Source organism: Breoghania sp. (genome assembly GCF_963674635.1).
Lineage (GTDB): Bacteria > Pseudomonadota > Alphaproteobacteria > Rhizobiales > Stappiaceae > Breoghania.
In genome coordinates this window covers 4,341,714-4,397,898 of the sequence record NZ_OY771475.1, presented here as the reverse complement: position 1 = coordinate 4,397,898, position 56,185 = coordinate 4,341,714, and the positions used below count along the sequence as shown (strand labels likewise).

At 62.4% G+C, this 56,185-nt stretch carries 56 protein-coding genes (2 of these 56 only partly in view); 27 read left to right on the top strand and 29 right to left on the bottom strand.

Annotated features, from left to right (window positions below; all coding sequences use genetic code 11):
• Positions 1-528: the 3' portion of a multidrug effflux MFS transporter gene (locus ABGM93_RS19050; RefSeq protein WP_321502170.1), read on the top strand. It extends 714 nt beyond the left edge of the window; 528 of the gene's 1,242 nt are visible here — the last part of the coding sequence; its start codon lies off the left edge, out of view; its stop codon occupies positions 526-528.
• Positions 529-621: 93 nt separating this feature from the next.
• Here ABGM93_RS19050 and ABGM93_RS19045 read toward each other — a convergent pair whose 3' ends face one another.
• The gene (locus ABGM93_RS19045) at positions 622-1,521 is read right to left on the bottom strand and encodes a branched-chain amino acid aminotransferase (protein ID WP_321502167.1); all 900 of its coding nucleotides are present in this window, start codon (positions 1,519-1,521) and stop codon (positions 622-624) included.
• Between the two features lie 258 nt (positions 1,522-1,779).
• On the opposite strand from ABGM93_RS19045, the gene ABGM93_RS19040 reads away from it, so the two are divergent.
• From ABGM93_RS19040 to ABGM93_RS19030, 3 genes are all read left to right on the top strand, one after another.
• The gene (locus tag ABGM93_RS19040; RefSeq protein WP_321502163.1) at positions 1,780-2,316 is read left to right on the top strand and encodes a MarR family transcriptional regulator; all 537 of its coding nucleotides are present in this window, start codon (positions 1,780-1,782) and stop codon (positions 2,314-2,316) included.
• 109 nt (positions 2,317-2,425) lie between these two features.
• Positions 2,426-3,133, top strand: a complete 708-nt coding sequence (locus ABGM93_RS19035) for a response regulator transcription factor (RefSeq protein WP_321502160.1) — start codon at positions 2,426-2,428, stop codon at positions 3,131-3,133.
• A gap of 38 nt (positions 3,134-3,171) precedes the next feature.
• Positions 3,172-4,563, top strand: coding sequence for an ATP-binding protein (locus tag ABGM93_RS19030; RefSeq protein ID WP_321502156.1), 1,392 nt, complete (start codon positions 3,172-3,174; stop codon positions 4,561-4,563).
• Positions 4,564-4,598: 35 nt separating this feature from the next.
• Here the strand turns inward: ABGM93_RS19030 and ABGM93_RS19025 are convergent, their stop codons facing one another.
• From ABGM93_RS19025 to ABGM93_RS19005, 5 genes are all read right to left on the bottom strand, one after another.
• Complete coding sequence (locus ABGM93_RS19025) at positions 4,599-4,964, bottom strand: tRNA-binding protein (protein WP_321502153.1); 366 nt, start codon at positions 4,962-4,964, stop codon at positions 4,599-4,601.
• Positions 4,965-5,078: 114 nt separating this feature from the next.
• Entirely contained in the window at positions 5,079-5,783 is a 705-nt protein-coding gene (locus ABGM93_RS19020; RefSeq protein ID WP_321502151.1) for a TetR/AcrR family transcriptional regulator, read from the bottom strand.
• Between the two features lie 78 nt (positions 5,784-5,861).
• A complete protein-coding gene (gene proC / locus ABGM93_RS19015; protein WP_321502149.1) occupies positions 5,862-6,677 on the bottom strand; it encodes a pyrroline-5-carboxylate reductase in 816 nt (271 codons plus the stop codon).
• Positions 6,674-7,174, bottom strand: a complete 501-nt coding sequence (locus tag ABGM93_RS19010) for a YbjN domain-containing protein (RefSeq protein WP_319775436.1) — start codon at positions 7,172-7,174, stop codon at positions 6,674-6,676. The genes proC and ABGM93_RS19010 overlap by 4 nt, the downstream gene beginning before the upstream one ends.
• A gap of 413 nt (positions 7,175-7,587) precedes the next feature.
• Entirely contained in the window at positions 7,588-7,929 is a 342-nt protein-coding gene (locus ABGM93_RS19005; protein ID WP_321333099.1) for an accessory factor UbiK family protein, read from the bottom strand.
• A gap of 279 nt (positions 7,930-8,208) precedes the next feature.
• Here ABGM93_RS19005 and lgt point away from each other — a divergent pair, with 279 nt between their 5' ends.
• The 10 genes from lgt (at position 8,209) to ABGM93_RS18955 (ending at position 18,396) form a co-directional block, all read left to right on the top strand.
• On the top strand, positions 8,209-9,051 hold the full coding sequence (gene lgt, locus ABGM93_RS19000) for a prolipoprotein diacylglyceryl transferase (RefSeq protein ID WP_321502147.1): 843 nt from the start codon (positions 8,209-8,211) through the stop codon (positions 9,049-9,051).
• Positions 9,048-10,154, top strand: a complete 1,107-nt coding sequence (locus ABGM93_RS18995) for a class I SAM-dependent methyltransferase (RefSeq protein WP_321502145.1) — start codon at positions 9,048-9,050, stop codon at positions 10,152-10,154. Before lgt ends, ABGM93_RS18995 begins: the two co-directional genes overlap by 4 nt.
• Positions 10,155-10,245: 91 nt before the next feature.
• The gene (gene pgeF / locus ABGM93_RS18990; protein ID WP_321502143.1) at positions 10,246-11,013 is read left to right on the top strand and encodes a peptidoglycan editing factor PgeF; all 768 of its coding nucleotides are present in this window, start codon (positions 10,246-10,248) and stop codon (positions 11,011-11,013) included.
• A gap of 7 nt (positions 11,014-11,020) precedes the next feature.
• Positions 11,021-12,172 carry a Xaa-Pro peptidase family protein gene (locus ABGM93_RS18985; RefSeq protein WP_321502141.1) on the top strand — a complete coding sequence of 384 codons (1,152 nt, stop codon included), beginning with the start codon at positions 11,021-11,023 and terminating at the stop codon, positions 12,170-12,172.
• Positions 12,173-12,296: 124 nt separating this feature from the next.
• Entirely contained in the window at positions 12,297-12,857 is a 561-nt protein-coding gene (locus ABGM93_RS18980; RefSeq protein WP_321502139.1) for a hypothetical protein, read from the top strand.
• Between the two features lie 309 nt (positions 12,858-13,166).
• Complete coding sequence (locus ABGM93_RS18975) at positions 13,167-14,099, top strand: ribose-phosphate pyrophosphokinase (protein WP_321502137.1); 933 nt, start codon at positions 13,167-13,169, stop codon at positions 14,097-14,099.
• Positions 14,100-14,313: 214 nt separating this feature from the next.
• Positions 14,314-14,934, top strand: coding sequence for a 50S ribosomal protein L25/general stress protein Ctc (locus tag ABGM93_RS18970; RefSeq protein ID WP_321502135.1), 621 nt, complete (start codon positions 14,314-14,316; stop codon positions 14,932-14,934).
• A 170-nt stretch (positions 14,935-15,104) separates the two neighbouring features.
• A complete protein-coding gene (pth, locus tag ABGM93_RS18965) occupies positions 15,105-15,881 on the top strand; it encodes an aminoacyl-tRNA hydrolase (protein WP_321502134.1) in 777 nt (258 codons plus the stop codon).
• Positions 15,882-15,895: 14 nt separating this feature from the next.
• Positions 15,896-16,993, top strand: coding sequence for a redox-regulated ATPase YchF (gene ychF, locus ABGM93_RS18960; RefSeq protein WP_321502132.1), 1,098 nt, complete (start codon positions 15,896-15,898; stop codon positions 16,991-16,993).
• 203 nt (positions 16,994-17,196) lie between these two features.
• Complete coding sequence (locus ABGM93_RS18955) at positions 17,197-18,396, top strand: hypothetical protein (protein ID WP_321502130.1); 1,200 nt, start codon at positions 17,197-17,199, stop codon at positions 18,394-18,396.
• 63 nt (positions 18,397-18,459) lie between these two features.
• Here ABGM93_RS18955 and ABGM93_RS18950 read toward each other — a convergent pair whose 3' ends face one another.
• Positions 18,460-19,485 carry a methyltransferase gene (locus tag ABGM93_RS18950; RefSeq protein WP_321502128.1) on the bottom strand — a complete coding sequence of 342 codons (1,026 nt, stop codon included), beginning with the start codon at positions 19,483-19,485 and terminating at the stop codon, positions 18,460-18,462.
• Positions 19,486-19,732: 247 nt separating this feature from the next.
• Between ABGM93_RS18950 and ABGM93_RS18945 the strand changes: the two genes are divergently transcribed.
• Both ABGM93_RS18945 and ABGM93_RS18940 read left to right on the top strand, forming a co-directional pair.
• Positions 19,733-20,191, top strand: a complete 459-nt coding sequence (locus tag ABGM93_RS18945) for a MaoC family dehydratase (protein ID WP_319775423.1) — start codon at positions 19,733-19,735, stop codon at positions 20,189-20,191.
• Positions 20,188-20,655 carry a MaoC family dehydratase gene (locus tag ABGM93_RS18940; protein WP_321502125.1) on the top strand — a complete coding sequence of 156 codons (468 nt, stop codon included), beginning with the start codon at positions 20,188-20,190 and terminating at the stop codon, positions 20,653-20,655. Before ABGM93_RS18945 ends, ABGM93_RS18940 begins: the two co-directional genes overlap by 4 nt.
• A gap of 75 nt (positions 20,656-20,730) precedes the next feature.
• On the opposite strand, the gene ABGM93_RS18935 is transcribed toward ABGM93_RS18940, so the two are convergent.
• The 6 genes from ABGM93_RS18935 to ABGM93_RS18910 all read right to left on the bottom strand — a co-directional run bounded on the left by ABGM93_RS18935 (position 20,731) and on the right by ABGM93_RS18910 (position 27,231).
• Positions 20,731-21,279 (bottom strand): adenine phosphoribosyltransferase, encoded by a 549-nt coding sequence (locus ABGM93_RS18935; protein WP_321502123.1) that lies wholly within the window; start codon positions 21,277-21,279, stop codon positions 20,731-20,733.
• A gap of 32 nt (positions 21,280-21,311) precedes the next feature.
• Positions 21,312-22,196: an S-methyl-5'-thioadenosine phosphorylase gene (locus tag ABGM93_RS18930; protein WP_321502121.1), complete on the bottom strand. Its 885-nt coding sequence runs from the start codon at positions 22,194-22,196 to the stop codon at positions 21,312-21,314.
• 135 nt (positions 22,197-22,331) lie between these two features.
• Positions 22,332-23,177 (bottom strand): cytochrome c1, encoded by an 846-nt coding sequence (locus ABGM93_RS18925; RefSeq protein WP_321502119.1) that lies wholly within the window; start codon positions 23,175-23,177, stop codon positions 22,332-22,334.
• A gap of 30 nt (positions 23,178-23,207) precedes the next feature.
• Entirely contained in the window at positions 23,208-24,479 is a 1,272-nt protein-coding gene (locus tag ABGM93_RS18920) for a cytochrome b/b6 (RefSeq protein ID WP_321502117.1), read from the bottom strand.
• 26 nt (positions 24,480-24,505) lie between these two features.
• On the bottom strand, positions 24,506-25,093 hold the full coding sequence (gene petA, locus ABGM93_RS18915) for a ubiquinol-cytochrome c reductase iron-sulfur subunit (protein WP_321502115.1): 588 nt from the start codon (positions 25,091-25,093) through the stop codon (positions 24,506-24,508).
• 299 nt (positions 25,094-25,392) lie between these two features.
• On the bottom strand, positions 25,393-27,231 hold the full coding sequence (locus ABGM93_RS18910; protein ID WP_321502113.1) for an ABC transporter ATP-binding protein: 1,839 nt from the start codon (positions 27,229-27,231) through the stop codon (positions 25,393-25,395).
• 146 nt (positions 27,232-27,377) lie between these two features.
• Between ABGM93_RS18910 and ABGM93_RS18905 the strand changes: the two genes are divergently transcribed.
• Together ABGM93_RS18905 and hemF are read left to right on the top strand one after the other, a co-directional pair.
• Entirely contained in the window at positions 27,378-27,836 is a 459-nt protein-coding gene (locus ABGM93_RS18905; protein ID WP_319775415.1) for a tRNA (cytidine(34)-2'-O)-methyltransferase, read from the top strand.
• Positions 27,837-27,867: 31 nt separating this feature from the next.
• Positions 27,868-28,782 carry an oxygen-dependent coproporphyrinogen oxidase gene (gene hemF / locus ABGM93_RS18900; RefSeq protein WP_321502111.1) on the top strand — a complete coding sequence of 305 codons (915 nt, stop codon included), beginning with the start codon at positions 27,868-27,870 and terminating at the stop codon, positions 28,780-28,782.
• Positions 28,783-29,001: 219 nt separating this feature from the next.
• On the opposite strand, the gene ABGM93_RS18895 is transcribed toward hemF, so the two are convergent.
• Genes ABGM93_RS18895 through ABGM93_RS18880 form a run of 4 tightly spaced genes read right to left on the bottom strand, consistent with a single transcriptional unit; the run spans position 29,002 to position 31,822 of the window.
• Positions 29,002-30,243, bottom strand: coding sequence for a CCA tRNA nucleotidyltransferase (locus tag ABGM93_RS18895; protein WP_321502109.1), 1,242 nt, complete (start codon positions 30,241-30,243; stop codon positions 29,002-29,004).
• Positions 30,244-30,247: 4 nt separating this feature from the next.
• On the bottom strand, positions 30,248-30,508 hold the full coding sequence (locus ABGM93_RS18890; RefSeq protein ID WP_319775412.1) for a DUF6111 family protein: 261 nt from the start codon (positions 30,506-30,508) through the stop codon (positions 30,248-30,250).
• Between the two features lie 4 nt (positions 30,509-30,512).
• A complete protein-coding gene (locus ABGM93_RS18885) occupies positions 30,513-31,205 on the bottom strand; it encodes a CoA pyrophosphatase (RefSeq protein WP_321502108.1) in 693 nt (230 codons plus the stop codon).
• On the bottom strand, positions 31,202-31,822 hold the full coding sequence (locus ABGM93_RS18880; RefSeq protein WP_321502106.1) for a DUF1285 domain-containing protein: 621 nt from the start codon (positions 31,820-31,822) through the stop codon (positions 31,202-31,204). Before ABGM93_RS18880 ends, ABGM93_RS18885 begins: the two co-directional genes overlap by 4 nt.
• Positions 31,823-32,192: 370 nt before the next feature.
• On the opposite strand from ABGM93_RS18880, the gene ABGM93_RS18875 reads away from it, so the two are divergent.
• From ABGM93_RS18875 to ABGM93_RS18860, 4 genes are all read left to right on the top strand, one after another.
• Positions 32,193-33,191 (top strand): MoxR family ATPase, encoded by a 999-nt coding sequence (locus ABGM93_RS18875; RefSeq protein WP_321502104.1) that lies wholly within the window; start codon positions 32,193-32,195, stop codon positions 33,189-33,191.
• 94 nt (positions 33,192-33,285) lie between these two features.
• The gene (locus ABGM93_RS18870; protein ID WP_319775407.1) at positions 33,286-34,227 is read left to right on the top strand and encodes a DUF58 domain-containing protein; all 942 of its coding nucleotides are present in this window, start codon (positions 33,286-33,288) and stop codon (positions 34,225-34,227) included.
• On the top strand, positions 34,227-37,064 hold the full coding sequence (locus ABGM93_RS18865) for a DUF4159 domain-containing protein (protein WP_321502101.1): 2,838 nt from the start codon (positions 34,227-34,229) through the stop codon (positions 37,062-37,064). The genes ABGM93_RS18870 and ABGM93_RS18865 overlap by 1 nt, the downstream gene beginning before the upstream one ends.
• Positions 37,065-37,082: 18 nt before the next feature.
• Positions 37,083-39,164 (top strand): hypothetical protein, encoded by a 2,082-nt coding sequence (locus ABGM93_RS18860; protein WP_321502099.1) that lies wholly within the window; start codon positions 37,083-37,085, stop codon positions 39,162-39,164.
• Between the two features lie 26 nt (positions 39,165-39,190).
• Here ABGM93_RS18860 and ABGM93_RS18855 read toward each other — a convergent pair whose 3' ends face one another.
• A complete protein-coding gene (locus ABGM93_RS18855; protein ID WP_321502098.1) occupies positions 39,191-39,742 on the bottom strand; it encodes an N-acetyltransferase in 552 nt (183 codons plus the stop codon).
• Positions 39,743-40,290: 548 nt separating this feature from the next.
• Between ABGM93_RS18855 and ABGM93_RS18850 the strand changes: the two genes are divergently transcribed.
• The gene (locus ABGM93_RS18850; protein WP_321502096.1) at positions 40,291-41,262 is read left to right on the top strand and encodes a glutathione S-transferase family protein; all 972 of its coding nucleotides are present in this window, start codon (positions 40,291-40,293) and stop codon (positions 41,260-41,262) included.
• 6 nt (positions 41,263-41,268) lie between these two features.
• On the opposite strand, the gene ABGM93_RS18845 is transcribed toward ABGM93_RS18850, so the two are convergent.
• The gene (locus ABGM93_RS18845) at positions 41,269-41,751 is read right to left on the bottom strand and encodes an NUDIX domain-containing protein (RefSeq protein ID WP_321502094.1); all 483 of its coding nucleotides are present in this window, start codon (positions 41,749-41,751) and stop codon (positions 41,269-41,271) included.
• 552 nt (positions 41,752-42,303) lie between these two features.
• Here ABGM93_RS18845 and ABGM93_RS18840 point away from each other — a divergent pair.
• Entirely contained in the window at positions 42,304-43,218 is a 915-nt protein-coding gene (locus ABGM93_RS18840; protein WP_321502093.1) for a metallophosphoesterase, read from the top strand.
• Between the two features lie 45 nt (positions 43,219-43,263).
• Here the strand turns inward: ABGM93_RS18840 and ABGM93_RS18835 are convergent, their stop codons facing one another.
• Positions 43,264-43,881: a hypothetical protein gene (locus tag ABGM93_RS18835; RefSeq protein WP_321502091.1), complete on the bottom strand. Its 618-nt coding sequence runs from the start codon at positions 43,879-43,881 to the stop codon at positions 43,264-43,266.
• A 199-nt stretch (positions 43,882-44,080) separates the two neighbouring features.
• Here ABGM93_RS18835 and ABGM93_RS18830 point away from each other — a divergent pair, with 199 nt between their 5' ends.
• From ABGM93_RS18830 to ABGM93_RS18820, 3 genes are all read left to right on the top strand, one after another.
• On the top strand, positions 44,081-44,560 hold the full coding sequence (locus tag ABGM93_RS18830; protein WP_321502089.1) for a YbaK/EbsC family protein: 480 nt from the start codon (positions 44,081-44,083) through the stop codon (positions 44,558-44,560).
• A gap of 86 nt (positions 44,561-44,646) precedes the next feature.
• Positions 44,647-45,771 carry an S-methyl-5-thioribose-1-phosphate isomerase gene (gene mtnA / locus ABGM93_RS18825; protein ID WP_321502087.1) on the top strand — a complete coding sequence of 375 codons (1,125 nt, stop codon included), beginning with the start codon at positions 44,647-44,649 and terminating at the stop codon, positions 45,769-45,771.
• A 150-nt stretch (positions 45,772-45,921) separates the two neighbouring features.
• On the top strand, positions 45,922-46,221 hold the full coding sequence (locus ABGM93_RS18820) for a hypothetical protein (RefSeq protein WP_321502085.1): 300 nt from the start codon (positions 45,922-45,924) through the stop codon (positions 46,219-46,221).
• 97 nt (positions 46,222-46,318) lie between these two features.
• Here ABGM93_RS18820 and flhA read toward each other — a convergent pair whose 3' ends face one another.
• The 9 genes from flhA to ABGM93_RS18775 all read right to left on the bottom strand — a co-directional run.
• On the bottom strand, positions 46,319-48,472 hold the full coding sequence (gene flhA / locus ABGM93_RS18815) for a flagellar biosynthesis protein FlhA (protein ID WP_321502083.1): 2,154 nt from the start codon (positions 48,470-48,472) through the stop codon (positions 46,319-46,321).
• Positions 48,473-48,524: 52 nt separating this feature from the next.
• Positions 48,525-49,883, bottom strand: coding sequence for a sigma-54 dependent transcriptional regulator (locus ABGM93_RS18810; protein WP_321502082.1), 1,359 nt, complete (start codon positions 49,881-49,883; stop codon positions 48,525-48,527).
• 28 nt (positions 49,884-49,911) lie between these two features.
• Complete coding sequence (fliN, locus tag ABGM93_RS18805; RefSeq protein WP_321506002.1) at positions 49,912-50,232, bottom strand: flagellar motor switch protein FliN; 321 nt, start codon at positions 50,230-50,232, stop codon at positions 49,912-49,914.
• A 42-nt stretch (positions 50,233-50,274) separates the two neighbouring features.
• A complete protein-coding gene (locus tag ABGM93_RS18800; RefSeq protein WP_321502080.1) occupies positions 50,275-50,949 on the bottom strand; it encodes a FliH/SctL family protein in 675 nt (224 codons plus the stop codon).
• 10 nt (positions 50,950-50,959) lie between these two features.
• Complete coding sequence (fliG, locus tag ABGM93_RS18795) at positions 50,960-52,000, bottom strand: flagellar motor switch protein FliG (protein ID WP_319775393.1); 1,041 nt, start codon at positions 51,998-52,000, stop codon at positions 50,960-50,962.
• Positions 52,001-53,626: a flagellar basal-body MS-ring/collar protein FliF gene (gene fliF / locus ABGM93_RS18790; RefSeq protein ID WP_321502078.1), complete on the bottom strand. Its 1,626-nt coding sequence runs from the start codon at positions 53,624-53,626 to the stop codon at positions 52,001-52,003.
• 446 nt (positions 53,627-54,072) lie between these two features.
• Positions 54,073-54,348 (bottom strand): DUF1153 domain-containing protein, encoded by a 276-nt coding sequence (locus ABGM93_RS18785; RefSeq protein ID WP_319775391.1) that lies wholly within the window; start codon positions 54,346-54,348, stop codon positions 54,073-54,075.
• Between the two features lie 460 nt (positions 54,349-54,808).
• Positions 54,809-55,471, bottom strand: a complete 663-nt coding sequence (locus ABGM93_RS18780) for a flagellar hook capping FlgD N-terminal domain-containing protein (protein ID WP_321502076.1) — start codon at positions 55,469-55,471, stop codon at positions 54,809-54,811.
• Positions 55,472-55,520: 49 nt separating this feature from the next.
• Positions 55,521-56,185, bottom strand: partial view of a flagellar hook-length control protein FliK gene (locus ABGM93_RS18775; RefSeq protein WP_321502062.1) — the end only. 1,432 nt of this gene lie beyond the right edge of the window; only the last 665 of its 2,097 coding nucleotides appear in the window; its start codon lies off the right edge, out of view; its stop codon occupies positions 55,521-55,523.

Here is a 56,185-nt window from a genome sequence, read left to right as displayed (position 1 = left end):
TTCGGCTTCCTCAATTCCGCCCAGCAGATCATGGTCGGTGTCTACGACACCGGCGCGGCCTTCCCGCTGATCTTCGCAGCCATCGCCCTGTCGATCGCCGTATCCTCGATACTGAACTCGCGCCTCGTCATGCGCTATGGCATGCGCGTGATCGCCCACTATGCGCTGGCCGTGATGGTGGTGACCCACGTCATTCACGCCACCATCGCCAATCTCGGTCTCGATTCCATCTGGACCTTCGTGCCCCTGATGGCGATCGCCATGTGCTGTTTCGGCCTGCTGGTCGCCAACCTCAATGCGCTGGCCATGGTCCCAGTCGGACATATCGCGGGCTCCGCAGCCGCCCTGATCGGCTTTGTCGGCACGACGGGCGGCGCGATCCCGGGCTATTTCATCGGCCAGGCCTTTGATGGCACGGTCGTGCCCTTCACCACCGGCTTCGCCATTCTGGCAATCGCCGCCTTCATCGTCATCCTGATCACGGAGCGCGGGCGCGTCTTCAAGTCCGGAGAGGGCCCGATCGCCTAGGGTGCGCTCCCCGCCCCCAAAACGAAAAAGGCCGCCCGTGGGATCCCGCGGGCGGCCTTTTCATATGCGTTCAGCGGCGCGCGCTGCGGGCAGTTACTCGGCCGCGATGGCGGCAGCCCCGGCGGCACGAACCAGCGTGTCGTAATCGTCCATGAGCTGCTTGGAGAGCGCGCCCGGCACGAACTTGTAGGGTCCGATCTCGGAGACCGGCGTCACTTCCGCGGCCGTACCCGTCAGGAAGCACTCCTCGAAGCCTTCCATCTCTTCCGGCGCGATCGTGCGCTCGTTGACCGTCAGGCCACGCTTTTGCGCCAGATCGATCACCGTGCGACGCGTGATACCGTCCAGGAAGCAGATCGGGGTCGGGGTGTGGATCTGACCATCCTTCACAAAGAAGATGTTCGCCCCTGTCGCTTCCGCAATATTGCCCTGCCAGTCGAGCATCATCGCATCCGCATAGCCCTTGTCTTCCGCCGCATGCTTGGACAGCGTGCAGATCATGTAGAGCCCGGCGGCCTTGGAGCGGCTCGGCGCGGTGCGCGGATCGGGGCGACGATATTCGGCAATATCGAGACGAATGCCCTTCAGACGCTCTTCCGGCGCGAAATAGCTCGGCCATTGCCACGCGGCGATTGCCACGTGAATGGTGTTCTTCTGGGCGGAGACACCCATCATCTCGCTGCCGCGCCAAGCGATCGGACGCACATAGGCATCGGTCAGTCCGGCGCGCGAAAGCAGCTCATTGGTGGCGTTGTTGATCTGTTCAGCCGTGTAAGGAAGCTTGAAACCCAGAATGTTTGCCGAGGCGTGCAGACGCTCGGTGTGTTCTTCAAGCTTGAATACATGGCCGGCATAGGCACGCTCGCCCTCAAACACGGCGCTTGCATAATGCAGGCCGTGCGTCAGCACGTGCACGTTGGCATCCGCCCACGGGACGAATGCACCGTCATACCAGATTTCCCCATCGTGTTGATCGAATGCGGGACCGGCCATTTCCTCATCTCCAGAATTATATGCTTGTTGAGGCCCATGTGAGCCAAATACGTTGCGAGTTACGGCCCGACCGCGGCGCAAGGACATTCCCCTTCCGGGACCTCCAGAGAGGCAGCTTTGCGTCGCAGCGAAAGTATCGATATCTTCTCACCTGCTGATCCGCCCAAAAGCAACGGATCGCACTCTGGCGGAGGTGAAACGTTCAATCGTTTCGTCGAGACCGCGTTCTGTGTAACAATCGGTCTGAAATAAGTCAATATGGCTGACGTAAATTTCAACGCGACTAAATCACGGGCGTCTGACGATGCCGAAACGGGCAATGCGGACGGTACGCAGGAACCGCCGAAACTTCATTACGAGCTGATCGAGCTGCTGTTTTTCGCCTATCGCGACTTCATCTCCGATCCTGACGCGATCCTGACCGAATATGGGTTCGGGCGAGCTCATCATCGTGTCCTTCATTTTGTCTCGCGCAATCCCGGCATCCGGGTGACGGAATTGCTCGACATCCTGAAGATCACCAAGCAGAGTCTCGGACGGGTCCTGAAGCAGCTGGTGGATGAGGGGTTCATCGATCAGCGCACCGGTTTGCAGGACCGCCGCCAGCGACTACTCTATCCCACCGCCAAGGGGGAAAAACTGAGCCACGAGCTGTCCATTCCCCAGTCGTTGCGGCTGGAGAAGGCCTTGAGCGAATTGCCCGAAGACGGCCGGGCCATTGCGCGCGAGTTCCTTTTTCACATCATCGACGATGCGGAACGGCCCCACGTGGCGCGCCTTGCCAGCAAGCCCTGACCTGCCGCTCGCCAGGCGCTGAAGCGCCCGTCTGAAAGCCTTGGGTAACCTGAAAGCCTCAAGCTGCGTACAAAGCTCCCTTTCATCGGGAAGGACCACTGAAGTAACGATGCCAGCGCAGAACCGCCCCATACCGGCTGACGATGCCGCCCACCTTCTTATCGTCGATGACGACAACCGCATCCGTACGCTGCTGTCGCGCTTTCTGGGCGAAAACGGCTATCGCGTCACCCTTGCCGCCTCGGCGGCCGAGGCACGCGGACGCCTGCGGGGCCTCGATTTCGACCTTCTCATTCTCGACGTCATGATGCCGGGCGAAAGCGGCTTCGAACTCGCCCGCGACATTCGCGAGCATTCGCAGGTGCCGATCCTCATGCTGACGGCGCGCTCTGAAAGCGGCGACCGCATCCAGGGCCTGGAACTGGGCGCGGACGACTATCTGGCCAAACCGTTCGAGCCGCGCGAGTTGCTTCTGCGCATCGGCAACATCCTGAAGCGCGGCCGGGTGAACGAGCCGGAGCCTTTGCCGGAAATCCGCTTCGGCCCCTATGTCTTCCAGACGGATCGTCAGGAGCTAAAACGTGGCGATGAACTGATCCGGCTGACCGACCGCGAAAAACAGATCCTGTCCATCTTTGCCGAAAGCCGCGGCGAGACGGTGCCCCGCCACATGATCGTCGGTGGTGAAATGGGCAAGGGGGAACGTACAGCCGACGTGCAGATCAACCGGCTGCGCCGCAAGATCGAAGCCGACCCCTCCAACCCGATCTACCTCCAGACCGTGCGCGGCATCGGCTACCGCCTGTTTGTCGATTGACCGCAATGGCATCGGCCGGATTACGAGACACACTCGCGATGATTTTCAAGGCGCCGCTGCGCGGATTGGCCAAGATCCCCCCTCTGAGGGAAATGATCCGTATCTACCGCATGTCCGGTCAGTGGCTGCGGCGCCACATGCCCAAACGGCTGCTCCCGCGCACCATCCTGATCATCGTGCTGCCCATGATCATCCTGCAGTCGATGATGGCCTATCTGTTCATGCAGAAGCACTGGGAGACGGTCACAAAGCGGCTGTCGCAGGCGGTGGTGGGAGAAATCGCGGCCACCATCTCCATTCTGGAATCCTATCCGCAGGACGAAAATTTCGAAACGGTCACCTCAATCGCGGCCCAAGACATGAAACTGTCCGTTTCCGTGCTGCCGCTTACCCCGCTTCCCTCGCCCCGCCCCAAGCCCTTCTTCTCGCTGCTTGACCGCGCCCTTAGCGAAGAGATCCGCTCGCAGATCGGGCGCCCCTTCTGGATCGACACGGTCGGGCGCTCGCAGTTCGTCGAAATCCGCATCCTGCTCAAGAAGAACGTGCTGCGGGTGATCACCCGGCGCAGCCAGACCTATGCCTCCAATTCCCATATCTTTCTCGTCTGGATGGTTGGCACGTCACTTGTCCTTCTCGGGGTCGCACTCCTGTTCCTGCGCAACCAGGTCCGACCGATCCAGCAACTTGCCAACGCCATGGAGAGCTTCGGCAAGGGACACCAGGTCGAAGACTTCCGCCCGCGTGGCGCAGAGGAGGTCCGCCGCGCTTCCACCGCCTTCCAGCGCATGAGCCGCCGCATCGAGCGCCAGATCGAGCAACGCACCATCATGCTCGCCGGCGTCAGCCATGATCTGCGCACCATTCTCACGCGATTCCGCCTTCAGCTCGCGCTTTTGGGCGACAACGAGGATACGCAGGAGCTGAGCCGCGATGTCCGGGAAATGAACAACATGCTGGAGGCATATCTGGCCTTTGCACGCGGCGACGGCGACGAAGTCGCGACCGACGTGGACGTCTCCGCAATCGTGGCGGATATGGAAGCTGACGCGCGCGCGGTCTCTGTGGAAGCCGCCTCAAGCTTTGCCGGAAAGCCCATCGCAAGGGTCAAGGAAAGCGCCTTCAGACGCTGTCTGACCAATCTTGTGGCCAATGCCGCGCGGCACGCCACACGCGTTGAAATCTCCGCAACCCATGAGCGCGGCTGGCTCACAGTCGCCATTGACGACAATGGCCCCGGCATCCCGGAAGAAGACCGCCCGGCGGCTTTCCGCCCCTTCCACCGGTTCGACGAGGGGCGCAATCTCGACCAGTCGGGCACCGGCCTTGGCCTCACCATCGCACGGGATATCGCCCGCGGCCATGGCGGGGACCTCATGCTGGAAGACAGCCCCCTGGGGGGCTTGCGCGCCGTGGTCCGCCTGCCGGACTAGCCCCAGTCCTGAGGAGGCGGCGCGTGCGACAGGCGCTAGAACATGCGCATGCCATTTGGCACCGGCCTGTCGGGCCCGGCCAGCACCACCTCGCCAGTCTCATCGGGAAAGCCCACCGTGAGAACTTCCGACATGATCGGCCCTATCTGGCGTGAGGGAAAATTGACAACGGACATGACCTGCCGACCGATGAGGGTCTCAGGCGTATAATGGCGGGTAATCTGCGCAGAGCATTTGCGCACTCCGATTTCCGCTCCGAAATCGATATGCAGGATGTAGGCGGGTTTGCGCGCCTTTGGGAAATCCTTCACCGCGATGACCGTGCCAACACGGATATCGACCTTCAGAAAATCGTCGAACGCGATCTCAGCGGCGCGCTGCGCCGTCGTATCCTTGTGCATGGATGCTGCCCTCCCGAAAAACACCTCGTCCATGACAGAACAGGCATTCGTCTTTCCTGTCGAGCAGGTCAGCACTTTCCTCACGGAAAGTTTGTGGGAGAAAATCGGATGGCCTCAGGCCGGGGCGGAAGCATCCGGCGCCGGGGACCCGCCGTCACGCACCGCTGCCTCGGCACTGGCTGCGCCAGGACGTCCTCGATGGCTTCGCGCCCTGCTGAACGCACGCTTGAAAGGCCGGCACCACCGCTCCGCGCGGTCGATGCGCTCCATGACGCCTGCCCCGCGCTTCAGTTCGCGATCAAGGGCCGCCATCGTGGCCGCCTGCCCGGGATCCTCGTCCTTGAACCAGACCTTCAGAACCCGCAGGAAAGCCACGACAAGCGCCTGCGTCAGCGCTAGACCACCCAGACCGCTGACGGTGATGCCCGCCGCGGTGAGCATCCAGCGTTGCGAGGTCAGGGCCAGGGCGTTGAGCTCGGCGGCCAGAACCGGATCGCGTCGCGCGGCACGTGCCAATGCGCGCAGCGAGGACTTGTGCTCCTCAAGCGCATCAAGGCGACGCATCAAAACATCGAAAAGACGGTCGACCGCCGCTTCATCGGCAAGGTCGGGATCGCTGCCATCGAGCACCTCCGCATCAATCCGGCGGAAATAGTCGGCAAGGATCGCCATGCGCCCGTCATAGGCCTTGCGCAGAGCGGACGGCTTGACCTTTGCGCGTTCGGCCACTTCCGCCATGGTCACATCCGGCCATGGCCTTTCGGCCACCAGATCCATGAAGGCGTCAAGGATGGTCTTGCGGGTCTTTTCGCTCGTCATGGCAGGCTCCTCCGTTTGAAGAAGAGATAGGCCGTCAATCGGGCGAAGGAAAGGCCGCGCACAGGCAGGCCCTTCGCGTCAGCTCAATTCCTGCGACCGCTTCGCCGCTGCGGCGACCGCCGCATCCAGCAATGGCTGAAAACCGTCATCGGCCATCAGGACGTCCAGCGCCGCCGCCGTGGTGCCCCCCGGAGAGGTCACGTTCTTGCGAAGTGTGCCTGCCTCCAGATCCGAGCGATAGAGCAGTTCGCCGGCCCCCGCCACCGTCTGGCGGGCGAGCTTGGCCGCAAGTTCCGGTGAAAGCCCGGCCTTGCGTCCGGCTTCCGCCAGACATTCCGCCATCAGGAACACATAGGCGGGCCCGGAGCCGGACACGGCGGTAACCGCATCCATCTGGCCCTCATTTTCAAGCCAGGCCACCGCGCCGATACCGGACAGAAGCTCTTCCACCAGCGTCTTCTGCTCGCGCGAGACAGCGGGGCTGGCGAAGAGGGCCGTCATGCCGCGCTGAACCTGCGCCGGCGTATTCGGCATGGCGCGCACCACCGGCACCTGGCCGAAAGCCGCCTCAAAGGTCGCGATCATCTTGCCAGCGGCCACCGAAACGACAAGCGTTTCCGGCCCGACAACAGGCTTCAACGGCTCCAGCGCCGCGTCCATCATCTGCGGTTTCACGGCCACAAGCACCACGGCAGGCGTCAGCCCGACGGGAGCCTCCGTGACATGGCGGATGCCCTTTTTGGAAAACAGCGCGGCCATTTCGTCGGAAGGACGGGGGTCGCAAACGATGAGGGCGGCCGGATCGATCCCCTGATCGACCCAGCCACTGAGCATTGCCCCTCCCATCTTGCCGGCACCGACAAGAAGAAGCGGGTTGGATTTCGTAAGATTCATGCTTCGCCGACAGTCTCGAACATGACCGTTTCCAACGCCTCCGCGGCGCTTTTCCCGGCCCAGACAACAAACTGGAACGCCTGATAGTAGCGTTCGCAGGACTCAAGAGCATTGTTCAGCAGACCTTCGATCTGCTCCGGATTGGCTTCCGCGCCACCCGCCAGCAGCAGGGATTGGCGGAAAATCACCACGCCTTCGCGGTTCCACAGATCGAAATGGCCCATCCACAGCTGCTCGTTGACCAGTGCCAGCAAGCGCACCACCTCGGTGCGCCGCGCTTCACCGACCTTCAGGTCAAAAGCACAGGCCAGATGCAACGCCTCCACGTCCTCCATCCATGAGAAGGAGACATGATAGTCACACCAGTGGGCGGTGACGGAGATCGTGATCTCGTCTTCGCCCGAGCGCTCAAACGCCCAGTCATTGATGGCGGCAATCTGTTCGATTGTGTCGACGGGATTTGATGGCCGGTCGGCTTCGATTTCGATCAGGCTCATGAGCGATCTCCGCGCCTGGCATCTGAAAGAGCCAACTCATGCCGCCAAAGCGGGCCAGAGCGCCCAATCAGGCTGAATTTGGAAGACAAGAACCTGAATAGCCCAGATCTTCCGGATAATTCCGCGTCATCTTCATCGTAAGGCCGTGACGACCTCGTGACAACATCTATGAATGTGACAACATTTACGAATCTATCTCTGGATTCAGTATAAATCGATAATGTCGCAGCGCGAAATCACCACTTTCACGCACCTTCGCAATTCCTTGTGGAGAAGCCGCGGCGAACCACGCTCAACGCCACAGGGAAACCAGCCGGGACCGCGCGACAAACGCGGTGAAAGCGCCCCCGCCCGAACAACGCCGCCGCCTGAGATCACGCGGGGCCTTGCGCGGCCCCGCGATCTCGCAACCGTCAGGACGCGTCCGCGCCCTTGGCGCCGGAACGGCGCGAAGATGTGGATTTGGCGGAGGATTTCGCGGCGGGCTTCTCCGCCTCTTCTCCGGTACCGGAAAGGGCCTTTTCAAGCGCCTCGACCCGCGCGGCGAGGGCATCTGCCTCTTCGCGGGCTTTGGCCGCCATATCCTTCACCGCCTCGAACTCTTCGCGCGAGACGACGTCCATATCGGCAAGAAAGCGTTCGGCCTGCGCCCTGAACGCGGTTTCCACCTCGCGGCGGACACCTTGCGCCATTCCGGCGGCATCGGTCATGAGCTTGGCGAAATCGTCGAAGACACGATTGGTGGATTGGGTCATGAGAGCTCCTTGGCCATCGGCGATTCAAATTCGGTGCAATCTGCCCGGCGCGGTCAATTCCGGCAGTCTCCGGGGGCGATCCTTTCCTTCTAGTTATGTCGGTTTGCCCCCCACTGCAACATCTGCGCGCGCAGCCCCCCCTTGTGGGTTGGTGCAAGCAGACTTGACTACGCCTTCGCAAATGCCCAACGTCCGCCGCGAACCGGACCGGCACCGTTCGACCGGCCCGTCAGCGCAGGCCATCACCAGGATCCTTTGCGCCCGACACCATGAGGCCCGATGCCCCTTCTCGCCCTCCCCTTCCCCCCGATCGACCCCGTATTGATCGAACTCGGCCCCTTCGCGCTGCGCTGGTACGCGCTGGCCTATATCGTCGGCATTCTGCTTGCCTGGCGTTACATGATGCGGCTGGTGCGCCAGGAGCGGCTGTGGAAGGGCACGCAACACCCCTCCGTCGCCGATATCGACGATTTCGTGCTGTGGGCAACCTTCGGCATTGTTCTGGGCGGCAGGCTTGGCTACGTGCTGGTCTACAACCTGCCCTACTTCATGGATCATCCGGTCGAAATCCTGCATGTCTGGCAGGGCGGCATGTCCTTTCATGGCGGCTTTCTGGGTACCGTCGTCGCGATGATCCTGTTTGCCCGATTGCGCGGCATCCCTCTTCTGACGCTCTTCGACCTTGCCGGAACCGCCGCCCCCATCGGCCTCTTCTTCGGTCGTCTGGCCAATTTCGCGAATTCCGAGCTTTGGGGCCGGGTCACCGATGTGCCGTGGGGCGTGATCTTTCCCAATGCCGGACCTCTGCCGCGCCACCCCAGCCAGCTTTATGAAGCGGCCCTTGAAGGCGTGTTGCTCTTTGTGGTGATGCGGCTCCTGAGCCACCGTTTCGGCCTGCTGCAGCGCCCCGGCTTCATTGCAGGCGCCTTTTCCGCCGGTTATGGCGTCACACGCACCGTGGGGGAATATTTCCGCATGCCCGATGAGCAGATCGGCTTTCTCACCTTCGGCACAACAATGGGCATGCAGCTTTCGCTTCCGATGATCCTCGCGGGGCTGGTGCTGATGATCTGGGCCGCACGCCGGACGCCGGAAAAAGCAGGGGCCAAGGGGGGCAAATGACCGAGACGCCCCTGAAGGCCCGCATCCATTCGCTGATCGAGCGGACCGGCCCGATCACGGTCGCCGACTTCATGACCATGTGCCTGTCGGATCCGGAACATGGCTACTACATGACCCGTACGCCCTTCGGCAGCGAGGGCGATTTCACGACCGCGCCGGAAGTGAGCCAGATGTTCGGCGAAATGATCGGCGCCTGGTGCCTCGAAACCTGGGAAACCATCGGCAGACCGAACAGCGTTCACCTTGTGGAACTGGGCCCGGGCCGCGGCACACTGATGGCCGACATGCTGCGTCTGGCGCGCCTTGAACCGGCCTTCGCAAAGGCTGTCCATGTCCACATGGTGGAAACCAGCCCGCATCTGCGCGACCTCCAGCAACAGACCCTCCAGGCCGCCCCCGTTGCCTGCACATGGCACGAGACGCTGGCGGAGGTGCCTGAAGGCCCGACACTGCTGGTCGCCAACGAGTTTTTCGACGCGCTGCCCATCCACCAATATGTGCTCACCAGCGAGGGCTGGCGTGAACGGATGGTCGGGCTGAACCCGCAAGGCACGGGCTTCATCTTCGCCGCAGGCCCCGGCCGTCTGGACACGGCTGGCCTGCCAAACGAGATCGCGAACCCGGCCAGCCGCAACATCGGGCCCGGCGCGATCGTTGAAACCCAACCGCTTTCCAACGCGATCATGTCGCAGATCGCAGCCCGCCTGAAAGCGCATGGCGGCGCGGCGCTCGCCATTGATTACGGCTATGAGCGCACCGCCATTGGCGACACGTTGCAGGCGCTGGAAAGGCACGCCTTCGCCGACCCGCTGGCCAATCCGGGCCAAGCCGATCTCACAGCCCATGTGAATTTCGAGGCGCTCGCACGTGCCGCCGTCGAAGCGGGCGCGACAGCGCACGGGCCGATGACACAGGGCGATTTCCTCATCGCGTTGGGCCTTCTGGAGCGCGCGGGCCGCCTGGGCTCGGGCAAGGACCACGCGGTGCAGGACCGCTTGCGCGATGATGTGGAGCGGCTCGCCGGACCTGAGCAGATGGGTACACTTTTCAAGGTGCTGGCCGTGACCGGTCAGGCCGCCGCCCCACGCCCCTTCACGATCTGACACACGACCTTACATTACGACAACGTTTGACAGTCCCCGCATCGGGCCGCAGGATCGCGGGCCGCGGTTTTCTGTTCCGATGAGGCCCAAGATGATTTCCGCCCCCGATCTCGCAGACCTTCCCGGCATTGCCCACGGTTTCTTCACCCGCAATGGCGGCGTCTCCGATGGCATTTATGCAAGCCTCAATATCGGCCTTGGCTCCGACGATGCGCGCGCCAATGTGAACGAGAACCGTGCCCGCGTGGCTTCCAGCTTCGGCCTGGGCGCCGACCGTCTCGTCAGCCCCTATCAGCACCACTCCGCCAACGCCGTCACCGTGCGCGAACCCTGGGCGGCCGGTGAAGGCCCGAAGGCCGACGCCATGGTCACCGACCAGCCGGGCCTCATTCTCGGCATTTCGACGGCCGACTGCGGCCCGGTCCTCTTCGTCGATCCGGAGGCCCGTGTCGTTGGCGCAGCCCATGCGGGCTGGCGCGGCGCACTCGGCGGCATTCTGGAATCGACCATCGAAGCCATGATCGCACTCGATGCGGAGCGCGACCGGATCATTGCCGTTCTGGGCCCCTGCATTTCGGCAAGAGCCTATGAGGTCGGCGGCGAGTTCGTCGAGAGTTTCACGGGACACGAACAGAAGAACGAGCGCTATTTCACGCCTTCGGAAAAGCCCGGCCACGCGATGTTCGATCTGCCCGCCTATATCGTGGACCGCCTGCAGGCGACAGGCATCGCAAGCGCTACCAGTCTTGGGCGTTGCACATATGCGGAAGAAGACAATTTCTATTCCTATCGCCGCATGACTCATCGCGGCGAAGGAGATTATGGACGTCAGGTCTCCGCCATCTGCATCAGGGAGTAATTTGACCATGGCATTGCATTTTGAGCGCAGCGAATTCAGCGCCCGGCTGGAAAAGGTTCTGGCCGAGATGAAGAAGCGCAAACTGGATGCGATGCTGTTATTCGCCCCCGAAAGCCACTATTGGCTGACCGGATACGACACCTTCGGCTTCTGCTTCTTCCAGTGCCTCGTGGTGATGAAGGACGGCCGTTTCGTGCTGCTGACGCGCGCACCCGATCTGCGACAGGCCAATCATACCTCCATCATTGACGATATCCGCATCTGGGTCGATCTGGGTGAGGCCTCCCCCATCGGCCAGCTGAAGGATCTGCTGTTCGAGCTGGACCTGCTTGGCTGCGAGCTGGGCGTCGAATACGACACCCACGGCATGACCGGGCGTATTGGACGCGAACTCGACGAAGCCCTGCGTTCCTTCGCCGACCTGAACGACGCCTCCGATCTCATTCCACGCCTGAGGGCAATCAAGAGCCCGGCGGAAATCGCCTATGTGCGCAAGGCGGCAGAACTCGCCGACGAAGCCTATCGCGCAGGCGAGGCAGAGATCCGGGCAGGTGCCGACGAGGCCCGCATTCTGGCCGCCATGCAGGACACGGTTCTTGCGGGAGGCGGCGACTATCCCGGCAACGAGTTCATTGTCGGCTCCGGTATGGATGCCCTGTTGTGCCGCTACAAGAGCGGACGCCGCAGTCTGGGCGAACGCGATCAGGTGACGCTGGAATTTGCAGGCGTCTACCGCCACTACCACGTGGCGCTGATGCGAACGGTGTTGACCGGCGAGGCCTCCGCGCGCCACATCGAGCTGCATGAAGCGGCTGTCGCCGCTCTGGGCGAGGTGGAAAAGACGCTGCGTCCCGGGAACACGTTCGGCGATGTCTTCGAGGCTCACGCGCGCGAGATGGATCGCCGGGACCTGATGCCCCACCGGCTGAACGCCTGCGGCTACTCGCTCGGCGCACGCTTTGCGCCGTCCTGGATGGACTGGCCGATGTTCTACCGCGGCAACAAGGCCGAGATCGAACCCAACATGGTGCTCTTCGCCCATATGATCTTGATGGATTCGGAAACCAACACGGCCATGACGCTGGGGTGCACCTACCTGACGGGCGAAAACGAACCGCAATCCCTGTCGCAATTGCCGCGCGATCTGATCGTGCGATAACAGGCAGCGTGACCGTCCCGTTCAAGACGCGGCTGGATTCCTGAGCCAAATCCGGCTAGAGCAAACCCGAAGCGGCGCTGGCCACCACGCGCCCATTGCCGACAGATGACAGGCGAAAGCTGGCATGAACGAGCGACGTTCCCCCTCGATCCGACGCCCCATGGCCAAGGTATTCTCGGGCCACCTGCGCCATGCAGCCCTTTTCGCCGGGCTCCTTCTGGTGTCCGGCTGTGCGGGGAACATCCCGCCGGGCCTCGTGGGAGAAAGCGGCGAAAGCTCGGCCTCCCCGCCCCCGTTGGCGGCCGCCGTGCCCGCCAGCCAGGCAACCTTCGCATTTGAACCTTTCAACGGCGTCCCCGGCAACACCGCCGATTCGCTGTCCGACCGGCTCGGCAACGAAGCCAAGCGACAGGGGCTGACGCTTGTCCGCCGAGTCGGCGCGCCAGCGACCTACCGCGTGAAGGGCCACCTGTCAGCGGCAGGCGACAATTCCTCTTCGACCATCATCTACGTCTTTGACGTCTACGACGCCAACGGGCGGCGGGTGCATCGCTTCTCCGGACAGGAGACGTCCAGCGCGACCAGCGGAGACCCCTGGACCGGCATCAGCGGCGAAACGCTCAACCTGCTGGCCGAACGCACGATTCTGGCGCTGAAATCGTGGCTGAGCGGTGCCTCCGGCTAATCCGAACGAGCTGCTGCGCGATGGCGGCCCTTGCGGCCCGCGCGCACGCTTGAGGGGATCGCGAATGGGCGACAACGCAGATTCCGCTGAAAACCGCCACGGCAACAGTTGTCCCGGCGCGTCGCCATTGGTAAAACGCCGCCGCCCGGCCGAATTCCAGCAACAGAATGAGAATCCTGACCGGGGGCATCATTGAAATTCTCGCCTGTCGATGACAGGCGTTCTGGACGTCCGATCTGCGCATGTGTGCCGGAGGCCGCAACTGCGCACCGAGGATGTCGTAGCTGCGCAACAAAAAGGAACGCGGGCATGAAAATCGTCGCGGGCAATTCGAACCGGGCGCTGGCGGATGAGATATCCGGGTATCTCGATGTTCCGCTGGCCCAATGCCAGGTTCGGCGCTTTGCCGATCAGGAGATCTTCGTCGAGATCCAGGAAAACATGCGCGGCGAGGACGTTTTCGTTCTTCAGTCCACGAGTTACCCCGCCAACGATCACCTGATGGAGCTGCTGATCCTGATCGATGCGCTGCGCCGATCCTCCGCACGCCGCATCACCGCAGTGATCCCCTATTTCGGCTATGCCCGTCAGGACCGCAAACCCGGCCCGCGCACGCCGATTTCCGCAAAGCTCGTCTCCAACCTGATCACCCATGCCGGTGCCGACCGCGTCCTCACGCTCGACCTGCATGCCGGCCAGATCCAGGGCTTCTTCGACATTCCCACCGACAACCTGTTTGCGGCCCCCGTCATGACCCGCGACATCAAGGAACGCTACCAGCAGGGCAACCTGATGGTCGTCTCCCCCGATGTCGGTGGCGTGGTGCGTGCGCGTGCACTGGCAAAGCGCATTGATGCGCCGCTGGCCATTGTCGACAAGCGCCGCGAGCGTCCGGGCGAGTCGGAGGTCATGAACATCATCGGTGACGTGGCCGGCCGCGACTGCATCCTGGTCGATGACATCATCGATTCCGGCGGCACCCTGTGCAACGCGGCCGACGCGCTGCTGGCCAAGGGCGCGACCTCCGTGACCGCCTATATCACCCACGGTGTCCTGTCCGGCGGCGCGGTCGCCCGCATCACCGCCTCGCGGCTGAAGGAACTGGTCATCACCAACTCCATCGAGCCGACAGCCGCGGTGGAGTCGGCCCCCAATATCCGCTGCATCTCCATCGCCCCGCTGATGGGCGAAGCCGTGAACCGCACCGCTTTGGAAAAGTCGGTTTCCAGCCTCTTCAACTGATCGGGACCGCATATCGGGTTCCCGCTCTGGCGAAGAGCCCTGCGATCGGCACAAATCCGGCATCCGCGCGAGGTTTCCTCGGCGCGGATGCTTGCCCTTTGGCTACTGCTCCTGTATAGCAGCGGCCACGCGCCTACCCCCCTGGAGGAAGCGCTGAACGGAGGCCGACCTATCGGCCTCTTTTTCTTGAACGAAACATTTAAGGAGACGAGCCATGGCTCAGACCTATGAGCTTAAGGCAACGTCGCGCGAGCGTGTGGGAAAGGGGTCCGCACGAGCACTCCGCCGCGACAAGAAGATTCCGGCCGTGATCTACGGCGGCAACAAGGATCCCCTTCCGATCGCGCTCGACGCGAAGGAAACCACCCTCACGCTTCACGCCGGTGGTTTCATGACCAAGCTCGCGACGATCGACGTCGACGGCAAGAAGGAACTCGTCCTGGCGCGTGACTACCAGCTCGATCCGGTTCGCGACTCGCTGGTCCACGTCGATTTCCTGCGTGTCAGCGCCAAGACCCGTCTGGCGGTGGATGTGCCCGTGCACTTCATCAACGACGAGCAGTCTCCCGGCATCAAGCGCGGCGGCGTTCTCAACGTCGTGCGTCACACGGTTGAGCTGGAATGCCCGGCCACCGAGATCCCGGAATCCATCACGGTTGACCTTGCTGGCGTGGATCTGAACGGCTCCGTTCACATTTCGCATGTGAACCTGCCCGCGAACGTCACCCCGACGATTACCGACCGCGACTTCACCATCGCCACCGTCGCCGCTCCGGCCGGGCTCAAGGAAGAGCTGAAGGCAGAGGGCGAGGAAGAGGCAGGCGACGCCGAGTAATACGGCTTTGCCTTCTTTTCGCGACGACGCGCGATCATGACTTGCGAGGGGCGGCCTGCTGCCCCTCGTTTCCGTTCAAGACTCCCCTGCCGCCCCATTTTGGTGCTCCAGGGCCCCGGATCTTGCGGAGCCGGGGATAAGTGGACATCACTCGATCCAGGAAAACCGCCATGCTTGTCATCGTAGGTCTTGGAAATCCCGGATCGAAATACGAGTTCAACCGCCACAATATCGGCTTCATGGCGGTCGAGACGATCCACCGCCGCAATCCCTCCTTTTCCCCCTGGCGCAAGCGTTTTCAGGCCGAGACCAGCGAAGGCACCATCGCGGGTGAGAAGGTCCTGCTGATCAAGCCGATGACCTACATGAATGAAAGCGGTCAGGCCGTCGGCGCGGCGCTGCGCTTCTTCAAACTGGAAGCCGGCAATGTGGTTGTGCTCTATGACGAGCTGGACCTGCCGCCGGGCAAGGTGAAAATCAAGACGGGCGGCGGCTCGGGCGGCCATAACGGCATTCGCTCCCTCGATGCCCATATCGGCAAGGAATATCGCCGTGTCCGCCTCGGCATAGGCCATCCCGGCTCCAAGGACCGCGTCACCAGCTACGTGCTGGGGGATTTCGCAAAGGTCGACCGTGATTGGCTGATCCCCATGCTGGACACCATCGGCGACAATGTCGACCTGTTGGCCAAGGGCAATGATGGCGAGTTCATGAACCGCCTTCACAAGGCGGTGTTCCCCGGCTCGGGCAAGGCGAAGAACGAACCGGAAGGCAAGCAGGACGGCGGGTCGGACGCGAAATCCGCAGCCAGGCCCGGTTCGAAAACAGGCGGCGCTGGCCGCAGTCACATCCGTCAGGCGCGCCCCAAGGCGAAACCCGACCTGCCGAAGGAAGGCCCGCTGGCGGCCATGCTCAAGGGCCTGCTGGGCTCCAACGATACGAAGTAGAGAAAGACGAAACGATGGGCTTCAAGTGCGGTATCGTCGGACTGCCGAATGTGGGCAAGTCCACCCTGTTCAACGCGCTGACCAAGACGGCCGCCGCGCAGGCCGCGAACTATCCTTTCTGCACCATCGAGCCGAATACCGGCGATGTGCCCGTGCCTGATCCGCGCATGGCCCAGATCGCCGCGATTGCGGGCTCCGCAAACATCCTGCCCACACGCCTTTCCTTCGTGGACATTGCAGGCCTTGTGCGCGGCGCATCGAAGGGGGAAGGCCTCGGCAACCAGTTCCTCGCCAATATCCGTGAAGTGGATGCCATCGCCCACGTGCTGCGCTGCTTCGACGACGGCGACATCACCCACGTGGAAGGCCGCATCGATCCGGTCGCGGACGCGGACACGGTGGAAACGGAGCTGATGCTCTCCGATCTGGAAAGCCTGGAGCGCCGGGTCATCCCGCTGCGCAAGAAGGCCCAGAGCGGCGAGAAGGAAGCCAAGATCGCGGTCGCCCTGATGGACGCGGTTCTGGAGCTTCTGCGCGACGGCAAGCCCGCCCGCATGCTCGACGTCTCCAAGGAAGATCTTCCGGCTTTCGAGGCGCTCAACCTGCTGACCTCCAAGCCTGTGCTCTATGTCTGCAATGTCGATGAGGCATCGGCGGCCACCGGCAACGCCTTCACCGAGGCCGTGAAGACCAAGGCGGAAGCCGAAGGCGCTGGCATGGTCATCATCTCGGCTGCCATCGAGGCGGAAATCGCCCAGCTCGATGATGCGGAAGCAGCCGAATACATGGAGAGCATGGGCCTTGAAGAGCCCGGCCTCGACCGCCTGATCCGCGCCGGTTACGAGCTTCTCGGCCTGATCACCTATTTCACCGCAGGTCCGAAGGAAACCCGCGCCTGGACGATCACCGAGGGCACCAAGGCCCCACAGGCGGCGGGCGTCATCCATACCGACTTCGAGCGCGGCTTCATTCGCGCCCAGACCATCGCCTATGAGGACTATGTCGCCTGCAAGGGCGAGGCAGGCGCCAAGGAAGCCGGCAAGGCGCGCGACGAAGGCAAGGAATATGTCGTGAAGGACGGCGACGTGATGCTGTTCAAATTCAACACGTAAAGTCGCATCGCGGCGGGCGGGGACAACTCAGATCCCGCTCGCCGCTGCCAACGCGGGATTTCGCGCAAACCCGGACCGCACATTCTCAAAAAAAATCAAACAAAGCCAAAACAATTCCGCGCCGTAAAAAGCAGGGATAAAATTCTCTTCTGTTTCATGGTATCTTGAAACCTTCATATTATTTGATATGAGGCGCGATTTTCATGAAACATATTATTGGAATTACGGTTTCAGTCTTTCTGGCATCCGCGGCTGCGCCTTTTGCGGCCGACGCACAGACCAGGATCGCGGTCGGCACGACGGCACGCGGCGGCGCGGTGGATGGCACAGATCAGCATTCCGACGAATTCATCTGGACCCTGTTCACCCGTTTCACGGCGCCGGCCTCTACAGACCAGCCCAAACCCGTCCTTTTCGAAACCTGGGCGTCCGATGCGGAAACGTTTTCCGCAACGCCAAAGTGGCCCGATGCTGGCGAGGCTGCACGGTTCCAGACGAGTGTGCTGCAATTGGCGACAAGGCCCGCAGTTCATCCGGGCTCTGCTGTGGCAGACCTTGCCGGAGCGCTGGATGCGCCCTGTAATACCCCCGGCAATGCTGGGGTCGGGGGTTTTCCCTCCTCTGGCGATCCCAAACCCTGCATCGCCGAGCAGACGCGTCGCAACAAGCCCCAATTCGACTATATCGTCGAAAATGGCCTGAACACGAAGAAAGGCCTCGCCGCCGCCTATGCCCGCGACTTCGACGTGGTCATGCCGGATGACGCCATCTCCGTGAAGGGCGATTGGATCCCCTTGCCGACGCTGCTTCAATGGATCCCGTCATTGGGCAGCCTCGATGAAATCCGCGCGGCCTATTACACCACCACCTCCGACAGTATCGAATACGCGCTGGTCTCGTTGCATGTCAGCTCGCGCCAGAACACCAACTGGGTCTGGGGCACCTTCGAGCATCGCAACAATCCCGGGCGCTGTGACTATATCGGCTGCTTCGACAGTTTCGGGGCACAGGACCCACAGGTCATGCCCGACCTTGCTGCCTACAACACCCAATACGGAGACTGCGCCAAGACCCCGGCCCTGCTGGACCTGATGGAGGAGGCAGGGCTTGACCCCGTCTGGCGCAACTACTGCATGAAATCCACGCAAGTGACCTTCACCGCCGAGGACGGAACGCCGTCGGTGCTCGGCAACTCGGTCATTGAAGGCATCACCGGAGGCGGCGCCATTGCGGCGTCCTCTTGCATCTCCTGCCACAACTACGCGTCCTTCAGCGCCAATGGCGCCCCCACAAAGGCCGCAACCGCCATGCTGCCCTACAACCCCACCGGCAACGAGATTCCCGGCGTCCTGGACGGATCCATCAAGTTCGATTTCATGTGGGGCGTGCTGCTGGCGCCCTGAACAACCAAAGCCCGGCGGCTTGGCTTGCCGCCGGGCTCTCAACATCTTCTTGCAGAAAGCCGATCAGGCTTCCGGCTTGCGCCCGCGCACCATCATGGTCATGCCCGGGATCATTTCGGAGACTTCCACGTCGACGAAGCCTGCCTTTTCCATCTCCTGGCGGACAAAACCACCGGTGATCGACTTGGCCGTCGGATTGAACGCCACATGCTGAAGCTGCCAGAGCGCGGCCAGCTTCGGCCCGGTCCGGTCGTCCTCCACCATGAAATCATGGACGATGTAATGCCCGCCGGGGTTCAGAACCTTCATGGCACCGCTGACAAGCCCCGGAATGGCCTCCCCCGGAACGCCAGAAAAGAGATAGGACATCAAGACAACATCGACGGGCTTCGGCCATGGGCTTTCAAGCGCATTGCCACCCTGGAAGCTGATGCGCTCGGACAACCCCGCCGCCGCGACGAAGTCCTTGCCCACCTTCACCACATTCGGGAAGTCGAGAACCGTGGATGTGAGTTCCGGATAGGCCTTGCACAACGAGATGGAAAAGGCCCCCGTACCGCCGCCCACATCAAGCATCTTGCGGGCTGCCGAAAGATCCACAGTGCGGGCGAGAGAGCGGCCCGGCCCCAGCGAACCGGCATGCTGGCTCTCCGAATAGAGCCGCGCCTCCTTGGGATCGGAGAACCAGTCTGCATAGGAGGAAACCTGCTCGGGATCGAGCTCACCGGTCAGTGCGCCCTCAAGCTGCGTCAGGAACGGGTACATCTGCTTGTCGATCTGCAGGCGAAGGTAGTCGCCGAAATCATATTTGCGCCCATTGACCAGAAAGGCTTCCGCGGCAGGCGAGTTGCGGTAGGTGCCCCCGTCACGATCCACGAGCCCCAGGCTCGAAAGCGCGGTCAACAACGTGGTCGCGCGATCGGGATCCAGCCCGGTCTTTTCAGCAACCTCGTCCAACCCGGCCCCTTCATCCGCCAAAGCCGTGAACAGTCCAACATGCAGCGCGGTAAACAACGCCTTCGAACCCATGAACGCGAAAGCAATATCCGAAATCTGCTCCGCTGTTTCCAGCGGCTTAGGACTGATCATTTCTCTGTAACCTCTCAGGATTAAAGACACAAAACAGCCTCATACATCCGCGGGAGGCGGCTGCATAAACCTATTTCTTACGTTGAATGAGCCCTTATTATATTGGCATTTTAGCCATATGCCAACGCCCGAACGGGCTTTTTATTTTACCTCCTTTACGCCCGCCTTTGCGGCAGATCCCGCAGGGTTCACCGCCCCGGACTTCGTCTCTCGACAGGCCTGCTTGAATCTGCAAATAACTTCCCTCATGAGCACTCAGCGTTACTTTGAAGATTTCTCTCCCGGAGGAATCATCCCCCTTGCGTCGCGCACCATTGATGCGGCGGAGATCATCGAATTCGCGAGCGAGTTCGACCCTCAACCGTTTCATCTCGATGAAGAGGCGGGCCGCCGCTCAATCCTTGGCGGACTTGCGTCCTCGGGCTGGATGACCTGCGCGGTGACCATGCGCATGATCTTCGACGATTTCCTCAAGGATTCCGCGTCCATGGGCTCGCCGGGCATCACCTCCGTCCAGTGGCGCCGACCGGTTCTGGCAGGCGATACCCTGTCCGGGCTCGTGGAGGTTCTCTCCGCGCGTCGCTCCTCGTCGAAACCCCAAATGGGCATCGTCACGTTCCGCATCACGCTGACCAATCAGAAGGCTGAAGTGGTCATGGTGCAGGAAAACCCGATCATGTTCGAATGCAGGGAAGCGACGGCGTGAGACATTTCGAGGACATCGAGCTCGGCGTGGAAAACCAAATCGGCGCCCACACCTTTACCGCTGAAGAGATCAAGGCCTTTGCCGCCAAATACGACCCCCAGTCCTTCCACACGGACGAAGAGGCCGCCGCCAGGAGCCAGTTCGGCGCGCTTTGTGCCTCCGGCTGGCACACGGCCGCCATCTGGATGAAGCTGGTGATCGAAAAGCGCAACAGGGAGTTCGCGGCAGACCCGGATCGTGACGGCAGCCACATGGGCCCCTCGCCCGGCTTTGAGAACATGAAATGGACAAGGCCCGTCTATGTCGGCGACACGATCAGCTATTCGACAAAGCCGGTGCGCAAGGAGCTTTTGCCGAAGCGGCCGGGCTGGGGCATCGTGACCAGCGAAAACGCAGGCGTGAACCAGCATGGCGAACGAGTTTTCGAATTCACCGCACGCGTCCTGGTCGGGTGCCGGAAATAGAAAAAAAGGGGCGCCATGAAGCGCCCCTTTTCATTGCAATGCCCTGTATCGCGGGCCGATTGGAGGGACGTGAGCCTACTTGCCCTCAAACGTCACGAGCGTGCGTACGGGCACGCCCAGATCCTTGATCTTCTCCGCACCACCTAGATCCGGCAGATCGACGATGAAACAGGCGGCAACAACTTCGGCTCCGACCTTGCGCAACAGCTTGATGGCTGCGGTCGCCGTTCCGCCGGTCGCAATCAGGTCATCGCACAGGATGACCTTCTGACCCGGCACGATGGCATCCTCGTGAATCTCGGCCTCATCCAGCCCGTATTCGAGCGAATAGGCCTCAGAAACGGTCTTCCAGGGCAGTTTGCCCTTCTTGCGGATCGGGACAAAGCCTGCGGAGAGCTGATGGGCCACGGCCCCGCCCAGAATGAAGCCGCGCGCTTCCACGCCTGCGATCTGGTCGATCTTCTGCCCCGCCCAGGGCTGCACCAGCGCATCGACGGCCATGCGGAACGCCCTGGCATTGCCAAGCAGCGTCGTGATATCGCGGAACATCACCCCCTTGGCGGGATAGTCGGGGATGTTGCGGATCGCCGCGGCGAGTTCTTCTGCAACGGTGACATCGGTCATCGTTCGTGTCCTTTCATTCAAAGCGCGGGCAATCAGCCGTTATCGCGGTTCAAGACGCGCCCGGCAATGGCGCCGAGCTTCTGGAGGAGGTCTGGGTCGCGCTTGTCGGGGGCCGTCATCAGAGCATGTTCAAGAGCCGTGTCGGAGCCGATGGGGCAGACAGGATGCTCACGCGGAAAATCCCGCGCGATCCGCGAAACAAGGCGCTGCGCATTATGCGCATTTTCCTTCAAGACACGGATGATCATGGTGATATCCACCTCACCATGATCCGGATGCCAGCTGTCATAATCGGTGACCATGGCCACCGTTGCGTAACAGATCTCCGCTTCGCGGGCGAGTTTGGCCTCGGGCATGTTGGTCATGCCGATGACATCGCACCCCCATGAGCGGTAGAGATGGCTTTCGGCCAGCGAGGAGAACTGCGGGCCCTCCATCGCCAGATAGGTGCCCCCACGGCGGTAGAGAATATCCTCCGCCCGCGCGGCCCCCTCGATAATGTCCACCAGCTTCGGGCTGACCGGATAGGCCATGGAGACATGGGCCACGCAGCCCGCGCCGAAGAAACTGCTGGGGCGTGTCACGGTGCGGTCAATGAACTGTTCCACCAGCACGAATGTGCCCGGAGCCAGTTCCTCCTTGAGCGAACCGACGGCGGAAACCGATACCAGGTCCGTGACGCCGACCCGCTTCATCGCATCGATATTGGCGCGGAAGTTGATGTCGTTGGGCGCGTATGTGTGGCCGCGACCGTGGCGGGGCAGGAATACGACCTTGAGGCCGTTAATCTCGCCGATCCGCAATTCGTCTGACGGTTCCCCCCAGGGGCTTTCGACCTTCACCCATTCGGCGTTCTCCAGGCCAGGCAACTCATAGATGCCCGATCCGCCAACCACGCCCAGCACAGACTTCGTCATCAAGACCCCCTTCAAGCCGCCATGTAAGCAGCATGTCCCGCAGCAGCCTTTTGTCAACGTGGGGTTTTACGCATCGCACACGAAAACGCCGCGCGATTGCTCGCGCGGCGTTTAACAAATCCGTGGGCAAACGGCTCAGTGAGCCACGTTGCGCCAGATCTTCTTTTTCGTGAAATACAGCAAGCTGGCGAAGATCACGAGGAAGATCATGACACGGAAGCCGATCTTCTTGCGCTCTTCGAGCTTCGGCTCGGCCGCCCACATCAGGAAGGCGGAGACGTCCGTGGCATATTGATCCACCGTCTGCGGCGTCCCGTCGGTGTACTCCACCAGATCCTCGGAAAGCGGCGGCGGCATGCCGATCGCGTGGCCGGCAATGAAGCCCGTGTTGTAGTACTTGCCTTCCGGGATCTCCACATCCTCCGGGATATCTTCCGAATAGCCCGTCAGAAGGCCATGGAGATAGTCCGGCCCCAGTTCCTGATACTGGGTGATGGCGTCGAAGAGGAACCACGGCAGGCCGCGCTCAACCGCACGGGCCTTGGCAATCAAGGACAGATCCGGCGGATAGGCCCCGCCATTGGCGGCCTGGGCCGCCTGTTTGTTCGGGAACGGCGCCGGGAACCGGTCGGACGGCTTGGCCGCCCGCTCGAACATGTCCCCTTCGTCATTCGGGCCGTCTTCCACGGTGTATTCCGCGGCCAGCGCCTTTATCTGGTCTTCGTTGTAGCCCAGCGCGCCATCCTCACCGAGGTTGCGGAAGGCAACCAGGTTCAGGCTGTGGCAGCTGGAGCAAACCTCACGATAGACCTTGAAGCCGCGCTGCAGCTGGGCCTTGTCGTAGTAGCCGAACGGCCCGGAGAAGGTCCAGGACTGACGTTCCACATGAGGCTGGTCCCCCGCGGCGAAGGCCGGAGCAGCACCCGCAACAAATGCGGCGGCTACGGCTGCGCGGACGGACGTGGCGATGAGGGTCTTCATGGCTAAATCTTCCTCTCGTCTTTCCGTCCGTCAGCCGCGGGTCTCGGGCGCGGAAACCGCACCTGAGGGCTGAGCAGAACCATTCTTCTCCAGAACCGCCTCATTGATGGAGGCCGGCAGCGGCGCGGGCTTCTCCATGAAGCCGAGCAGCGGGAGAAAGATCAGGAAATGGGCGAAGTAATAGGCCGTGCAAAGCTGCGAGGCGATAACGTATCCGCCTTCCGCCGGGCGCGAGCCGAGCCAGCCGAGCACCACGCAATCCACAGCAAAGAGCCAGAAGAAGATGCGATAGGCCGGGCGATAGGTGGCGGAACGCACACGCGAGGTGTCGAGCCAGGGCAGGATGAACAGCATCGCGATGGCGCCGAACATGGCCAACACACCGCCGAGTTTGTCGGGGATGGCACGCAGGATCGCGTAGAACGGCAGGAAGTACCATTCCGGAACGATATGCGCAGGCGTCACCAGCGGATCCGCCTCCATGTAGTTGTCCGGGTGCCCCATGTAGTTGGGCAGGTAGAAGGTGAACCACGCGAAAAGCAGCATGAACACCACGATCGCGAGCAGATCCTTCATCGTGTAATACGGATGGAAGGGAACCGTGTCCTTCTCCGACTTGGGATCCACGCCGGTCGGGTTGTTATTGCCCGTGGTGTGGAAGGCCCAGATGTGCAGCAGGACCACGCCGAGGATCATGAACGGCAACAGGTAATGCAGCGAGAAGAAGCGGTTCAGCGTCGGGTTGTCGACCGCGAAACCGCCCCACAGCCAGTGGGTGATGGCCTCGCCGACCAGCGGGATGGCGGAGAACAGGTTGGTGATCACCGTCGCGCCCCAGAAGGACATCTGGCCCCAGGGCAGAACGTAGCCCATGAAGGCGGTTGCCATCATCAGCAGGAAGATGACGACGCCGAGGATCCAGGAGATTTCGCGCGGCGCCTTGTAGGAACCGTAATAGAGACCGCGGAAGATGTGGATGTAGACGGCAATAAAGAACATCGACGCGCCGTTGGCATGCAGATAGCGCATCATCCAGCCGTAATTCACATCGCGCATGATGTGCTCGACGGAATTGAACGCCATGTCCACATGTGGCGTGTAGTGCATCACCAGAACGACGCCGGTGATGATCTGCGCCATCAGGATAACGGCGGCGATGCCGCCAAACGTCCACCAGTAGTTCAGGTTCTTGGGCGTCGGGAAATCAACGAAGCTGCCGCGCACAAGGCTGATGATCGGCAGGCGCTGTTCCAGCCACCGGGCAGCCTTGGTCTGCGGCACGTAGGTCGAATGTCCGGCCATGGTGCTTCCTCCTCGCAACTCGTGCGTCAGCCGATCTTAACGACCGTTTCCGAAGTGTATTCATAGGGCGGGATCAGAAGGTTCTCCGGGGCGGGACCCTTCCGGATACGGCCGGCGGTGTCATAGTGCGACCCGTGGCACGGGCAGAACCAGCCGTCGAAATCGCCGGCTTCGCCCAGCGGGATGCAGCCCAGATGGGTACATACGCCAACCATGATGATAAGCTTTTCGCTGCCGTCGGTTCCCGCAGCACGGTTCTTGTCCGTGGCAGGCGCATCGGCTGCAAGATTGAGATTGCGGGCCAGCGGATCGCGCAGCTCCGCGAGATCAACCGCATTCGCCTCTTCGACTTCCTTGTCGGTGCGGTTGCGGATGAAGAGGGGCTTGCCGCGCCACATCACCTTGATCTGCTGTCCTTCGGCGACGTTGGAAACGTCCACCTCAACAGATGCCAGCGCGAGAGCGGATGCGTCCGGATTCATCTGATTGATGAACGGCCAAGCCAATGCCCCCACGCCGACAGCCCCTACGGCACCGGTCGCGATATAGAGGAAATCGCGGCGGGTCGCTTCTCCCATTTCCGTCGTACCCAAGGTCTGATCCTCTCCATACATGTGGCAGCGCCAGCTTTTACAACGCCCCGCGTCCGCCTCTAGTTGAGAAACGCCACGGCTCCCGCGCTTTCACTTGGCGCCTCCTGCGGCCAAGCCGCACATTCCCAAGCGGGTGGTCTTTTTGCACCCTTCCCAGCCGTTGTCCAGATGGGCCTTACGTTAAAGGCCCAATTCTTGCCATCAAGACATGAACGGCTCAGCCCGCCAGAGCGAACCTGCGCCGCATTTTATAACAATTCAAGAGACCGGCTCACACCAGTGGAAAAACTGTCGAGAGACATTCTGCCACACCACGCGTGTCACGCCTGCGCATCCGCCATCAGGAATCCACCCGACTGACGCTGCCAAAGCGAGGCATAGAGCCCATTCCTTTGCAAAAGCTCCCCATGGGTGCCTTCCTCGATGATGTGCCCGCCATCCATCACGATGAGCCGGTCCATCGCCGCGATGGTGGACAGGCGATGCGCGATGGCCAGAACCGTCTTGCCATCCATCAGGGCGCGAAACTGCTCCTGGATGGCCGCTTCCACCTCCGAATCGAGCGCGGATGTCGCTTCGTCGAGCACCAGGATCGGCGCGTTCTTCAAGAGCACGCGGGCGATGGCAATCCGCTGGCGCTGGCCGCCGGAAAGCTTCACCCCGCGCTCGCCCACCAGCGCGTCATAGCCTGTGCGTCCCGCCCGGTCGCGCAGATCGGGAATGAAGGTCTCCGCCTGCGCACGCTGAACGGCTTCCGCAACATCCTCGCTGTCGGCGTTCGGCTGACCGTAGACGATGTTGTCACGCACCGAACGGTGCAGCAGGGAGGTGTCCTGCGTGACCATGCCGATATGGCGGCGCAACGATTCCTGCCGGACCCCGGCGATATCCTGCCCGTCGATCAGAATGCGACCGCTCTCCAGGTCATGGAAACGCAGGAGCAGGTTCACCAGGGTGGACTTGCCAGCCCCCGACCGTCCGACGACGCCGACCTTCTCCCCCGGCTTCACCGTGAGTGACAGATCGTCAATGACACCGCCCGTCTTGCCGTAGTGGAAACCGATTCGCTCAAACCGGATCTCGCCACGCGTCACGACAAGATCCCCTGCCCCGGGCCTGTCCACCACGCTGGTCGGACGCGCCAGGGTTTCTATGCCGTTCTGCACCGTACCGACATTCTCAAACAGCGAGGTCACCGTGCGCAGGATCCAGCCCGACATCTGGTTGAGCCGGATCGACAGACCATTGGCCAGCGCCACCGCACCGACGCTGATCGCTCCCACGCTCCAGAGCCATAACGACAAGGCCGCCACACCAAAGATCAGCGCGCTGTTCAGCACCGTCAGGCTGACCGTCATGTTCATGATCGCCCGGATAAGGCGCTGCATGGCGGCAAGCTGGCGTTCGAAGCCTTCCAGCACGAAGGCGTCCGCCCGCTCGCTGTCGGAAAAGAGCTTGACCGCCTGGATGTTGGTGAAACTGTCCACCACCCGCCCCGACAACGAGGAATTGGCCTCCGCCACCTCAGCCGAGCGCGCCCGGACAGGCGGCACGAGAAACCAGATCGTCGCGCCATAGCCGATTATCCAGACAAGGAGCGGCAAGCTCATGCGCCAGTCGAGACCAACAAACAGTGCCAGTGTTCCGGCAAGATAAATCAGCAGGAACCAGATGCCATCGACCACATTCACCACGCTTTCGCGCACCGCCATCCCGGTCTGCATCACCTTCTGGGCAACACGGCCTGCGAAATCGTCCTGAAAGAACGAAAGGCTCTGGCGCTGCACGTAGCGAAAATTGCGCCAGCGCACGAGCGCCGTCAGCCCCGGCACGAGCGTCAGGCTCGTCAGGCTACGCGCGGCGATCGACAGCACCGGGCGCAGCACCAGCACAACACCCGCCATCACGAGAAGCGTAACGCCGTTTTCCGAAAAGAAGGCCTCAGGCCCGCTCGCATTCATCAGGTCGACCAGATCCCCCATGAAGACGAAGAGCGCCATTTCCGCCAGGGCCGCCAACAGCGAGATCACCAACGTGACCGTCAGCAGTTTCCAAAGCGGCTTGAGGAAATAGACATAGAAGGCGCGCACATTGTCGGGCGGGCACTCCACCGGCTGCGCGTCAAACGGCTTCAGAAGGTTTTCGAACCAGGAGAACATCGCTATCCCCTCACCTGCGGCTTTGAGAAACACCGAATCGGGCCGCGGAAGCTGAAGGCTGAGGATAATTCCCGAAGGTCAGGGATCAATCGCCCAACCGGCGCGTCCACCTTTTTGAAACAAAGCACTGCCGGGAGAACGGGTTCATGCCGGATATTGCGCTCTACCAGCCGGACATTCCGCAAAACACCGGCACCATTTTGCGCATGGCCGCCTGTCTGGGCCTGAGCGTTCACCTGATCGAGCCGGCCGGATTTGCGCTGTCTGACAGGAACCTGCGCCGCGCAGGGCTGGACTATCTCGATCAGGCCGCCATGCAGCGCCATCTCGACTGGGCTGCCTTCGAAAGCTGGCGCAAGGCGGAAGGCCGCAGGCTGTTGCTGCTCACCACAGCCGCCGCAACCGCCTATACAGACTTTGCCTTTGAAAGCTCAGACATCCTGCTTATGGGCCGCGAAAGCGCGGGCGCGCCGCCGGAGGTTCATGAAGCGGCAGACGCGCGCCTGATCATTCCCATGCGACCGCCCGCCCGCTCTCTCAACATTGCCCTGGCCGCCGCCATGGTGACCGGAGAGGCCTTGCGACAGACCGCGCAATTCCCATAAAGCTTGGAGCGAGGGAATTACAGGAGGGAACATGAGCGAACGCGGCGGTCCGATCCCTGAGGGTATCGAGGACAAGAAGCAGGAGGCGGCGGCGTGGTTCCGCAGCCTGCGCGACAAGATCTGCGCGATGTTTGAGGAACTGGAAGACGAGGTTGGCACACGCGGCGGGCCGCAGGGCGATCTGCCCGCCGCCCGGTTCAAGCGCGACCTGTGGGAACGCACCGACCATTCCGGCGCCAAGGGCGGCGGCGGAGAAATGTCGATGATGACCGGCGGCCGCCTCTTCGAGAAGGCGGGCGTCCACATCTCTACGGTGCATGGCGAGTTCTCGCCTGAATTCCGCGATCAGATCCCCGGCGCATCGGAAGATCCGCGGTTTTGGGCATCGGGCATTTCGCTCATCGCCCATCCGCACAATCCGAATGTGCCCGCCGTCCACATGAACACGCGCATGGTCGTCACAACCCGTCAGTGGTTCGGTGGCGGTGCGGACCTGACGCCCGTGCTGGCGGAGCGGCGCACGCAGGAAGACCCGGACACCAAAGCCTTCCACGCCGCGATGGAAGCGGCCTGTGAAGGCCACGCGGCGGCCGACTACCCGCGCTACAAGGAATGGTGCGACGAGTATTTCTTCCTCAAGCACCGCAACGAGCCGCGTGGCGTGGGTGGCATTTTCTACGACTATCTGAATTCCGGCGACTGGAACGAAGACCTCGCCTTTACCAAAGACGTGGGCCTCGCCTTCCTCGGCATCTACGCAGAGGTCGCGCGCAACAACTATCTGAAGGACTGGTCGCCAGAGCAGCGCGAGGAGCAACTGGTGCGCCGCGGCCGCTACGTGGAGTACAACCTGCTCTACGACCGCGGCACGATCTTCGGCCTGAAGACCGGCGGCAACGTTACCTCCATCCTGTCTTCGATGCCGCCCGTGGTGAAGTGGCCCTGAGCACCGGCCACCTGTCCGTTGAGCTGTGCAACCGGCAGGTCCTGGCCGTTGCCCATCCTTCGAGACGCACTCTGGCGAGCGCTCCCCAGGATGACGTTGTATGTGAGGTTGGTTCCCTGCGGTCCAACGACTCGGAAACGTCATCCTGAGGAGGCTCGAAGGGCCGTCTCGAAGGATGGGCTCCCAGCCCTGACTGACTTTCATCCCCCCGCGCTCAAATCAGCGGGGGGAGCCCGGCTCGACACCGATCCCGTCAAGCAATTCCGTCCGGCTCAATGTGAAGCCGGACGCGATCCAGCGCGCCTCGATCGCGCGCAATTGCTCGCCCACCTGTGGCCCGGGCTTCATGCCTAACGCCAGAAGATCGCGTCCCGCCACGGGAAAAACCGGCATATCCGCATTGCGCAACGTGATGACGAGCCTGCGCCAACCTTGTTCTTCCGGCCCCGCCTCATCCCGGCACCAGGCGAGAAGTGCCGCGTCGATCGCCGTGTGATGACCGAGCCGATAGAGTTTTTCGCGTACCGCCAGATCATCGAGCACGGCCGAAAAGCCATGGCTTGCGGCCAACGCATCGGCCATACGTTTTTCCTGCGCATTGGAAAGCCGCAGGCGGTCGCTGAGCCGTTCCACGTCCTCCTCCACGAAACAGGTCAGCGCCGCCAGTCTCAGCACGGCATCGCGGGCTTCGGGCGCGAATTCGGTCAGATGATCGAGATGGGCGAAATCCTCAAGCCGCATCACGCCGCCCGCCACGATTTCGATGATCCCGGTCTCCGCCATCGCCTCCACGGTTTCCACCGCGTGGGGCGCGGGCAGGATTTTCAGCATCTCATGGCCAATGCGCTCGGCGGAAAGCTTGCGCAAACCGTCACGCGCCGCGATGACCGCCGACAATCCGGCCTCATCAATGGCGCCGGAACCGTAATGGGCATGGAAACGGAAGAACCGCAGGATGCGCAGGTAATCCTCGGCAATGCGCGCGCCCGGATCGCCGATGAAACGCACACGCCGGGCAAGACAATCCGCATGTCCCACCCCGGTCGGATCGTGGATGGCGCCGTCGGGATCCACATAGAGCGCGTTCATGGTGAAATCGCGCCGCGCGGCATCCGCCGCCCAGTCGCGCGAAAAGCGCACCACGGCATGACGCCCGAAGGTCTCGACATCCTCGCGCAGCGTTGTCACCTCGTAAGGGATTCCATCGCTGACGACCGTGATCGTGCCGTGATCGATGCCCGTGGGAATGGCTTTGAGCCCGGCGGCCCTGGCGCGCGCGGCGACAGTGACCGGCTCTGCGGTGGTCGCGATATCGATATCGCCGACAGGTTCGCCCAGAAGCGCGTTGCGCACGGCACCGCCCACGACCCGCGCCGCGTCTCCTTCAACAGCGATGGCATCAAAAACCGCGCGAACGCTTGAATTCACGAGCCATGGCGCATCGGAAAGCCGGACGGACAACACCCTATTCCAGCTTGCCGGGGACGAGCTGGCCGTCCTTGAACTGCATGGGGGTGTAGTTCGCATCGGCGTTCTTGTCATCGAAGGAAGCCAGCATCACGAGGCTGGCGATCACGACAAGGCCGCCAGCCATGCTCAGCCACAGCAAGGGCGCATCGCGCCAGTTTTCCGCCGAGGCCGAGCGGCGGACCACCGCCAGCCAGATGGCATAGGCGATGAAGGGCAACAGGAATAGCAAAGCGTGAACGACAATGATCCTGATCATGACTTCAGGCGTATATCGTATCGTACAGGCTGCGCAAGATCCCGGCTGTCACACCCCAGATATAATGACGCTCATAGGGCATCGCATAGAAGTGGCGACGCGCGCCCTTCCACTGGCGCGACAGCTTGAGGTGGTTGCCGGGCGACATCAGAAATTCCAGCGGCACTTCGAAGATATCCGCCACCTCTCCGGGCTCCGGGCGCAGGCTGAAACCTTCGCGGACATAGGCGAGCACCGGAGTGATTCGGTATCCCGACCCGGTGAGATAGGGCCCAAGGTTGCCGATCGGCTCCACGAATTCGGAACCGAGCCCAATCTCTTCCTCCGCTTCGCGAAGCGCGGCGTGGGTGGCATCGCGGTCGCCTTCGTCGATCTTGCCGCCGGGAAAGGCGATCTGGCCCGCATGGCTCGCCAGATGATCGGTGCGCCGGGTCAGGATAACGCTGGCCTGCGGCCCGCGATCCACCACCGGAATGAGCACCGCCGCATCGCGCAGCTTCACCCCGGAGGGATCGGGAAAGATCGACGGGTTGAGAACATGATCGCCGGCTTCCCTGAGGCAGGCCCCTTGCGAAAGGCATCCCGTCCCACCCGTCGGCATTGCCGCGTTCAAACGCGTCAGGACGCGATCGCGAAATGCCCCGGCGCTGAAGGGGGCCTCAACCAGCTTCGCGGTGTCGAGTGCATCCAGCTTCATCTGTCCGCATCGTCTCCTGTTGCGCCGAATTCCGTTTCAGGATCATCCATGGCGAAGAAACAACCGCCGCTCCAAATGCCAAAGCGGGTCTCGCCGGTCTCGTCCGGCCACTCCACGGCCAGCTCCGCCATCTCGTAAAGCAGCGGTCGGGCGAGCTTTGCCTCAAGCCGGCCCCGCACATGAATATAGGGCTTCAAGCCGTCCGTGTCCGCCTCCAACGCGAAACGGATGGGATGCTCCTCCCCCGCGACCACCACATCACCAACATTGGTGCGAAAGGTCAGCGTCTGCGCGCGGCCCTTCCCCTCCGCGTGCATTTCCACCGCAATGAAGGGAGCATCTTCCACGGTGATGCCGATCTTTTCCACGGGCGTCACGAGATAGAAACCGCCATCGGCATCGTGGCGCAGAACCGTGGAGAAGAGCCGCACCAGAGCCTCGCGGTTGATCGGCGTTCCCATATAATGCCAGGAACCATCGGCGGCGATGCGCATGTCGATGGCGCCGCAATAGTCCGGCTCCCACCGTTCCACCGGCGGAAGTCCGCGCCCGGACGGGGCCGCGCGTCGGATGAGTTCCTGAAGCCCCGTCGGGGTCACATCAAAGTGATCCGGCATGTCGTCCTCCCCAACCTGCTCTTTTCGCGCATGGGATTTCGCAAAATCCTACGCACTCAAGCGTATTCCTCCGCCATGTTTCTGTCAGTATTGGCCCATCAAATCCAGTGGAGGGACGTAAAAATGACCATCTCAAACAAAGGGAAGTGGTGCGTGAGGGCTATGATTGCGTAAACTGTTCGAACGCACCGACGGGTGCGGAAACAATTTGAGACATTTCACAGAGATCCCGTTTTCTTTCGTCCCATGCCTTCCCAGCTGATCGGGCGGAATATCGGGCTCGATCTGGCAAAAGCGATCGATACGCCGATTGGTCGCCTGACCCGTTTTCTCGCCGCGCCGACCCGCGGCATCACTGCCGGAGAAACGAATGAGCGCCATCATGACCGCCGAATCCGACGCAATCGTCGCTGAAGCCGAAGCCGCTGTTGAAAAACTGGCAGCTGCGCGAGAGGAAATCGGGCGGGTGATTTTCGGCCAGCAACCGGTCGTGGACAACTCGCTCGTGACAATTCTCGCTGGCGGCCACGGACTGCTTGTCGGGGTTCCCGGCCTCGCCAAGACCAAGCTCGTGGAAACGCTGGGCACGGTTATCGGTCTCGATGCCAACCGCATCCAGTTCACCCCCGATCTGATGCCCTCCGACATTCTGGGCGCGGAAGTGCTGGAACAGGCCGCCGATGGCAGCCGCTCCTTCCGCTTCATTCCCGGCCCTGTCTTCGCCCAGCTCCTGATGGCGGACGAAATCAACCGCGCCAGCCCGCGCACACAATCCGCGCTGCTTCAGGCCATGCAGGAATATCACGTCACCGTGGCGGGTTCGTCCCACCCGGTGCCGCGCCCCTTCCATGTGCTCGCCACCCAGAACCCGCTGGAACAGGAAGGGACCTATCCCCTTCCCGAAGCCCAGCTCGATCGCTTCCTGATGCAGATCGACGTCTTCTATCCCGATCTCGATGCGGAACGCCGGATCCTGCTGGAGACGACGAGCGCCAAAGAGGCGACCGCCACGGCGATCCTGTCGGCGGCGGAACTCGCCTCCTTCCAGAATCTCGTGCGCCGCATTCCGGTCGGCGATTCCGTCGTGGAAGCAATCCTGAAACTGGTTCGTTCCGCCCGTCCCGGGGACGAGAATTCACCGCAGACCCGCCTCATCGCCTGGGGTCCCGGTCCGCGCGCCTCCCAAGCCCTGATGTTGACGGTGCGCGCCCGCGCCCTTCTGCAAGGCCGCCTCTCGCCTTCGCTCGATGATGTCATGGCGCTGGCCGAACCTGTCCTGCAACACCGCATGGCGCTGACCTTCGCGGCGCGCGCCGACGGCCACACGATCCGAAACGTCATCGGGGAACTGAAGGCCAAGCTCGACTGACCCTGCTTGCTCCCGTTCCACACAGGACGGTGCATTAACACCCCGGCGCAACGGCGTATTCAGCGCAAGCGGCCGGGCCCGACACGGACCAGAAATGCAGCCACGACCCGAGCAGAGATCGACATCCGAAGAAACCTGGCCGAATGTCGTCGGCGAGGCGCGCACGGTGGCGGAGGCGCTGCCCGATCTGCTTGTGGAAGCACGCCATATCGCCAACACGGTGGCAGCCGGTTGGCATGGCCGCCGCCGGGCGGGCCCCGGCGAAACCTTCTGGCAATTCCGCCCCTTCAATCTGGGCGAACCCGTCAAGCGCATCGACTGGCGTCGTTCGGCGCGCGACGATCATCTCTTCGTCCGGGAACGGGAATGGGAGGCCGCTCATACCGTCTGGCTCTGGTCGGATCTCACCACCTCCATGACCTTCCGCTCCCGCCTTGCCGGCGCAACCAAACGCGACCGGGCGCTGGTGTTGCTGCTTGGCCTGTCGGAACTGTTGGCACGGGGAGGCGAGCGCATCGGCCTGACGGGGCTGACGCGGCCAACCTCCAACCGAAATGCAGCGGAGCGGATCGCCGCGACGCTCGCCCATGCCTCGCAGCCGATCTCCTTGCCGGACACGCATGGCATCGGCCGTTTTTCGGAAGTGGTGCTGATCGGAGACTTGCTGGATCCGATCGAGGAAATCGCCGATTGGGTTCGGCGCGTTGCCGCGACCGGCGCCCGTGGGCACCTCGTCCAGATCATGGATCCGGTGGAAGAGACCTTCCCCTTCGCGGGTCGCACCGAATTCCGCGACCCGGAAACCGGCCTCAGGCTCACCGCTGGCCGCGCCGAAACCTGGCGCGAGATCTACCAAAAGCGTTTGGCGCAGCACCGCCTGGAAATCAATGAACTGACCCGCAAGGCGGGCTGGACCTTCCTCATCCATCATACCGACAGGCCCGCAAGCGAGCCCCTTCTCTCGCTGCATGGCCGCCTGGCCGACAGCGCCGAAGGCGTACCGCGCGGCGCTGCTGCGGCAATGGGAGGCGCATGATGTTCGGCCTGCCACTCGCCTTCACCGCACCATTCGTGCTTGCCGCGCTTGTGGCCCTGCCTGCCATCTGGTGGCTGCTGCGGTTTACACCGCCGCGCCCGAAGGAAGTCGCCTTCCCGCCGACACGCCTGCTTCTCGACGTGGAAAAACAGGAGGAGACCCCGTCTCGCAGCCCCTGGTGGCTGACGCTGCTGCGCCTGCTCATGGCGGCTGCGCTCATCATCGCGCTTGCCGGCCCGATCTGGCGCCCCCTCGCGGAAGCGACCCGCGGCGACGGCCCGCTCTGGCTGCTTGTCGACAATGGCTGGACGGCCGCCCCCGACTGGGAGGCCCATCTCATCACCGCCGAACGCCTGATCGATCAGGCGGAGGAAGACGGCAGGCCGGTCCTGCTTGCAGCCACGGCCGATGGACCGGGACAACAGGTGCTCCCGACAAGCGCCGCAGAAGCGCGCGAGCGACTGCGCGCGCTGGAGCCGCGTTCATGGGCAGCGACCCCGGATGAGTTGCAACCCGCCTTGCGCCAGGCCGCCAACGAAACGCCGCCGGGCTCGATCACATGGCTGCAGGATGGGCTTGGCGGCGACGCCGTAAACCGATTTGCCGAAGGCCTGAGCCAGTTCGCCGACACGCCAGCGACCCTCTACATGCCGGACGCCCTGCCGCTCGGGCTGAAGGACGCACGCAACGATGCCGACGCCCTGACCGCGACCGTAATCCGCGAAGGCGCTGGGAATGCGCGCAACGTCACTGTGCAGGCGCTGGACCTCAAGGGCCTCGTGATCGCAGAGGCGACCGCCTCCCTTGGCGCGGGCGATCCACAAGCGGATGTGCGCTTTGAGCTTCCGGTGGAACTGCGCAACGAGATCGCCCGATTGCAGATTTCCGGTCAGGACACGGCGGGAAGCGTCCAACTCATCGACGAACGCTGGCGGCGGCGCACCGTCGGGCTGATTTCCGGCGAAGCGCCAGCGCGCGCGCAACCCCTGCTGGCTCCCCTCTATTATCTGCGCCGGGCGCTGACGCCCTTTGCGGACCTGCGCGAGCCGAGAACCCTCGACCTCACAACAGCCGTGCCGGACCTGATCGAACAGAACATTTCCGTGCTGCTGATGGCCGATATCGGCAACGTGCCGCCGGAGACATCGGACGCGCTGCGCCGCTGGGTAGGGGCCGGTGGGGTTCTGGTGCGTTTCGCCGGGCCGCACATGGCTGCACGCAGCGACGACCTGATCCCCGTGGACCTTCGAAGCGGCGGCCGCGCCCTGGGCGGAAGCCTCTCGTGGGAACAGCCGCAACCGCTTGGCAGCTTTTCCGAAAACGGCCCCTTCGCGGGCCTGCCCGTACCCGATGACGTCGCCGTCACCCGGCAGGTTCTGGCCGAACCCGATGCAACCCTGCCCGACAAGACATGGGCGAGCCTTGCCGACGGCACACCGCTCGTCACCGCCATGGCGCTGGATCGCGGCTGGATCGTGCTCTTCCACGTGACCGGCGACACGAGCTGGTCCAACCTCCCCCTGTCGGGCACCTTCGTGGAGATGCTGAGGCGCATCCTGTCATTCTCCGTCGCCACGGCTTCCACGCCCGCGCAAGGCGAAACGGCGGACAAGGCGACATTGGCGCCGATGCGGTTGCTCGATGGACATGGCCGCTTTTCAAGCCCCACCATCACCGCCAAGCCGGTTGCCGTGGCCGATATCGACAAGACCGAGCCCGGCCGCGAGCATCCCCCGGGCCTCTATGGTGCCGACGATGCGTTCCGGGCGCTCAATCTCCTCAAGCCCGATGCGGGCCTCGTTCCCTTTGACCCTGATCGTCTGGGCGCTGGCGTCACGGTTGAAAGCTACAACCGAGCCGGGCCTCTCGATTTGCGCGCAGGCCTCTTTGTAATCGTCTTCCTGCTGCTGGTCGCCGATGCTCTTGCGGTTCTCGTTCTGGGCGGCGGCTGGCGGCTGTTGCAACGACCGACAGGCATGACCGCAGCACTTCTGGCGGGCCTACTCGTAGCCGGGTTGCCAACCGACAGCCATGCCCAGTCGCAGGCGAGCACCGCACCGCGCGAGCGCACCGTGCGGGACGAGCAATGGGCGCTGGAGGCAACCCTGAAAACCCGGCTTGCCTATGTGATCACCGGAAACCCGGCAATCGACGAGACGAGCCGGGCCGGCCTTCTCGGCCTTTCCTACTATCTCGGTTCGCGCACGGCATTGGAGCCCGGCGAGCCCATGGGCGTGCAGGTGGAAACGGACGAGCTGTCGTTTTTCCCGCTTCTCTACTGGCCCATCGACGAGGCCTCTCCGACCCCGGATGAGCAGACCATGGCGCGCATCGATGCCTATATGCGCAGCGGCGGCTCCATCCTGTTCGATACCCGAGACCAGATGGGCGGAAATGCGGCGACAGGTGGCTATGGCGCATCGCCTGCCACCTTAAAGCTGCGCGAGATGCTCTCAAGCCTCGATATCCCGACCCTTGAACCGGTGCCCTCCGATCACGTTCTCACGAAGGCCTTCTATCTTCTGGAGACGTTTCCGGGGCGCTGGAACAGCGGCGATCTGTGGGTGGAGGCCTCTCCAGATGCCGAGACCATGTCCGATCGCCCGGTACGCGGTGGTGACGGGGTCTCTCCCATCCTGATCACGTCGAACGACTTTGCCGGCGCCTGGGCGATTGATGAAACCGGCTCACCGCTCTATCCGACCGTTCCGCCCGACATGACACAGCGTGAGCTCGCGTTCCGCTCGGGCGTCAATATCGTGATGTACACCCTCACCGGCAATTACAAGGCGGATCAGGTCCATGTTCCCGCCCTGCTTGAACGCCTCGGACAATAGGAGGGCGACGCTAAAATCATGACCTGGAGCATCGATTTCGCGCCCCTCGTGCCGCTCTGGCTGATCATCGCGATGACGCTCATCGCGGTGGTCATCGTCGGGCTGTCGCTTTGGCGCGGTCAACGCGGCGCGCTGGTGCGGGCAGCGGCCTTCGCGGCCCTCGTCATCGCGCTTACCAACCCGGCAATCCAGCGTGAGGACCGCGAGCCCCTGACCTCCGTCGTTGCCCTCGTCGCCGACCGTAGCCAGAGCCAGGATCTCGACGGACGCAAGCAAACGACCGACGAAACCGTCGCCACACTCGCTGAACGCATCCGCGACCTGCCGAATGTGGAGCTGCGGATCGTCAATGCGGGACGGAAGCGCAACAGCCTTCAAAATGACGGAACCACGCTCTTCGACGCGCTGGATCAGGAACTCTCGGACGTCCCGCCGGATCGCATTGCGGGCACGATCATGGTCACGGACGGGCAGGTTCACGACATTCCCGAACAGGCCGACAAGCTCGGCTTCAATGCGCCGCTCCATGTTCTGGTGACCGGCCATGCACAAGAGCGCGACCGCCGGATCGTGATCGACCGCGCCCCGCGCTTTGGCCTTGTCGGCAAGGAACAGCAGGTGCGGCTGCGGGTAGAGCAGGCAGGCGAAGGCATCGACACCGCGCCCGTGCGCCTGACGATCCGCCGCGACGGCGAGGATGTCGGCATCATCAGCCTGCCACCGGGCGCGACCGTGGACATTCCGGTGGTAATCGCCCATGGCGGCAAGAACATCTTCGAGTTCGAGGCGGAGACGCTGGAGGGCGAACTCACCACGCTCAACAACCGCGCGGTGATCACGATAGACGGTGTGCGCGAGAACCTGCGCGTGCTGCTCGTATCCGGCGAGCCCCATGCGGGCGAACGCACATGGCGCAACCTGCTGAAATCGGACGCCTCGGTCGATCTCGTCCACTTCACCATCCTGCGCCCGCCGGAAAAACAGGACGGTACGCCAATCAGCCAGCTATCGCTGATCGCCTTCCCGACGCGCGAGCTGTTCTCCGTCAAGATCGACGAGTTCGACCTCATCATCTTTGATCGCTACAAGCGCCGCCGCGTGCTGCCGATCCTCTATTTCGACAACATCGCCCGCTATGTGCGCGACGGTGGGGCCCTGCTTGTGGCGACCGGTCCGGACTATGCGGAGGCCGGTAGCCTCTACAACACGCCGCTGGCCAACGTCATGCCCGCCGAACCGTCCGGCGACATCATCGAAGAAGCCTTTCTGCCGCGCATCTCAAGCCTGGGCGCGCGACATCCGGTGACCCGAGGCCTTCCCGGAAGCCGCAGCGCGGTCCCCGACTGGAGCCACTGGTTCCGCCTTGTCGACACCTATGACCACCACGGCGAGGTCGTCATGAACGGCCCAAGGGACAAGCCGTTGCTGATCCTTGACCGGCAGGAAAAGGGTCGCGTCGCGCTTCTGCTTTCCGATCACGTGTGGCTGTGGGCACGCGGCTATGAGGGCGGCGGCCCCCATGTGCAGCTTCTGCGCAGGCTGGCCCATTGGCTGATGAAGGAGCCCGATCTTGAGGAAGAGGCCCTGCGCGCTTCCAGCCGCGGCCACGAATTGACCGTGGAGCGCCAGACGCTGGCCGACACCGTGGATCCGGTCACCATTACCACGCCCACCGGCGAGACGCAGACCCTGCCTCTCACCGAGACCGAGCCCGGCCTTTGGCGCGCTACGCTTCACACCGATGATATCGGTCTCTATTCGGTGAGCGACGGGAAACGCACGGCGCTCGCCAATATCGGCCCGGCGAACCCGCGCGAATTCGCCAACGTCCTTTCCTCAACCGCGCCGCTGACCCCGCTGGCCAATGCCACGCAAGGCAGCGTACGAAGGCTTGAGGGACGCGCAGACACACCCATCATCCCGCGCGTCGTCGCTCTCAACCGGGCGTCGTCCTATTCGGGAAATGGCTGGTTGGGTCTGAAAATGAGCGAGGCAAGCGTACTGAAGGGCATCGACCGGATACCGCTCTTCATCGGCTTCCTCGGCCTTGCCATTCTGTTGGGCCTTCTGTCGGCCACCTGGTATCGCGAGGGGCGCTGAGCCCCACGCACCCTTTGATACAAGGCCTAGATCGAGGCGGGCGCCACCGCTTGCGCGATGCTCTTGGGCGCCACCGGGGCGCCACCATGCACCATGCCGCTGACACCGTTCAACGCATCCGCGTGAAGCTCCGCGATGAGCAGCCGCGCCGGATCGACCGGACCGGGCAACGTGATCCGCCCCTGCGGCACGCGGACGAAGCCGGACGGGCCATAGTAGGAAAGATCGCCCACCAACAGCACCAGCCCCTCTCCCAGCCTTGCGGCTTCCTCCATCGACTGCTGCATCAGCTTCCGCCCGATGCCGAGCCCCTTGTAGGAGGAGATCACCGCCAGAGGCCCCAGAAGCTGGGCCGGAGCGCCGCCGATGTGAATGGGGGTCAGGCGCACGGAGCCCAGAAGCTCACCCTCACCGCTCACGGCGACGAAGCTCAGACGCGGATCTTGCGGCACCCCCTCGCGGATGCGAAACGCGGTGCGCGCGAACCGACCGGGCCCGAAGGCCACGGCGTGAAGAGCTTCGATGGCATCATCGTCGGACGGGCACTCGTGCCGGATGCTGTAGGAGAGCGTGGACATTTCAAGATCCTGCAAGAAGGTACATTCAAGCAGTCCGGCCTGTCATGCCGAGGCCCCTTCTTCAGGTCCCGGCACAGGGTCATGGTGTGGAATGTCGATAAGACAAACAGGCAGCGGACAAGACAATAGCGGTCGATGCGCTCAGGGGCGCGGTATCAGACCTATCGTCGTCGCAGCTGGGTCGCCATGGATGCCTGTCTCAAGATGTCTTGGCGCGCGGATTGTCTCCCGCGCCGATATTGATGGGAAAGGCGATATCACGCCGTCACGGTGGCGTCCAGTCGGATGTCATGGCGCGCTCCCTCATCCCTCGCAAATCGGCAAGCGCCGGGCTTCCCCTCCCCTGCCCCCACCTCTCGTCTGCCCAGATCGCCTCCGACAAAGCCAACGGTGAACGATGCGTCAACCGCCGCCACGGTGCGTCCAAGCGGTGCTAGTTTCCGTCCAACACGAAACTTGTTGCCGGAACCCGCGGCCACCTGGGCGGTTGATATTCATAAGGACCGCTGCGCCGCCGAGGCAGAAACAGATTTGGAAAGGACCTTTTCATGGGACTTCTGGTTGACGGAAAATGGCAGGACCGCTGGTATGACACCAGCAAGAGCGGCGGAAAGTTCGAGCGCGAGTCCTCTCAATTCAGAAACTGGATCACCGCCGACGGCGCGCCCGGCCCCAGTGGGGAGGGCGGTTTTGAGGCGGAGGCCGGACGGTATCACCTCTATGTTTCCTATGCCTGCCCCTGGGCACATCGCACGCTTATCTTCCGCAAGCTGAAAAAGCTTGAGGACATGATTTCGGTGTCCGTCGTCGAGCCGCTAATGCTGGAGGAAGGCTGGACCTTCGCCGAGCCCGAGCCGGTCCATGGCGCCACAAAGGCCTATGAGATCTATCTCGCGGCGGATGCGGACTACACTGGACGCGTGACCGTCCCGATCCTGTGGGACAAGAAGCGCGGCACCATCGTCAGCAATGAAAGCGCGGAAATCATCCGCATGTTCAACAGCGCCTTTGACGGCATTGGTGCGGCGAAGGGCGATTTCTACCCCGAGGCGCTGCGCAGCGAGATCGAGGAGATCAATGCCACCGTCTATGACACGGTGAACAACGGCGTCTACAAGGCGGGGTTCGCGACCACGCAGGACGCCTATTCCAAGGCGTTCACCGAACTCTTCGACAGCCTCGACATGCTGGAAGACCGCCTCACACACAACCGCTATCTCGTGGGCGACACGCTGACGGAGGCCGATTGGCGCCTCTTCACCACGCTGGTGCGCTTCGATGCGGTCTATGTCGGTCACTTCAAGTGCAACCTGCGCCGCATCGCCGACTATCCGCACCTGTCCAACTATCTGCGCGAGCTCTATCAGGTGCCGGGCGTGGCGCAGACGGTCCATATGGACCACATCAAGCAGCACTATTACGGCAGCCACAAAACCATCAATCCCTCAGGGATCGTGCCGGAGGGACCGGATCTGGACTTCCTGCGCCCCCATGACAGGACCCGGCTGGCGGCAGCCTGACCGCCGCTACCAGATATCGCTCTGCTGCTCGCCGACGGCGATTTCATCAAGCCGTCGGCGCGTCGCCGCCGTCACGTCTTGCGGCAGATCGTCAGGCGCGAAAAAGCCCGCCTCCGCGATTTCCTTGCTCCGAACACACGGGGCGCAGGTTTCAGCCCATTCACGAATTACATACAGCGCCACGTGATTTCGGCGCGAGAATTTCCTGTTCAGATAAAGCCCGAAGAGCCGAGGTACGCCGGTTGCCTCGATATTGCCCTCCTCACGCAGCTCTCTGGCGACCGCGACTTGCGCGCTCTCACCCGGATCCACGCCGCCGCCCGGCAGATACCAGCCCGGCAGATAGGTGTGACGCACCAGAAAGACACTGCCCTCCTCATCAAAGACAGCGGCCCGAACGCCCACCGTCATGGGTCTGAGAACGAGCGTACCAAGCGCAATCATCCGCTGCGTCAACGGTTTAAGAAGGCGAACAATCGACGTGCTCATTTCGTGACCACAGCCTTTTCTCTGGGCGTTCTACTTAATCAGTAAAACAAATTCCGGCACCACAGGAAGATTAACGGTTCCTTTCATGCAGCAGACGCATGCCGGACGCGCGCTTACTGCACTTCCAACAGCTGCGCGCCGATGCCATCTAAGCACCGCAAAGCAAGTGGGCCCAAGAGCGGGGCCGCGCCGAAAGCCCCCCGAAACCGGAAGGCGCGCCCTGCCAGCCCGCAAGAAACCAACCAGTGCCTGCAACCCCGAGACCCGAGTAAATCTCATGTTCGCCTCGCTCTATGCCGTCGTCCGCCGCCGTCGCTTCCACTGGAAGCCTGCGCTTTCCAATGATCATGGCCGGCATTCGACTGTCCTGACCACCTTCCCGTTTAACTGATCGCTTCTTTACGCGTATCCCCTCCATGCGCAAGCCGCCTTTGCGGACCAGTCCTGCCTGGCCCGCATTGCTGAAATGAAGTGCGCATGACGCATTTTATTGCCACCTTCGGAACCGGCACACCTTGACGCCGCTGACATGGCAAGGATGATGGCGGCGTCATGTTCAAACTCGCCCATCTTTCAGACCCCCATCTGGGCCCCCTGCCCAGCCCCACCTTGCGCGAGCTCGCCTCCAAGCGAGCCCTCGGCTACATGAACTGGCAGCGCAATCGCGCCTCCAAGTTCACCACCGCGCATCTGGATGGTCTCGTCGCAGACATCAAGGATCAGGCCCCCGATCACATCGCGCTGACGGGCGACCTGGTGAATATCGCCATTGACGCGGAACTTGAGCCGGCCCGCCGCTGGCTTGATGCTCTGGGCTCGCCGCAGGATGTCTCCGTCGTGCCCGGCAACCATGATGCCTATGTTCCCGGCGCGCTGCGCAAGGCCAGCGAGATCTGGGCGCCCTACATGCGTGGGGACGGCAATACCGGCGCGGTCAGCTATCCTTATGTCCGCCGCCGTGGCGATGTCGCGTTGATCGGGGTTTCAAGTGCGCGCGCCTCCGCCCCGTTCATGGCGACAGGCCATGTCAGCTCCGGCCAGGCGGATCGTCTCGCCGCCTGCCTTGAGGCTTGCGGCCGTCAGGGGCTTTTCCGTGTCGTGATGATCCACCACCCGCCCGTGCGTGGTGCCACCCATTGGCACAAGCGCCTCGTGGCGGGGTCCCGCGTGCGCAAGGCTGTTCAGGCGAGCGGCGCGGAACTCGTGCTCCACGGCCACACCCACATCAATAGCCTGCACTGGCTGAAGGGCCGCGACGGACCGGTCCCGGTCGTCTGTGTTCCCGCAGCCTCCAATGCTCCCGGGGCTGGCAAGCCGGGTGCGCGCTTCAACATCTTCGAGATCGAGCGCGCGGACGAAGGCTGGCACTGCCACTGGCGGGAGCGCGGCTATGTGAAACCAGGCGAAGGGGTCGTGGAAATCAGCGCGCAGGACCTGACCAGTGATCTGGCCGAGGCGGCCCAATAGGCCCCGATATTAGTAGAGCGATGACGCGGGTCCGGAACCCCTGCCTCAATCGAGTGGATTGAAGAACCAGGCGTACCCGATCAGTCCGCCAATACCGATGGCAAGCCCGATCAGAAACGTGCCGATGGTCGAGGCGAGCCCCGGCCTGGCGCTTTTGGTTTCGCTGACCGTCCCTGCCTTGCGACGCTCCTCCGCCTCCACAAGCGCCTTGTCGGCATCCGCGCGCAGGCGCTTCAAGAGCCAGTCGGATTCAAGCGCCCGCTCGCGGTCGATCATGCGCTCGGCGACATATTCCGTAACGCAATCGGCCATGGCGGCAACGGAATCGGTTTCCAACAAGACTGTCCGCCCGAGGCGCGTGTCCTTGGCGAAACGATAGGTGCGCCGGTCGCGCGCCATCACGACGTGGCTCGTGACATCCACCCAGAGCCGCGGCGGGTTGCCAGGAACCACCTGAAGCATGAACTGCTCGTCATTCTCGGGAATTTCGCGGGAAACACCCTCCAGCTCCTCGGCGAGGATATCAAGCCGGGCCTTCTCGGTTTCCTGCAGATCAATGATGACGTCGGTACGCTCGGCTTCGGCCAGCCGGACCTTGCGCATTGCCTCGCGCAGGCTGCGTACCTTGCTATGCGGCACAACATTATCCGCCCGTTCGCTCATTGCCGTCACTTCCCCGGGTTAAGACCGCCGACGATCTTCTCGATCTGTCGCTGCGGAACCTTCCACGTCTTCGCGTTCGAATATATTAATACGTCATTAAGTAACACGGCGAGAGATTCGTTTCAGCTTCATGGCAGACCCGGCAAGGGTCTTCCCCGACTAATGTCCCCAATATGGTAAACAAGCGTGAGGAAACCGTATGACTATATTACCGTCCGCCGCGGAAGTCGTTAGAAACACAGCACATTCTGCCGGTCTGCCGATTCACATCGTGGAAGTTCCCGGCACCGCGCGTACCGCTGAGGAAGCTGCGGAATCCGTCGGGACCACGGTCGGACAAATTGTCAAATCGCTCGTTTTTCGCGGCAAGGACAGCGGCAAGCCCTACCTGCTGCTGGTCTCCGGTGACAATCGGGTCCACGAAAAAGGGGTCGCGCGGGATCTGGGTGAGTCGCTTGAGCGCCCCGACGCGGATTACGTGCGTTCCGTCACCGGCTTCGCCATTGGCGGCATCCCTCCCTTTGGCCACACCGAGGCGATGGAGATCTACATGGATGAGGATCTCGTGACCAAGGGAGAGATCTGGGCGGCCGCAGGCACACCGCGCTGTGTCTTTCAAACCAGCGCGGAAGATCTTCTGCGGGTGACCGGGGCAAAGGTCATCAAGGTGACCAAGTAGAGCTGACGTATCCGCTTCTGCGGCTTGGCAACGCGTGGGCGCAAGCCCCACAAGGCCGAGCCTGAGGCCACCGGAGGAGAAACGGAATGCAGGTCGATGGAAAGCCTTACCGCACCATATGGCTGAATGAGGATGGTCGCTCGGTCGACATCATCGATCAAACGCGTTTCCCGCATGTCTTTTCCGTCATCACCTTGAAAACGATGAAATCGGCAGCCGTCGCCATCCGCACCATGCAGGTGCGCGGCGCGCCTTTGATCGGGGCGACAGCGGCCTATGGCATGGCGCTCCAGATGGCTGCCGACGACAGCGACGCCGGGCTCACACACGCCTATGACACACTCATGGCCACACGCCCCACAGCCGTGAACCTGCGCTGGGCGCTTGACGAGATGCAGGCTCTGCTCGCGCCCTTGCCGCGCAGCGCGCGGTGTGCGCGTGCCTATGCCCGGGCGGCCCAGATCTGCGACGAGGACGTGGAGATCTGCGCCGCGATCGGACGCAACGGACTGGAAATCGTGCGCGAGATTGCGCGCAGCAAGGGCCCCGGCCAGACGGTCAACATTCTCACCCATTGCAACGCGGGCTGGCTCGCCACGGTCGATTGGGGCACCGCGACCGCTCCGATCTACATGGCCCATGATGAAGGCATCCCCGTTCACGTTTGGGTGGATGAAACGCGACCGCGCAATCAGGGCGCAGCGCTTACCGCTTGGGAGCTTGGCCGCCACGGCGTGCCGCATACCGTCATCCCCGACAATTCGGGCGGCCACCTGATGCAGCACGGCGAGGTGGACATGGTGATCGTCGGCACCGACCGCACCACCGCCTCCGGCGATGTCTGCAACAAGATCGGCACCTATCTGAAGGCACTCGCCGCCAAGGACAACAGTGTGCCGTTCTATGTTGCCCTCCCTTCTCCCACCATCGACTTCACGCTCGATGACGGCCTTCGCGACATTCCCATCGAACAGAGATCGGGAGAGGAAGTCTCGCGCATGACCGGCATGACCGGGGACGGACGCATCGAGACGGTGACGATCGTGGCGCAAGGTTCAGCCGTCGCAAACCATGCCTTCGACGTGACCCCGGCCCGGCTCGTGAGCGGGCTCATCACCGAGCGTGGCGTGGTTGCCGCCAACAAGCAGGCCATCGCTGCCATGTTCCCGGAGCGCGTTGCGGAAGCCGCAAGCCTCGCGGTTGCCGGATAGCCCGCATGGGCGCGTGGCTGTGTGTCCAAGATCTTAACCAACACTTAAGGCGCGATCTGTGATACTGAATGCCATGTATCATTCGACACGCGTGCATTCGCGGCACGCGCGGTCAATCCAGACGCATCAAACGCGATCGGGAACCAGGTCATGGTTGGCGCAGTCGGCGGCTATCAGAAGCGTTATTCGCTCACGAGCGTGAAGAAATTTTCCTTCGCGAACAACAACGCGACTTGGAAGGCCCGTCGCGCGGCCTCCAACGAGAAGTTCTTCGCCCAGCAGCAAGCCACCACCAGCCTGTTCTCCACCAGCTCCAACTTCTTTGCCGGGCAGGTCAACCTGACCACCCAGCTCGTTCAGACCCGCATGCAGAACGAGATGAACGAAAAGCTCGCGGAGCGACAGGAAAAGATGGAAAAGGCCTATGCCGGCCTCGACATGATCGTCTGATCCAGGCCTTAGGCCTGGCAGCGCGCAACCTGCCGATAACGCGCGGCAGCCCGAAAACGGTTCCTCACCATTCCCGTTTCGCTCAAGAGGCGACGTGCTAGACCGTTCCGATGGTCTTCAGCTTGGCGCGCGCGTGAATCTCGCTCTGGCTCATGACCGTTGTGTGCGCGCGGAACCGTTCCACAATGGAGCGCACGAAGGGGCGCGCGCTGGCCGAGGTGAGCAGCACCGGCGCCTCGCCAATGAGCGCCGCCTTCTCGAAGGCATCGCGCACCTGGGCGACGAATTCCTGCAACTTGCTCGGTGGCATGGCCAGATGCCGGTCGTCGCCATCGCCGATGATGGATTCCGCGAAGGCCTGCTCCCATTGGGGCGACAGGCTGATAAGCGGCAGATAGCCGGTCGGCGACTGGTTGGCGGAACAGATCTGCCGGGCAAGCCGGACACGAACATGTTCGGTGATCGTCTGCGGGTTGCGGGTAAAGCCCACTGCCTCCGCGATGCCTTCCAGGATCGTGGAGAGGTCGCGCACGGAAACGCGTTCCGCCAGCAACATCTGCAGCACGCGCTGGATACCGGAAATGGTGATCTGGGCGGGGACGATGTCCTCCACCAGCTTCGCCTGGCCCTCGGGCAGTTCGCCCAGGAGTTTCTGCACATCCGCATAGGAGAGCAGTTCGGAAACGTTGGCGCGCAGGATCTCGGTGAGATGCGTGGACATGACGGTAGCCGGATCGACGACCGTGTACCCCTTGAGCGTCGCATCCTCGCGCAAGGACGGATCGACCCATGTCGCAGGCAGACCGAAGGTCGGCTCGATGGTATGGGTGCCCGGCAGCTTCACCTGCTTGCCCTGCGGATCCATGACCATGAACTGGTTGGCGTAGATCTCGCCCTTTCCGGCCTCCACTTCCTTGACCTTGATGACATACTGGTTTGCCGCAAGCTGCACATTGTCGAGGATGCGCACCGGCGGCATGAGCACGCCGAGATCGAACGCGAGCTGGCGGCGCAGCGCCTTGATCTGTTCGGTCAGCTGGTCGCCGGTCGCGCTGTCTGAGTTGATGAGCGGCAACAGCGCATACCCAAGCTCGATGCGCAGATCGTCCATCTTCAGCGCATCCGTGATCGGGGGCTCCGGAGCGGGCGCGGGCTTGGCCGCCTCCACTTCCGCGGCCACCTTTTCCATTTCCTGAGCCTGCTGTTTCTTGTTGCCTTGGGTCGCGAGATATCCCGCAAGGCCGCCCAGCGCTAGGAACGGGATCATCGGCATGCCTGGCAGCAGCGACATGATCACCATGACGCCGGAAGACATGCCGAGCGCTTTGGGATAGCCGGAAAGCTGGGACATCAGCGCCTTGTCGGCCGCGCCCTTGACACCCGCCTTGGAGACCAGAAGGCCGGCGGCCGTCGACACGATAAGTGCCGGGATCTGCGAAACGAGGCCATCGCCCACCGTCAGCAGCGTGTAGGAGCGCCCGGCATCGGCAAACGACATGTCATTCTGGATGACACCGATGACGATGCCGCCGATCACGTTGATGAACGTGATCAGCAGGCCCGCAATGGCGTCGCCGCGCACGAATTTCGAGGCACCGTCCATGGCGCCGAAGAAGGACGATTCATCCTCCAGCACCTGACGGCGCTCGCGCGCCTGCGTCTCGTCGATGAGACCAGCGGAAAGGTCGGCGTCGATCGCCATCTGCTTGCCAGGCATCGCGTCAAGAGTGAAGCGCGCGGCCACCTCGGCAATACGGCCGGAACCCTTGGTGATGACGACGAAGTTCACGATCACCAGAATGCCGAAAACGATCATTCCGATGACGAAATTGCCGCCCATCACGAAGTTGCCGAAGGCCTCGATGACGTTGCCCGCCGCATCCGGCCCCTCGTGCCCGCCGGCCAGGATGAGCCGGGTGGAGGCAAGGTTCAGCGCCAGCCGCAACATGGTCGCGATCAGCAGGACGGTCGGGAATGAGGAGAATTCCAGCGGCGTCTGAATGAACAGGGCCGTCATCAGGATCAGCACCGAAAGCGTGATCGACAGCGCAAGAAAGAGGTCCAGCAGCACCGGCGGCATGGGCAGGATGAGCACCACGAGGATGGTCATCACCGCAATCGCCAGCGCAAGATCCGGCCGCTTCAGCAGGTTCAACGCGGAGGAAAGCCCGAAACCGCCTCCACCGCCTGCTGGCGGCGCGCCTGGGCTTTCGACCACCGAATTTCCGGCAACACTGGGAACGTCGCTCATCAAAAGGCCTCGATCAGGTGCGCGTCGGCGCAATCAGACATGCGGTCACGCCCTAGTAGGCGGCAAGACGGCTTTCGCCGGGTGACGGGATCTCCGTGCCTTCTCCGGCATAGAGATTGAGCTTGTTGCGAAGTGTGCGGATGGAGATGCCGAGGATCTTGGCCGCATGGGTGCGATTGCCGAGGCAATGATCCAGCGTCTCCAGGATAAGTTGCTTTTCAACGTCGGCCACTGTCCGGCCGACCATCGAGCGGCTCACCGCCTCGGCGGTCATGGCCGCCTGCTCCGCCGTCCCCCCGCCGCGCACGGGGCTTCCGTCCGGCATCAGGATGGCGTCGGCGGAGATTTCCTCGTCCTGCGCCAGCAGAACCGCGCGGTGCATGGTGTTTTCCAGCTCGCGCACATTTCCCGGCCAGGGATTGGCGGCAAGCGACCGGCGCGCCTCCGCACTCAAGGGCCGGGCGGGCACACCATTGATCTCGGCATATTTGCGAACGAAATGCTGTGCGAGTTCCAGAACGTCGGCCGGACGCTGACGAAGCGCCGGGATCTTCAGGTTTACCACATTGAGGCGATAGAGAAGATCCTCCCGGAAACGGCCTGCGCGCACCTCTTCCGCCAAATCCCGGTTGGATGTGGCGATGATGCGGATATCGACGGGAACGGGGCGTGTCCCGCCCACGCGGTCGATCACCCGCTCCTGCAAGGCGCGCAGCAGCTTCGCCTGCAGACGAATGTCCATCTCGGAGATTTCGTCCAGCAAAAGGGTCCCGCCGTCGGCTTCCTCGAACTTGCCAACCCGGCGCGCCACCGCCCCGGTGAACGCGCCCTTTTCGTGTCCGAACAGTTCCGATTCCAGCAGATTGTCGGGAATGGCCGCGCAGTTGATGGAGACAAAGGCCTTCTTCGCGCGCTGAGACTTCTGGTGAACGTGGCGGGCGAGCACTTCCTTGCCGGTACCGGATTCACCGGTGATCAGAACCGAGGCCTCCGAGGGCGCGACCTGCTCGGCCAGCTTTACCACCGCCGCCATGGCTTCGTCGCGATAGATGAGATCCGACTGGTCAGCGGCCACCGCGTGAAGAACGGCGGCGATGAGCTCCGGATCCGGCGGCAGGGGGATGTATTCCTTCGCCCCGGCCCGGATCGCCTGGACGGCGGCGCGCGCATCCGACTGGGTGCCGCAGGCCACCACCGGCACATGGATGCGTTCATGTTGCAGATGCTCGATCAGGGCTTCGATATCGAGCCCCACATCGATCATGATCAGATCCGCGCCCTTGCCGGAGCGCAGGGTCTTGAGGCCGTTTTCGACCGTTTCGGCGAATGTGACGCTGGCGCCTGTTTCCATGGCGATCTTGGAAGCCACCGTAAGCTGTCCGCCGAGCGTGCCAATGATCAGAAGGCGCATGTCGTCTCTCTCGTCCTGTCGCCGGCCGTCAACGGTCGGTCTTGATGATTTCCGTCATGGTCACGCCGAGCTTGTCTTCCACGAGAACCACTTCCCCGCGGGCGACCAGCCGGTCATTGACATAGATATCGATGGCTTCGCCAACCTTGCGGTCGAGTTCCAGCACGGTTCCCGAGGAAAGGCTCAGCAGATCGGAGACCTGCATGCGGGAATGCCCCAGAACCGCGGCCACGCGGACAGGCACGTCGAAGACGGCCTCCAGATCCGCGGCGGAACGCGCATGGTGGTTGGCGTCATCGTCGTCGTCGCCGCGCCGCTGCTGTCCGGGTTCGAGTTCCTCGAACTGCATGCCGCCGGGATCGAATTCAGGTTCGTCGTTGTCGCTCATGCATCACGCTCCCGTACTGTCGGCTGCCGGCTGACGCGCGGCAAAATAGCGTCTGACAGAGGCTTCAATTTGTTTCTCCAGCGCCTTGCGGTCACGAATGAGGCCACCATCGGCCCATTCCAGACGGCAATCGCCGCGTTCGATATCAGGTTCGCCGAGGACCACGATGCGGCCCTCGAAACCGCGTTCATAGGCGATCTTGTCGACCTGGGCCTTCAGCGTCTCGCTGTCGCGTTCGCGGACGCGGATCACCACATGGGGCGCGCGGCGCAGCGAGCCCAGACATTCCGAGATCAGAGCCACCACCTCGCCCAGCGGCTCCCGCGCCACCAGATGCGCCGCAAAGCGGCGGGCGATCAGGAAGGCGAGCCCCACGCTGTCCGTCTCGATTGCCTCAAGCTCGCCATCGAGACGCAACAGAAGCTCGCTCGCATTGGTGGCAAGCTTAGAGGCTTCGTCGGCCAGCACATGCAAGCCGTCCTCAGCAATCCGCGCCTCCGCCTCCGCCTTTCCCCGTTCATAGGCTCTCTGTTCCGCCTGCTTGAGCAGCCTATCATGCTCGGACTTGAGAATGGTCGGCTCAGCAGGCTTCTCTTCCGTTTTCGCAACCTTTTCCTTTGCGGGCGCTTCGGGCGCTGCAAAATCGCGGTCAAAAAGGAAACGAGCCGGGTTGCTCATGCGTGACCTGCTAATAGACGAGTTCATCGTCGCCCTTGTTCTTGGTGATCATGATCTCGCCGCGCGCAGCCAGATCCTTGGCGACATTCACCATTTCAGATTGTACCTCATCAACATCGCGCAGGCGCACCGGTCCCAGCGCATCCATGTCGTCACGCAGCATCTTGGCGGCGCGCGCCGTCATGTTGCCAAAGAAGAATTCGCGTACCGCCTCGTTCGCGCCCTTGAGCGCGACCGCCAGCTTGTCCTTGTCCACGTTGCGCAGCAGCGTCTGCGCGCTGGCCGCATCGAGCTTGCCGAGGTCGTCGAAGGTGAACATCAGCGTCTTGATGCGCTCCGCAGATTCCCGGCTTTCCTCTTCCAGCGCCGCCAGGAACCGGGCTTCGGTCTGCCGGTCGAAATTGTTGAAGATGTCCGCCATCAGCTCATGCGAGTCACGCCGGCTGGTATGCGAGAGGTTCGACATGAACTCCACGCGCAGCGTCTGCTCCACCTTCTCCAGAACATCCTTCTGAACCGCCTCCATGCGTAGCATGCGGTTCACCACCTCAAGCGCGAATTCCTCCGGCAGGATGGACAGAACACGCGCGGCATGGTCGGAACGGATTTTCGACATCACCACCGCAACCGTCTGCGGGTACTCGTTCTTCAGATAGTTGGCGAGAACGTTCTCCTGAACGTTGGAGAGCTTCTCCCACATGTTGCGACCGGCCGGACCGCGGATTTCCTCCATGATAAGGGCCACCCGATCGTCCGGCAGGAAGGTGCCGAGCAGCCGTTCGGTCGCATCCACATTGCCCGTCAGCGCACCGGTGGAGGTCAGCTTGTGGACGAATTCGCCCATCAGCCCCTCAAGCATCTTCGGCGTGATCGGCCCGAGCTTGGACATCGCAGCTGAGACCTGCCGAACCTCGATCTCGTCAAGACGCTCCCAAATGTGGCGACCGTGTTCCTCGCCGAGCGCGAGCAACAGCACCGCAGCGCGCTCCGCCCCGTCGAGGGTACGCTCATTTTGGTCGTCGACGACCTGAAGTTCGGTACCGATTGCCATTTAAGCGGCCTCGTTCAGCCAGCCACGCACGATGGAGACGGCTTCATTCGGGTATTCGCTGACGATCTCACCAACTTTCTCGACCGACTTGATATGGTCCTTGCCAGCTTGCTGGGCGTCGAGAAGCCACTGAAGCCCCTTGTCCTCATCCTCTCCTTCGCCGCCTTCTCCCGTCATCGGGACAGGGAGACCATCGGCGCCGATCATCATCTGCTGCTCACCGCCGGCAAGCGCGTCCTGATCCTTTTTCTCCTCTTCGCCAACAACCTTGCGAACCAGCGGGCGAACCACGAAGAGCAGGGACAGAAGCGAGATGACGATGATCACACCCAGTTCGGCAAAGTAGAGAATGTCATCCTTGGTGAAATCGAAAAGCCCAGGCTCGCTGGAGGGCAACTCGGCAACCGGCCCCTGGGCAAAACGCAGATTGACCACCTCAACCTGATCGCCGCGGGTCTGGTCGTAACCGACCGCCGAGCGCACAAGCGTGGCGATCCGGTCCAGCTCCTCCTGGGCGCGCTCCGTGTAGACCAGGTCGCCTTGATCATTCGTCTGGTAGATGCCATCGACCAGAACGGCGACGGAAAGACGCTTGACCGCCCCGGCTTCGACCACGGTGGTCCGGGTCGAGCGCGAGATCTCGTAGTTGATGGTCTCGTCCGTGACCGCGGAGTTTTCGCGATCGCCGCCCCCATTCTGGTTGACCTCGGCATTCGGCAACTGGTTGCCGGCCGTCACACCGCCTTCCTGGGACGTGCTGGAAGAGCTCTCTTCGCGCGACTGGCTCGACCGCACAACCTGACCATCGGGATCATAGGTCTCGGAGGTTTCCGTGACGCGATTGAAATCGAGATCGGCGGCGACGCGAACCCGTGCGCGGCCAGGGCCCACGACGGAAGAAACGATCTCCTCCACCTGCTGGCGCAGCCGCGCCTCAACCTTGGTCGCGCGCTCCTGAAGGGACGAGGAGACCATCCCTTCAACATCCTCTTCCACGCCGCTCGCCAGCAGCGCGCCGCGTTCGTCGACGATCGAAACATGTTCGGGCGAAAGCCCTTCCACGGCAGTGGCGACAAGATGCTGAATGGCGCGGATCTGTCCGGTATCGAGCGTGCCGCGGACTTTCAGGACAATGGAGGCCGTGGTGGGTTCGCGGTCGCGTTGAAAAAGCTCGCGCTTGGGGATCACCAGATGGACCCGCGCGCTGGTTACGCGCGAAATCGACTGGATGGTACGCGCCAGTTCGCCTTCCAGCGCACGCAGTTGGTTGATGTTCTGGACGAAGCTCGTGCTGCCGAGCGTATCGGTGCGATCGAAAATCTCATAGCCGACGGAGCCGCCGGTCGGCAGCCCCTGCTCTGCAAGAGACATGCGGATGCGCAGCACCTGATCCTGCGGGATAAGGATCGCCGCCCCCTCGTTGCGCGTCTCGTACGGCACGCCCATGCTTTCCAGCTGGCGGATGATCGCGGAGGAGTCGTCAAAGGTCAGGTCGGTGTAGATCGGAGACATGGTCGGGGTGGTGACCCGGAGGATGATGACCGCGAACATGCCGATAAGCATGGCGGCGACAGCACCCATGGCGGCCAGCCGGCCGGCACCCAGTCCTCGGAGGAATTCGAACATGCCGTTCACGAAGTGCTACCCATCGACCTGTTTGCGCAAAATTGGACGGACCGCCTGAAAGGATGAGGGTTCTGGGTGTGCGATTTCCTTCCAGACGGCCCGCTAGGCAAAAATTGCCCTCGCCATGGTAAACAACTGGTTAACGAAACACTTAAGAACCCTTAACACCCTTGGATAACCGCGGTTTAGGGCGCACATAACTGGCAGAAAAGCGGCAAAAACAGCCCATCGCGTTAATCGGATGCGCAGGAGTGCGGATAGGCCTAATTCCCGATACAGGATCAGAGAAAGCCATTTCCGCAAATATGACAGGGCTAAAAAAGCTCTTTAAACGGAAAAAGCGGGCCGGTAGTACCGGCCCGCATTAACTTGAGTGGGCAAACCGGATGGATTGCCCAATCTTCTTGCGGCTCATTCGGGGCGGGGCATCCCAGGATGCCTGCCCGTCAAGGCCGGTATTGCTGAACGCGCGTGGCTCGCAGCCCCGCAAGCCCGTGCTTGTCGATCGAGCTCTGCCAGGACAGGAACTCCTCGACCGTCAGGGTATAGCGCTGACAGGCCTCATCCAGCGACAACAACCCTCCACGAACCGCAGCGACGACTTCGGCCTTGCGGCGAATAACCCATCGTTTGGTCGTGGTCGGAGGCAAGTCTGCCACCGTAAGCGGGCTGCCATCGGGCCCAATAACGTATTTGACCCTAGAACGCACTTGTTCGGTCATCGTACTCTCACACTAAACGTGACCAGCGAAGCAAGATCCTTTTCGTTCGCTTCCGAGCGAATTGAGATCCTAACCTCAACAAATATTTCCGGACGATCCCCGACGCCTTGAAAACACCAAGTTGAACGGAAAACGCCTCAGACACGCCCTGACGATATCGGACTGGATTTAAAATTTACCTAAGCCATTAGCAACAATTCGGTAAGAGTTTGCCCTACTGTTCTTCAGGGTCACCGAAGGCCAATAGCAGCAGCCGGAAATTCACTAAAATACGGCTGAAAACAGCCAGCAATTGCACACCTACCTTTCGACACAGGCGCTGTTCGCAAGAACCCGATACCCCATCCCCAAAGCACAAAACCCCGCCCGGTTAACGGGCAGGGTAAACAGGTTGCAGACAAATTTGCCGACTTCGCTTCTGCCGCGAAGGCCGATTCCCTCCAGCCGGGAAGGCCGATTCCTAAATCGCCGCGGTCACCGAGGTCACGGTAGACAGCGGGACAGACAGATCGCCCATTTTCAGGACCGGCTCCGCACCGCTAAAATCGATGCTGTCCACCACACCGGACGCCTCTGTCTTCACACTCACGTTCTTGCCAGCAGCATCCTTCGCCTCGAATGAGATCGAGTAGGTGCCGTCCGCGGCCGTGCCGCCCCTGTCCATGCGCCCGTCCCACACATAAGCACCGGTTCCCTTGGACAGATCGATCTTGTCCTTATAGACGATCACACCAGCCGAATTGCGGATCGTGACGACCGCGTCTTCGGCGGCAGCCGGGGACTTGAACTCCCACGTGGCATAGCCATCGGTCAGAACACTCTGCGTACCCTCAGCCGAAACCCGCTTGCCAATGTAGCTCACAAGGTTGGAGGCATTCGCCGCATCCGTCTTCGCAATCAGCGCGTCCAGACTGCTGTTCATCTTGATCTGCTGTTCGACCGAAGAGTACTGAACGAGCTGGTTGGTGAACTCGTCTGCCTTCAGCGGATCGAGCGGATCCTGCGCCTTGAGCTGTGACGTCAGCAGCGACAGGAACATTTGGTAATTGGCGGACAAGGCATTCGTGGTTGTCGACGCCGCGCCGTAACCTGCAGAGGACGAACCCGATACTGCTTCAACCATCGCACTAACTCCTCATGCGCGCGCGCCCGTCCTGCGGGCTCCGCACGAACTAGATCCTGATATCGACGCCGTTGACGCCATTTCGGCTATAGGCCGAAATGCGCTCGGGCATCAGCGTCGCCTCGGCGGCCTCGCCCCCGGCCGCCTCCTTGTTCAGGCCTGCGGCCTGCGTCCCGTTCCCGTTCTGATTGCCGTCCCTGCCGGCAAAACTCTGTCCCTGATCCTTCAGGGAGAACTGAAGGCCGCCATCGGCATTCGTCTTCAGCCCGGCATTTTCAAGCGCACGTTCCATGCCGCGCTGGTCGCGCATGAACATGTCGAGCGTATCGCGCCGCTCCACCACCAGATGCGCCTGGACCTTGCCGTCGTCATTGATCTTCAGATGGACATCGACCCGTCCCAGTTCTGGCGGATCAAGGCGGATCTCGAACCGGCTCACGCCGCGCTGGGCGTTGCGCGCAATCTCAGCCGCGACCATGGCCGTCGGCAGGGCGGAGCCGGTTCCCTGAGCGGTCTGGGCAAGTCGCGCCGCCTGCGTGTCCATCGCGCGGGAATTCGTCGCCGCGGGGTCGAGCGTGGCGCCAAGCATCATTGGGTCTAGAGACTTGGTTTCGTCCCCGTCGACATTGGCGTGCGTGGCGGCGCCCGCCATTGCGGCCATCGACACGAGCGCCTCCGACTGCTTATGCGGCCCGGCATTCGCATTCGCCCCTG

Coding starts and splice junctions, on each gene's coding strand:
- ABGM93_RS19045 (WP_321502167.1), bottom strand. CDS start 1,521: ATGGCCGGTCCCGCATTCGATCAACACGATGGGGAAATCTGGTATGAC.
- ABGM93_RS19040 (WP_321502163.1), top strand. CDS start 1,780: ATGGCTGACGTAAATTTCAACGCGACTAAATCACGGGCGTCTGACGAT.
- ABGM93_RS19035 (WP_321502160.1), top strand. CDS start 2,426: ATGCCAGCGCAGAACCGCCCCATACCGGCTGACGATGCCGCCCACCTT.
- ABGM93_RS19030 (WP_321502156.1), top strand. CDS start 3,172: ATGATTTTCAAGGCGCCGCTGCGCGGATTGGCCAAGATCCCCCCTCTG.
- ABGM93_RS19025 (WP_321502153.1), bottom strand. CDS start 4,964: ATGCACAAGGATACGACGGCGCAGCGCGCCGCTGAGATCGCGTTCGAC.
- ABGM93_RS19020 (WP_321502151.1), bottom strand. CDS start 5,783: ATGACGAGCGAAAAGACCCGCAAGACCATCCTTGACGCCTTCATGGAT.
- proC (WP_321502149.1), bottom strand. CDS start 6,677: ATGAATCTTACGAAATCCAACCCGCTTCTTCTTGTCGGTGCCGGCAAG.
- ABGM93_RS19010 (WP_319775436.1), bottom strand. CDS start 7,174: ATGAGCCTGATCGAAATCGAAGCCGACCGGCCATCAAATCCCGTCGAC.
- ABGM93_RS19005 (WP_321333099.1), bottom strand. CDS start 7,929: ATGACCCAATCCACCAATCGTGTCTTCGACGATTTCGCCAAGCTCATG.
- lgt (WP_321502147.1), top strand. CDS start 8,209: ATGCCCCTTCTCGCCCTCCCCTTCCCCCCGATCGACCCCGTATTGATC.
- ABGM93_RS18995 (WP_321502145.1), top strand. CDS start 9,048: ATGACCGAGACGCCCCTGAAGGCCCGCATCCATTCGCTGATCGAGCGG.
- pgeF (WP_321502143.1), top strand. CDS start 10,246: ATGATTTCCGCCCCCGATCTCGCAGACCTTCCCGGCATTGCCCACGGT.
- ABGM93_RS18985 (WP_321502141.1), top strand. CDS start 11,021: ATGGCATTGCATTTTGAGCGCAGCGAATTCAGCGCCCGGCTGGAAAAG.
- ABGM93_RS18980 (WP_321502139.1), top strand. CDS start 12,297: ATGAACGAGCGACGTTCCCCCTCGATCCGACGCCCCATGGCCAAGGTA.
- ABGM93_RS18975 (WP_321502137.1), top strand. CDS start 13,167: ATGAAAATCGTCGCGGGCAATTCGAACCGGGCGCTGGCGGATGAGATA.
- ABGM93_RS18970 (WP_321502135.1), top strand. CDS start 14,314: ATGGCTCAGACCTATGAGCTTAAGGCAACGTCGCGCGAGCGTGTGGGA.
- pth (WP_321502134.1), top strand. CDS start 15,105: ATGCTTGTCATCGTAGGTCTTGGAAATCCCGGATCGAAATACGAGTTC.
- ychF (WP_321502132.1), top strand. CDS start 15,896: ATGGGCTTCAAGTGCGGTATCGTCGGACTGCCGAATGTGGGCAAGTCC.
- ABGM93_RS18955 (WP_321502130.1), top strand. CDS start 17,197: ATGAAACATATTATTGGAATTACGGTTTCAGTCTTTCTGGCATCCGCG.
- ABGM93_RS18950 (WP_321502128.1), bottom strand. CDS start 19,485: ATGATCAGTCCTAAGCCGCTGGAAACAGCGGAGCAGATTTCGGATATT.
- ABGM93_RS18945 (WP_319775423.1), top strand. CDS start 19,733: ATGAGCACTCAGCGTTACTTTGAAGATTTCTCTCCCGGAGGAATCATC.
- ABGM93_RS18935 (WP_321502123.1), bottom strand. CDS start 21,279: ATGACCGATGTCACCGTTGCAGAAGAACTCGCCGCGGCGATCCGCAAC.
- ABGM93_RS18930 (WP_321502121.1), bottom strand. CDS start 22,196: ATGACGAAGTCTGTGCTGGGCGTGGTTGGCGGATCGGGCATCTATGAG.
- ABGM93_RS18925 (WP_321502119.1), bottom strand. CDS start 23,177: ATGAAGACCCTCATCGCCACGTCCGTCCGCGCAGCCGTAGCCGCCGCA.
- ABGM93_RS18920 (WP_321502117.1), bottom strand. CDS start 24,479: ATGGCCGGACATTCGACCTACGTGCCGCAGACCAAGGCTGCCCGGTGG.
- petA (WP_321502115.1), bottom strand. CDS start 25,093: ATGTATGGAGAGGATCAGACCTTGGGTACGACGGAAATGGGAGAAGCG.
- ABGM93_RS18910 (WP_321502113.1), bottom strand. CDS start 27,231: ATGTTCTCCTGGTTCGAAAACCTTCTGAAGCCGTTTGACGCGCAGCCG.
- ABGM93_RS18905 (WP_319775415.1), top strand. CDS start 27,378: ATGCCGGATATTGCGCTCTACCAGCCGGACATTCCGCAAAACACCGGC.
- hemF (WP_321502111.1), top strand. CDS start 27,868: ATGAGCGAACGCGGCGGTCCGATCCCTGAGGGTATCGAGGACAAGAAG.
- ABGM93_RS18890 (WP_319775412.1), bottom strand. CDS start 30,508: ATGATCAGGATCATTGTCGTTCACGCTTTGCTATTCCTGTTGCCCTTC.
- ABGM93_RS18885 (WP_321502108.1), bottom strand. CDS start 31,205: ATGAAGCTGGATGCACTCGACACCGCGAAGCTGGTTGAGGCCCCCTTC.
- ABGM93_RS18880 (WP_321502106.1), bottom strand. CDS start 31,822: ATGCCGGATCACTTTGATGTGACCCCGACGGGGCTTCAGGAACTCATC.
- ABGM93_RS18875 (WP_321502104.1), top strand. CDS start 32,193: ATGAGCGCCATCATGACCGCCGAATCCGACGCAATCGTCGCTGAAGCC.
- ABGM93_RS18870 (WP_319775407.1), top strand. CDS start 33,286: ATGCAGCCACGACCCGAGCAGAGATCGACATCCGAAGAAACCTGGCCG.
- ABGM93_RS18865 (WP_321502101.1), top strand. CDS start 34,227: ATGTTCGGCCTGCCACTCGCCTTCACCGCACCATTCGTGCTTGCCGCG.
- ABGM93_RS18860 (WP_321502099.1), top strand. CDS start 37,083: ATGACCTGGAGCATCGATTTCGCGCCCCTCGTGCCGCTCTGGCTGATC.
- ABGM93_RS18855 (WP_321502098.1), bottom strand. CDS start 39,742: ATGTCCACGCTCTCCTACAGCATCCGGCACGAGTGCCCGTCCGACGAT.
- ABGM93_RS18850 (WP_321502096.1), top strand. CDS start 40,291: ATGGGACTTCTGGTTGACGGAAAATGGCAGGACCGCTGGTATGACACC.
- ABGM93_RS18845 (WP_321502094.1), bottom strand. CDS start 41,751: ATGAGCACGTCGATTGTTCGCCTTCTTAAACCGTTGACGCAGCGGATG.
- ABGM93_RS18840 (WP_321502093.1), top strand. CDS start 42,304: ATGTTCAAACTCGCCCATCTTTCAGACCCCCATCTGGGCCCCCTGCCC.
- ABGM93_RS18835 (WP_321502091.1), bottom strand. CDS start 43,881: ATGAGCGAACGGGCGGATAATGTTGTGCCGCATAGCAAGGTACGCAGC.
- ABGM93_RS18830 (WP_321502089.1), top strand. CDS start 44,081: ATGACTATATTACCGTCCGCCGCGGAAGTCGTTAGAAACACAGCACAT.
- mtnA (WP_321502087.1), top strand. CDS start 44,647: ATGCAGGTCGATGGAAAGCCTTACCGCACCATATGGCTGAATGAGGAT.
- ABGM93_RS18820 (WP_321502085.1), top strand. CDS start 45,922: ATGGTTGGCGCAGTCGGCGGCTATCAGAAGCGTTATTCGCTCACGAGC.
- flhA (WP_321502083.1), bottom strand. CDS start 48,472: ATGAGCGACGTTCCCAGTGTTGCCGGAAATTCGGTGGTCGAAAGCCCA.
- ABGM93_RS18810 (WP_321502082.1), bottom strand. CDS start 49,883: ATGCGCCTTCTGATCATTGGCACGCTCGGCGGACAGCTTACGGTGGCT.
- fliN (WP_321506002.1), bottom strand. CDS start 50,232: ATGCAGTTCGAGGAACTCGAACCCGGACAGCAGCGGCGCGGCGACGAC.
- ABGM93_RS18800 (WP_321502080.1), bottom strand. CDS start 50,949: ATGAGCAACCCGGCTCGTTTCCTTTTTGACCGCGATTTTGCAGCGCCC.
- fliG (WP_319775393.1), bottom strand. CDS start 52,000: ATGGCAATCGGTACCGAACTTCAGGTCGTCGACGACCAAAATGAGCGT.
- fliF (WP_321502078.1), bottom strand. CDS start 53,626: ATGTTCGAATTCCTCCGAGGACTGGGTGCCGGCCGGCTGGCCGCCATG.
- ABGM93_RS18785 (WP_319775391.1), bottom strand. CDS start 54,348: ATGACCGAACAAGTGCGTTCTAGGGTCAAATACGTTATTGGGCCCGAT.
- ABGM93_RS18780 (WP_321502076.1), bottom strand. CDS start 55,471: ATGGTTGAAGCAGTATCGGGTTCGTCCTCTGCAGGTTACGGCGCGGCG.